Source organism: Aphanizomenon sp. CS-733/32 (assembly GCF_028330045.1).
GTDB lineage: Bacteria > Cyanobacteriota > Cyanobacteriia > Cyanobacteriales > Nostocaceae > Dolichospermum > Dolichospermum gracile.
Genome location: NZ_JAQMSE010000034.1, coordinates 1 through 56,431, shown reverse-complemented (window position 1 = coordinate 56,431; position 56,431 = coordinate 1). Strand labels below are relative to the sequence as shown.

The 56,431-nt window shown below is 39.5% G+C and carries 54 protein-coding genes, 1 tRNA gene and 1 rRNA gene; 37 read left to right on the top strand and 19 right to left on the bottom strand.

What is annotated here, in order from left to right; all coding sequences use genetic code 11:
* From rrf to PN471_RS03180, 4 genes are all read left to right on the top strand, one after another.
* Positions 1–107, top strand: a 5S ribosomal RNA gene (gene rrf / locus PN471_RS03200); the annotation flags it as partial.
* A 528-nt stretch (positions 108–635) separates the two neighbouring features.
* Positions 636–1,139: a hypothetical protein gene (locus PN471_RS03190; protein WP_271775635.1), complete on the top strand. Its 504-nt coding sequence runs from the start codon at positions 636–638 to the stop codon at positions 1,137–1,139.
* A gap of 91 nt (positions 1,140–1,230) precedes the next feature.
* Positions 1,231–1,623, top strand: a complete 393-nt coding sequence (locus PN471_RS03185) for a DUF2358 domain-containing protein (RefSeq protein WP_271775634.1) — start codon at positions 1,231–1,233, stop codon at positions 1,621–1,623.
* 42 nt (positions 1,624–1,665) lie between these two features.
* Positions 1,666–2,841, top strand: coding sequence for a TRC40/GET3/ArsA family transport-energizing ATPase (locus PN471_RS03180; protein WP_193899525.1), 1,176 nt, complete (start codon positions 1,666–1,668; stop codon positions 2,839–2,841).
* Between the two features lie 93 nt (positions 2,842–2,934).
* Here the strand turns inward: PN471_RS03180 and PN471_RS03175 are convergent, their stop codons facing one another.
* Positions 2,935–3,402, bottom strand: coding sequence for a hypothetical protein (locus tag PN471_RS03175; protein WP_271775633.1), 468 nt, complete (start codon positions 3,400–3,402; stop codon positions 2,935–2,937).
* Between the two features lie 163 nt (positions 3,403–3,565).
* On the opposite strand from PN471_RS03175, the gene PN471_RS03170 reads away from it, so the two are divergent.
* The 4 genes from PN471_RS03170 (at position 3,566) to PN471_RS03155 (ending at position 9,233) form a co-directional block, all read left to right on the top strand.
* Positions 3,566–5,476: a S8 family peptidase gene (locus PN471_RS03170; protein WP_271775632.1), complete on the top strand. Its 1,911-nt coding sequence runs from the start codon at positions 3,566–3,568 to the stop codon at positions 5,474–5,476.
* A gap of 224 nt (positions 5,477–5,700) precedes the next feature.
* Positions 5,701–5,928 (top strand): hypothetical protein, encoded by a 228-nt coding sequence (locus PN471_RS03165; protein WP_271775631.1) that lies wholly within the window; start codon positions 5,701–5,703, stop codon positions 5,926–5,928.
* A gap of 126 nt (positions 5,929–6,054) precedes the next feature.
* Positions 6,055–7,440, top strand: coding sequence for an aminopeptidase P family protein (locus PN471_RS03160; protein ID WP_271775630.1), 1,386 nt, complete (start codon positions 6,055–6,057; stop codon positions 7,438–7,440).
* A 626-nt stretch (positions 7,441–8,066) separates the two neighbouring features.
* The gene (locus PN471_RS03155) at positions 8,067–9,233 is read left to right on the top strand and encodes a pyridoxal phosphate-dependent aminotransferase (protein WP_271775629.1); all 1,167 of its coding nucleotides are present in this window, start codon (positions 8,067–8,069) and stop codon (positions 9,231–9,233) included.
* A 56-nt stretch (positions 9,234–9,289) separates the two neighbouring features.
* Here PN471_RS03155 and PN471_RS03150 read toward each other — a convergent pair whose 3' ends face one another.
* The 4 genes from PN471_RS03150 to PN471_RS03135 form a co-directional block, all read right to left on the bottom strand.
* Positions 9,290–10,573 (bottom strand): tetratricopeptide repeat protein, encoded by a 1,284-nt coding sequence (locus PN471_RS03150; RefSeq protein ID WP_271775628.1) that lies wholly within the window; start codon positions 10,571–10,573, stop codon positions 9,290–9,292.
* A 135-nt stretch (positions 10,574–10,708) separates the two neighbouring features.
* A complete protein-coding gene (gene uvrC, locus PN471_RS03145; RefSeq protein ID WP_271775627.1) occupies positions 10,709–12,586 on the bottom strand; it encodes an excinuclease ABC subunit UvrC in 1,878 nt (625 codons plus the stop codon).
* 359 nt (positions 12,587–12,945) lie between these two features.
* The gene (locus PN471_RS03140) at positions 12,946–13,779 is read right to left on the bottom strand and encodes a M56 family metallopeptidase (RefSeq protein WP_271775626.1); all 834 of its coding nucleotides are present in this window, start codon (positions 13,777–13,779) and stop codon (positions 12,946–12,948) included.
* A 4-nt stretch (positions 13,780–13,783) separates the two neighbouring features.
* A complete protein-coding gene (locus PN471_RS03135; protein WP_027404521.1) occupies positions 13,784–14,203 on the bottom strand; it encodes a BlaI/MecI/CopY family transcriptional regulator in 420 nt (139 codons plus the stop codon).
* Between the two features lie 95 nt (positions 14,204–14,298).
* Between PN471_RS03135 and PN471_RS03130 the strand changes: the two genes are divergently transcribed.
* From PN471_RS03130 to PN471_RS03090, 9 genes are all read left to right on the top strand, one after another.
* Positions 14,299–15,420 (top strand): sensor protein KdpD, encoded by a 1,122-nt coding sequence (locus PN471_RS03130; RefSeq protein WP_271775625.1) that lies wholly within the window; start codon positions 14,299–14,301, stop codon positions 15,418–15,420.
* Positions 15,421–15,701: 281 nt separating this feature from the next.
* A complete protein-coding gene (locus tag PN471_RS03125; RefSeq protein WP_271775624.1) occupies positions 15,702–16,232 on the top strand; it encodes a universal stress protein in 531 nt (176 codons plus the stop codon).
* A gap of 225 nt (positions 16,233–16,457) precedes the next feature.
* The gene (gene hoxE, locus PN471_RS03120; RefSeq protein WP_271775623.1) at positions 16,458–16,952 is read left to right on the top strand and encodes a bidirectional hydrogenase complex protein HoxE; all 495 of its coding nucleotides are present in this window, start codon (positions 16,458–16,460) and stop codon (positions 16,950–16,952) included.
* A 4-nt stretch (positions 16,953–16,956) separates the two neighbouring features.
* A complete protein-coding gene (locus PN471_RS03115) occupies positions 16,957–18,567 on the top strand; it encodes a NuoF family protein (protein WP_271775622.1) in 1,611 nt (536 codons plus the stop codon).
* A gap of 74 nt (positions 18,568–18,641) precedes the next feature.
* Positions 18,642–19,358, top strand: coding sequence for a bidirectional hydrogenase complex protein HoxU (hoxU, locus tag PN471_RS03110; RefSeq protein WP_271775621.1), 717 nt, complete (start codon positions 18,642–18,644; stop codon positions 19,356–19,358).
* Positions 19,359–19,393: 35 nt separating this feature from the next.
* Positions 19,394–19,915, top strand: a complete 522-nt coding sequence (locus PN471_RS03105; protein ID WP_271775620.1) for a DUF3122 domain-containing protein — start codon at positions 19,394–19,396, stop codon at positions 19,913–19,915.
* Between the two features lie 11 nt (positions 19,916–19,926).
* Complete coding sequence (locus tag PN471_RS03100) at positions 19,927–20,472, top strand: oxidoreductase (protein ID WP_193897872.1); 546 nt, start codon at positions 19,927–19,929, stop codon at positions 20,470–20,472.
* Between the two features lie 66 nt (positions 20,473–20,538).
* Positions 20,539–21,153 carry a CP12 domain-containing protein gene (locus PN471_RS03095; RefSeq protein ID WP_148765414.1) on the top strand — a complete coding sequence of 205 codons (615 nt, stop codon included), beginning with the start codon at positions 20,539–20,541 and terminating at the stop codon, positions 21,151–21,153.
* 152 nt (positions 21,154–21,305) lie between these two features.
* A complete protein-coding gene (locus tag PN471_RS03090) occupies positions 21,306–22,754 on the top strand; it encodes a Ni/Fe hydrogenase subunit alpha (RefSeq protein ID WP_271775619.1) in 1,449 nt (482 codons plus the stop codon).
* Between the two features lie 292 nt (positions 22,755–23,046).
* On the opposite strand, the gene PN471_RS03080 is transcribed toward PN471_RS03090, so the two are convergent.
* The gene (locus tag PN471_RS03080) at positions 23,047–23,436 is read right to left on the bottom strand and encodes a pentapeptide repeat-containing protein (RefSeq protein ID WP_271775618.1); all 390 of its coding nucleotides are present in this window, start codon (positions 23,434–23,436) and stop codon (positions 23,047–23,049) included.
* A 284-nt stretch (positions 23,437–23,720) separates the two neighbouring features.
* Between PN471_RS03080 and PN471_RS03075 the strand changes: the two genes are divergently transcribed.
* The 3 genes from PN471_RS03075 to PN471_RS03065 all read left to right on the top strand — a co-directional run bounded on the left by PN471_RS03075 (position 23,721) and on the right by PN471_RS03065 (position 28,664).
* Positions 23,721–24,164 (top strand): hydrogenase maturation protease, encoded by a 444-nt coding sequence (locus tag PN471_RS03075; protein WP_271775617.1) that lies wholly within the window; start codon positions 23,721–23,723, stop codon positions 24,162–24,164.
* A 106-nt stretch (positions 24,165–24,270) separates the two neighbouring features.
* Positions 24,271–27,009, top strand: coding sequence for a bifunctional acetate--CoA ligase family protein/GNAT family N-acetyltransferase (locus PN471_RS03070; protein ID WP_271775616.1), 2,739 nt, complete (start codon positions 24,271–24,273; stop codon positions 27,007–27,009).
* Between the two features lie 242 nt (positions 27,010–27,251).
* Positions 27,252–28,664, top strand: a complete 1,413-nt coding sequence (locus PN471_RS03065; RefSeq protein WP_271775615.1) for a glycosyltransferase — start codon at positions 27,252–27,254, stop codon at positions 28,662–28,664.
* A 379-nt stretch (positions 28,665–29,043) separates the two neighbouring features.
* Here PN471_RS03065 and tyrS read toward each other — a convergent pair whose 3' ends face one another.
* On the bottom strand, positions 29,044–30,240 hold the full coding sequence (gene tyrS / locus PN471_RS03060) for a tyrosine--tRNA ligase (protein ID WP_271775614.1): 1,197 nt from the start codon (positions 30,238–30,240) through the stop codon (positions 29,044–29,046).
* A gap of 218 nt (positions 30,241–30,458) precedes the next feature.
* Here tyrS and PN471_RS03055 point away from each other — a divergent pair, with 218 nt between their 5' ends.
* Positions 30,459–32,381: a transglycosylase domain-containing protein gene (locus PN471_RS03055; RefSeq protein WP_271775613.1), complete on the top strand. Its 1,923-nt coding sequence runs from the start codon at positions 30,459–30,461 to the stop codon at positions 32,379–32,381.
* A 103-nt stretch (positions 32,382–32,484) separates the two neighbouring features.
* Here PN471_RS03055 and PN471_RS03050 read toward each other — a convergent pair whose 3' ends face one another.
* Positions 32,485–32,808, bottom strand: a complete 324-nt coding sequence (locus PN471_RS03050; protein WP_271775612.1) for a DUF1825 family protein — start codon at positions 32,806–32,808, stop codon at positions 32,485–32,487.
* 371 nt (positions 32,809–33,179) lie between these two features.
* Here PN471_RS03050 and PN471_RS03045 point away from each other — a divergent pair, with 371 nt between their 5' ends.
* Together PN471_RS03045 and PN471_RS03040 are read left to right on the top strand one after the other, a co-directional pair.
* Positions 33,180–33,551: an NINE protein gene (locus PN471_RS03045; protein ID WP_271775636.1), complete on the top strand. Its 372-nt coding sequence runs from the start codon at positions 33,180–33,182 to the stop codon at positions 33,549–33,551.
* Positions 33,552–33,599: 48 nt separating this feature from the next.
* Positions 33,600–34,133: a ComEA family DNA-binding protein gene (locus tag PN471_RS03040; protein ID WP_271775611.1), complete on the top strand. Its 534-nt coding sequence runs from the start codon at positions 33,600–33,602 to the stop codon at positions 34,131–34,133.
* A gap of 45 nt (positions 34,134–34,178) precedes the next feature.
* Here the strand turns inward: PN471_RS03040 and lepB are convergent, their stop codons facing one another.
* From lepB to PN471_RS03015, 5 genes are all read right to left on the bottom strand, one after another.
* Positions 34,179–34,751, bottom strand: coding sequence for a signal peptidase I (gene lepB, locus PN471_RS03035; protein ID WP_271775610.1), 573 nt, complete (start codon positions 34,749–34,751; stop codon positions 34,179–34,181).
* A 120-nt stretch (positions 34,752–34,871) separates the two neighbouring features.
* Entirely contained in the window at positions 34,872–35,366 is a 495-nt protein-coding gene (locus tag PN471_RS03030) for a nucleotide exchange factor GrpE (RefSeq protein ID WP_271775609.1), read from the bottom strand.
* Positions 35,359–35,508, bottom strand: coding sequence for a hypothetical protein (locus tag PN471_RS03025; protein WP_271775608.1), 150 nt, complete (start codon positions 35,506–35,508; stop codon positions 35,359–35,361). Before PN471_RS03025 ends, PN471_RS03030 begins: the two co-directional genes overlap by 8 nt.
* Positions 35,509–35,736: 228 nt before the next feature.
* Positions 35,737–36,237 carry a LysM peptidoglycan-binding domain-containing protein gene (locus PN471_RS03020; protein WP_271775607.1) on the bottom strand — a complete coding sequence of 167 codons (501 nt, stop codon included), beginning with the start codon at positions 36,235–36,237 and terminating at the stop codon, positions 35,737–35,739.
* 63 nt (positions 36,238–36,300) lie between these two features.
* Positions 36,301–36,525: an Hsp70 family protein gene (locus PN471_RS03015; RefSeq protein ID WP_271775606.1), complete on the bottom strand. Its 225-nt coding sequence runs from the start codon at positions 36,523–36,525 to the stop codon at positions 36,301–36,303.
* A 461-nt stretch (positions 36,526–36,986) separates the two neighbouring features.
* Between PN471_RS03015 and psbB the strand changes: the two genes are divergently transcribed.
* The 11 genes from psbB (at position 36,987) to PN471_RS02960 (ending at position 47,860) form a co-directional block, all read left to right on the top strand.
* The gene (psbB, locus tag PN471_RS03010) at positions 36,987–38,513 is read left to right on the top strand and encodes a photosystem II chlorophyll-binding protein CP47 (protein ID WP_271775605.1); all 1,527 of its coding nucleotides are present in this window, start codon (positions 36,987–36,989) and stop codon (positions 38,511–38,513) included.
* A gap of 97 nt (positions 38,514–38,610) precedes the next feature.
* On the top strand, positions 38,611–38,715 hold the full coding sequence (locus PN471_RS03005) for a photosystem II reaction center protein T (RefSeq protein ID WP_039199353.1): 105 nt from the start codon (positions 38,611–38,613) through the stop codon (positions 38,713–38,715).
* Positions 38,716–39,059: 344 nt separating this feature from the next.
* Positions 39,060–40,100, top strand: a complete 1,041-nt coding sequence (locus tag PN471_RS03000; RefSeq protein ID WP_193898609.1) for a 30S ribosomal protein S1 — start codon at positions 39,060–39,062, stop codon at positions 40,098–40,100.
* A gap of 119 nt (positions 40,101–40,219) precedes the next feature.
* Positions 40,220–40,951 (top strand): HAD family hydrolase, encoded by a 732-nt coding sequence (locus PN471_RS02995; RefSeq protein ID WP_271775604.1) that lies wholly within the window; start codon positions 40,220–40,222, stop codon positions 40,949–40,951.
* Positions 40,952–41,022: 71 nt separating this feature from the next.
* A complete protein-coding gene (locus PN471_RS02990) occupies positions 41,023–41,688 on the top strand; it encodes a nitroreductase family protein (protein WP_193898613.1) in 666 nt (221 codons plus the stop codon).
* Between the two features lie 632 nt (positions 41,689–42,320).
* Entirely contained in the window at positions 42,321–42,821 is a 501-nt protein-coding gene (locus PN471_RS02985) for a DUF2231 domain-containing protein (protein WP_271775603.1), read from the top strand.
* A complete protein-coding gene (locus tag PN471_RS02980; RefSeq protein ID WP_271775602.1) occupies positions 42,818–43,429 on the top strand; it encodes a DUF2231 domain-containing protein in 612 nt (203 codons plus the stop codon). The genes PN471_RS02985 and PN471_RS02980 overlap by 4 nt, the downstream gene beginning before the upstream one ends.
* A gap of 91 nt (positions 43,430–43,520) precedes the next feature.
* Positions 43,521–44,441 (top strand): cytochrome c oxidase subunit II, encoded by a 921-nt coding sequence (locus tag PN471_RS02975; protein ID WP_193898652.1) that lies wholly within the window; start codon positions 43,521–43,523, stop codon positions 44,439–44,441.
* Positions 44,442–44,482: 41 nt separating this feature from the next.
* Positions 44,483–46,135: a cytochrome c oxidase subunit I gene (locus tag PN471_RS02970; protein ID WP_271775601.1), complete on the top strand. Its 1,653-nt coding sequence runs from the start codon at positions 44,483–44,485 to the stop codon at positions 46,133–46,135.
* A 159-nt stretch (positions 46,136–46,294) separates the two neighbouring features.
* On the top strand, positions 46,295–46,897 hold the full coding sequence (locus tag PN471_RS02965; RefSeq protein ID WP_271775600.1) for a cytochrome c oxidase subunit 3: 603 nt from the start codon (positions 46,295–46,297) through the stop codon (positions 46,895–46,897).
* Positions 46,898–47,050: 153 nt separating this feature from the next.
* Positions 47,051–47,860: a DNA cytosine methyltransferase gene (locus PN471_RS02960; protein ID WP_271775599.1), complete on the top strand. Its 810-nt coding sequence runs from the start codon at positions 47,051–47,053 to the stop codon at positions 47,858–47,860.
* Between the two features lie 3 nt (positions 47,861–47,863).
* Here the strand turns inward: PN471_RS02960 and PN471_RS02955 are convergent, their stop codons facing one another.
* The 4 genes from PN471_RS02955 to PN471_RS02940 form a co-directional block, all read right to left on the bottom strand.
* Entirely contained in the window at positions 47,864–48,370 is a 507-nt protein-coding gene (locus PN471_RS02955; RefSeq protein WP_271775598.1) for a hypothetical protein, read from the bottom strand.
* A complete protein-coding gene (locus PN471_RS02950; protein ID WP_271775597.1) occupies positions 48,367–48,786 on the bottom strand; it encodes a hypothetical protein in 420 nt (139 codons plus the stop codon). Before PN471_RS02950 ends, PN471_RS02955 begins: the two co-directional genes overlap by 4 nt.
* 324 nt (positions 48,787–49,110) lie before the next feature.
* Positions 49,111–50,388: a DHH family phosphoesterase gene (locus PN471_RS02945; protein WP_193898638.1), complete on the bottom strand. Its 1,278-nt coding sequence runs from the start codon at positions 50,386–50,388 to the stop codon at positions 49,111–49,113.
* A gap of 746 nt (positions 50,389–51,134) precedes the next feature.
* Entirely contained in the window at positions 51,135–51,632 is a 498-nt protein-coding gene (locus tag PN471_RS02940) for an HNH endonuclease (RefSeq protein WP_027401145.1), read from the bottom strand.
* A 381-nt stretch (positions 51,633–52,013) separates the two neighbouring features.
* Between PN471_RS02940 and alr the strand changes: the two genes are divergently transcribed.
* The gene (alr, locus tag PN471_RS02935; protein WP_271775596.1) at positions 52,014–53,201 is read left to right on the top strand and encodes an alanine racemase; all 1,188 of its coding nucleotides are present in this window, start codon (positions 52,014–52,016) and stop codon (positions 53,199–53,201) included.
* A 266-nt stretch (positions 53,202–53,467) separates the two neighbouring features.
* Positions 53,468–53,549 (top strand) — tRNA-Leu (locus PN471_RS02930).
* Positions 53,550–53,926: 377 nt separating this feature from the next.
* On the opposite strand, the gene PN471_RS02925 is transcribed toward PN471_RS02930, so the two are convergent.
* Both PN471_RS02925 and PN471_RS02920 read right to left on the bottom strand, forming a co-directional pair.
* Positions 53,927–54,733, bottom strand: coding sequence for an SDR family oxidoreductase (locus PN471_RS02925; RefSeq protein WP_271775595.1), 807 nt, complete (start codon positions 54,731–54,733; stop codon positions 53,927–53,929).
* Positions 54,734–54,848: 115 nt separating this feature from the next.
* Positions 54,849–55,007, bottom strand: coding sequence for a hypothetical protein (locus PN471_RS02920; RefSeq protein ID WP_271775594.1), 159 nt, complete (start codon positions 55,005–55,007; stop codon positions 54,849–54,851).
* A gap of 106 nt (positions 55,008–55,113) precedes the next feature.
* Here PN471_RS02920 and corA point away from each other — a divergent pair, with 106 nt between their 5' ends.
* On the top strand, positions 55,114–56,253 hold the full coding sequence (gene corA, locus PN471_RS02915; RefSeq protein ID WP_271775593.1) for a magnesium/cobalt transporter CorA: 1,140 nt from the start codon (positions 55,114–55,116) through the stop codon (positions 56,251–56,253).
* Positions 56,254–56,431 lie beyond the last annotated feature (178 nt).

Genomic DNA, 56,431 nt, shown 5'->3' with positions numbered 1-56,431 from the left:
CGGCGCGGTGGAACCACACTGATCCCTTCCCGAACTCAGAGGTGAAACGCTGCTGCGGCGACGATAGTTTGGGGGTAGCCCCACGTCAAAATAGCTCGATGCCAGGTTTATTTTTTACAACCACATCACCCCCTCTATTTACTTAGAGGCGGTTTTTGTTTTGGTTATTAAGTACCTGATCATTGGTCACAAGTTAAGATAGAAGCAATTATGTAAATAAGTATAAATACTGAAAAATATCAGAGTGAAAAATAAAAATGTGACTCGATATTTTCAAGGAGTTTGGAAGAAAAATTGTTCAGGGCTTCTTCTTAACTTGTGACAAATGCTCTACGGACAACTATGAATTTATGGCATGGAATTATGGGCTGATTTAGCTCTAAACTTAATCAAGCTCAAGCCTCATAAGCACCTCTTGTTTCAACGTGGCTTTCAGGCTCTATCCCTTATGAAACAAATATAGACATCCGGTTTGATGATTAAAAAGATCCGTAGGGTGTGTTAGCGACAGCGCAATATACCAAATTCCTGATGAGGGAAAGATGATCAAAAATCTCTAACCGGTGAATAAATAACAAACAGCAACAAGAGAAAAAATGCACGAAACATACTCGATTAATCTTTAAGGAATCCTGATGATGACACTTGCACAAATTCAAAATCAAATCAAAAACCAAACCGCTAAAATCGCCGAACAGCAACAAGAATTATTAGATGCTCAAAAAGAATTATCTTTACTTTTAGAGAAGAAAAAAATTATGGAAGAACTAGCAAATGAAAAGCTGAAAGAAGCAGCACAACTATTAAGAGCAGCCCAAACTGATTTAGAATGTACAACTGAAGAGATTTTAGAAATTACTAAATCAAAAATGATTAACCCTGAATTAGAAGATCAACTTGATTTAGAACAAAATGGCAAAAATAGTTTAATTTTAGGAACTTTAGGATCTTTAGAATCCATAGAAATTGATCTAGGCAAATCCGAACTTAGCCTACAAGAAGGTAAACAAGAATTGGTCAATGCCTTAACTGAAAAGATAGATGAGTTTGAATTTGCTTTATCCTGTTTACCTCTAGAAGAAAGAGATTGTGCCAGAGTCAAGCTACAAACTGTACTTGGTAATTTTGTAAATCAGTAATAAAGAAGAATTCATTCTGTTCTAACTCCTGACTCCTTCTTTCTCCTAACTCCTGACTCCTCCTTCTGTGACTCCTGACTGCTGTTAATTTATGAATATTATTGAAACCATCAAAGCCGATTATGCTAGATTTCCTGAAAATCAAACTTACAGCATTTATGCCGACGATGTTTATTTTCAAGATGCTGTTTTCAAGTTTCGGGGACTTGAACTTTATAAATGGATGATTAAATTCATTCAAACTTTTTTCTTCAATCTCAAACTAGATTTACATCACATCCAATCTCAGGAAGAAATTATTAAAACTGAATGGACAATGAGTTGGAACTCACCATTACCCTGGAAACCCTATATTTCGGTTTCTGGTTGGAGTGAATTACGTCTGAATGCCCAGGGTTTAATTGTTTCCCATATTGATTATTGGCACTGTTCTCGCTTGGATGTAATTAAGCAGCATTTCATTTCTGGGAAAAAACCATCATAATGTAAATAAATGTAAATAAAATCCAGGCATAAGGAATAATTGATGCGAGTAATTTTAATGACAGGGAAAGGTGGCGTGGGTAAAACCTCCGTTGCCGCAGCCACTGGACTCCGTTGTGCGGAACTCGGCTATAGGACATTAGTTTTAAGTACAGACCCTGCCCATTCCCTTGCAGACAGCTTTGACGTAGAATTAGGCCATGATGCCCGTCTCGTTCGTCCTAATTTGTGGGGGGCAGAATTAGATGCCCTGCAAGAATTAGAAGGTAATTGGGGGGCTGTGAAACGCTACATTACCCAAGTTTTACAAGCCAGGGGTTTGGACGGCATACAAGCGGAAGAATTAGCAATCTTACCGGGTATGGATGAAATTTTCGGACTGGTGAGAATGAAACGTCATTATGATGACGGAGAATATGATGTTTTAATTATTGACTCTGCCCCTACTGGTACTGCATTACGGCTGTTAAGTTTGCCTGAAGTTGGCGGTTGGTATATGCGTCGTTTCTACAAACCGTTTCAAAATATTTCCGTTGCCCTTAGACCACTGGTAGAACCTCTTTTTAAACCTATTGCTGGTTTTTCTTTACCGGATAAGGAAGTAATGGACGCACCCTATGAATTTTATGAGCAAATCGAAGCTTTGGAAAAGGTTTTAACTGACAATACTCAAACTTCTGTGCGTCTAGTAACCAATCCTGAAAAAATGGTAATTAAAGAATCTCTTCGCGCTCATGCCTATTTGAGTTTGTATAATGTAGCAACAGATTTAGTGATTGCTAACCGGATTATTCCTCAAGAGGTGACAGATCCATTTTTCCAAAGGTGGAAGGAAAATCAAGAACAATATCGTCAAGAAATTCATGATAATTTCTTACCTTTGCCAGTGAAAGAAGTACCTCTATACTCTGAAGAATTGTGTGGTTTGGCAGCTTTGGAAAGATTGAAAGAAACTCTTTACAAAGATGAAGATCCAACTCAGGTTTATTATAAAGAAACTACTCTCAGAGTTGTCCAAGAGAATAACCAATACAGTTTAGAACTCTATTTACCGAATATTCCCAAAAGCCAAGTGCAATTAAGTAAAACCGGAGATGAGTTAAATATTACTATTGGCAATCATCGCCGTAATTTAGTATTACCTCAAGCTTTAGCTGCGCTGCAACCAGCGGGAGCGAAAATGGAAGATGATTATCTGAAAATTCGTTTCGCTGAATAAATACAACTGAGGGCGGGGGAACCCCGCCCCTACAGGCGGTTGCGTGGTTAAGAGGTACAAAATCTCTGTTGAAACCTATACACAAAGACAGTTTTACTCCTGACTCCTGACTCCTGACTCCTGACTCCTGTTGTAAGCTGTTCCTATCTGTAAATTCTGCAATGTCCTTTGCAAAAATTTACCCCATTCTGCGGCTAGGGGAACTTCTGTAAACGGAACACGAATTGATTTAGGAGTAGTTAATAAAAAGTCTAATTCGATTTTGCGACCTTTTTGGGGAGGATTTTCTATATCTACTACATAATCATTGACTAAAAAGCGGATTTCTTGAACGTCCAATAAGGAAAAAGTTTCTAATTCAATGGGTCCTTTTGTGGTCGGTTTTCCCCAAGTGATATCATTGCCTTTTTGAGCTAATACTGCATAAATATCATATTTCGTCCGTTCAAATTGTTCTGCCCAAATTTGATAAGCTTGAAGTTTTTTAAATTCCTGTGAACCTTGCCAAGCTAACCAGAAAAATGCTACTAACAAAGGCAACCAGAAAAGACCACGTTCCATAATAATTCGTAATGCCTCTTTGAGAGGAGCGTCGTTAATTTCATGAAGGCGATCGCTATATTTTACAATAAAGCTGCATCATCTTGATACTTATTTTCTCTTCCCCATTCCCTGTTACCTACTATATGAGTTATGGTAGTGAGCAAACTGACAAGAAGCGGTGATGAAAAAACTTATATTATTGTGCTTGTTTGTGATTGGACTGACCACGGCTGTATTTGGGTTTCTGAATTTTCAGGGATTAGCAGCGAAAGGTGAGTTTGAGACGATTTTGCTCAATTTTCGGGAAGATATTGCAGAAAGTGTCATTCAAGAGAATTTACAAGCGATCGCTCTACAATATCATGTTACCCCCCAATTGGATAATAAATATTCAGAGGCGGATCATGTATATATTATCAAAGGCGGTGCCTCCGGCGTTCGCGGAGCGTCTCGAAGAGAGGGCAGCTATCGCCAACGACTCACAGATTTACGAAAATCTCCCTTTGCCAAAGTTACAGAATTTATTGAACCAAATTACATTTATAAAATCGTTCCCGAAGGAAAAGCCACTTGGTTAGGAGAACTGTTAGCACCTCAAAACGAAGAACCAAATTCTTCCCTAATTGGTCCTAATGATCAGTATTACAGCAAACAGTGGAACTTACGCAAAATTGGTATAGAAGCGGCTTGGACACGGAGTAAAGGTAGTGGTATCACCGTTGCCGTCATTGATACAGGCATTACCCAAGTCCGCGATTTATATGAAACTAAATTTGTCAAAGGCTACGATTTTGTTAACGATACAGAAGCAGCCAAAGACGATAACGGACACGGAACTCACGTCGCCGGCACAGTCGCCCAAGCCACCAATAACGCCTATGGTGTCGCTGGAGTGGCTTATGAAGCCAGTCTGATGCCCTTAAAAGTCTTAAATGCCGACGGTTCAGGAACAGTAGCCGACATTGCCGAAGCCATCAAATTTGCGGCTGATAACGGTGCAGACATCATTAACATGAGCTTAGGTGGTGGTGGTGCCAGCCAACTCATGGAAGATGCTATTAAATACGCCCACAACAAAGGTGTAACCATTATCGCCGCCGCCGGCAATGAAGACACCAACGGCGTGAGCTATCCCGCCCGTTATGATCATGTTATCGGTGTTTCCGCCTTTGGACCAGACGGTGAAAGGGCATCCTATTCTAACTATGGTGCAGGTGTAGATATTTCTGCCCCTGGAGGGAGTGAAACCGGGACAATTCTCCAAGAAACTATCAATGAACAAGGTGAAGGCGTATTTCTCGGACTCCAAGGCACAAGTATGGCTTCTCCCCACGTTGCGGGTGTAGCAGCATTAATCAAAGCCTTGGGAATCAAAGAACCCGACGAAATTTTGCAAGTTCTCCAACAGTCAGCTAGAGTCATTCAAGACGACGGTTTGAACTATTATGGGGCTGGACAACTCAACGCCGAAGCAGCAGTTAAACTAGCCAGCGACGGTATCATTAGTGTTCCCGACTTTTTCCGGTGGTTGCGAGAACAAGGCTATCTAAATCCTGGCTTTTGGATAGATGGCGGAGCGATCGCTTTAGTCCCTAAAATATTTATGGTAGTAGGTTCTTATCTCCTGGCTTGGTTTTTACGAACCTACTTCCCCTTCGCTTGGAGTTGGTCTCTATCTGGCGGTTTAATTTTCGGCAGTTCTGGTTTATTCTTCCTCAAAGGATTTTATATCTTTGATCTTCCCCAATGGCCTTTCCGAATTTTAGGTAGTTCCATTCCCGAATTAGGCAACACCTTACAGGGAACAGACGCACTAAATCCGCTTTTTGCCAGCGTCTTAATTCCCTTTGTGTTAATAGCCTTATTTTTAGGACATCCCACTGGGAAATGGTTTGCCATTGGTGTAACTTTAGGAATGACAGCTTTCCTCACAGTTAGCGCTGTTTATGATCCTGCCGTTTGGGGTTTAGGAAATAGCAACCTAGCCAGAATCTTCCTCCTCGTCAATGCTTTACTTTGCTACGGACTAACCCGGTTAGCATTAAAAAAAGACGGACAAATAGCTTACAGCAAATTGTCATCAAACCCGTAACAAAAACCCCACCCCCAACCCCTCCCCGCAAGCGATGAGGGGGCTAAGATGTACCTTATATGATTGGAAATCGCTGTAATTGGGTAATGGGTAATGGGTAATTGGTAATTGGTAATTGGGAAAAAAGTTTTATATATTCCCTCTTATCTCTTGCCTCTTACCTCTTACCTCTTGCCTCTTGCCTCTTGCCTCTTACCTCTTGCCTCTTACCTAACAACCGACAAATGACTATTACAACCACTGGTACTATCGAACGTCGAAATATTGGACTTGGTGCTTGGGCTTTCGTAACCGAAGATGGTGTTACCTACGAAATCCCTAAAAGTGCCGATAAAACCTTACTCAAAGCCGGACAAAAAGCCAAAATTACCGGAAAAATCCGAGAAGACTTAATGACAGCAGCAATGATTGGTTCTGTTTTAGAAATTCATTCCTTTGAAGTAATAACATAATTTAGTGTTGCTGATATCCTGCGTGGCGTAGCCATATTGAGGTATGAAATTCCCAAATTGAACCTTTAAAACTCAAACCTCAGTGCGCCTTTGCGCCTTTGCTCGAAACCCAAATCTAATTCTCCTATGCACACAAACCTCCCAGAAATTCTCCGTCACCGTCGCCAAAAACTCGCAGAAATCATAGACTTACCCGCCGTTCTCTGGTCAGGTAGTAGCAGTCCCCGCAACTTCCCCGCTAATACCTTCCCCCACCGCGCCAATAGCCATTTCCTTTACTTCGCCGGAATTTCTCTCGAAAACGCCGCCATTCGCCTAGAAAGTGGCAAGCTACAACTATTTATAGATGACCCCCACCCCAGTAGTGCCCTCTGGCATGGAGAAACCCCAAATCGTGAAGAAATCGCCGCCAAAATAGGCGCAGATGAAGCCAAAACAATGGCAGAATTAGCAAATTACTTAGAAAACGTGGCGACCTTGCCAGTACAAGATGCAACTACTTGGACACAGCAAACCCAACTTTTAGATAGATTCATTTTACCAAAAACTCAACTGGAAGGCATTGATTTAGAACTAGCGCAAGCCATTGTTTCTCTGCGGCTTACCCATGATGCGGCAGCATTGATAGAATTACGTAAAGCAGCGGTCGTGAGTGTCACAGCACACAAGGCAGGAATGGCAGCAACATCTTCAGCTAAACAAGAATCAGAAGTCCGTGCCGCAATGGAAGCAGTGATTATGGCTCAGAACATGACCACTGCTTACACCAGTATTGTTACAGTTCATGGTGAAGTTTTACACAATAATCATTATTACCACTCCTTGCAACCAGGAGATTTACTTTTAGCCGACGTGGGTGCGGAAACCCAGACAGGTTGGGCGGCTGATATTACCCGCACTTGGCCTGTTTCTGGTAAGTTTTCATCAACCCAAAAAGACATTTATGATATTGTTTTAGCTGCCCATGATGCTTGTATTCAAAACATCGCCCCTGGTGTAGAATATGCAGAAATTCATCTATTAGCAGCCACTATAATTGCTGAAGGTTTAGTAGATTTAGGAATTTTGCAAGGTAAACCAGAAGATTTAGTAAAAATGGATCTTCATGCTTTATTTTTTCCTCACGGAATTGGACATCTTTTAGGTTTAGATGTTCATGATATGGAAGATTTGGGAGACATCGCCGGTTATGATCAGGGCAGAAGCAGAAGTAGCCGTTTTGGTTTAAGTTATTTACGATTAAATCGTCCCTTACGTCCAGGGATGTTAGTCACAATTGAACCAGGATTTTATCAAGTTCCGGCAATTTTAAATGATCCAAAAACTCGGTCTCAATATCAATATTTAGTCAATTGGGAACGTTTAGAACAATTTGCAGATGTGCGAGGTATGCGCATAGAAGATGATGTCTTAGTTACAGAATCAGGGAGTGAAGTTTTAACCGCCGCATTACCAACTCAAGCCAGTGCGATCGAAGATTTATTAAATGCCAATTATTTGTACCTACATTGAGAGGATAATATAAGTTATTTGTATGGGATTTTGGCAAAAAAGATTTTTATCAATAAACAGGGGTCTATTCTCATGATTATTGGGAATATTGTCAATAATTCAACAATCCTTTAATCCGGGTGTTAAATGTCCACATATTGTCTGACTCAGGATATCCAGGATTGGGGCGAAGCGTGGCGTAGCCATATCAGGATAGTTTAGGTAATGATAATATCACAATCCTGTACATCCTAAAATCCTGTAAATCCTGATTCAGACAATCCAAAAGTTTACTATATATGCGCGAACAGATTCCTACTCGTAACATAAGCATAATCCAATTATCGCATCTTGTCAAGTCTTGACATGAAGAATCATGGAAAAAGTAAAAATCTCCACCGCAAACCAACATTCTGTAAATCCCAAAATCCTGTACATCCTGATTCTGACAATCCACAACCCTATATATATGCGCGAATAGATTTCTACTCTTAACATAAGTGTAAACCAAGATTTTCGCCTTGTCAAGTCTGGAAGAAAATTAAATTGTCCCCAGCTTGGTGAGAAAAGAATTTAGAAAGGGCAAATATCGGATATGATTCTGGGATATCCTTAGATAGAAAGGATATTGGCGAAATTAAAGTAGAATGAAGCTGGCAGCAAGAGTAAGTCAGGTAACACCCTCCATCACCTTAGCCATCGCAGCTAAAGCTAAGGCTATGAAAGCCGAGGGGATAGATGTTTGTAGTTTTAGCGCAGGTGAACCGGATTTTGACACCCCAGAGCATATCAAAGCCGCAGCCGCAAAGGCTTTAGATGAAGGTAAAACCAAGTATGGTCCGGCCGCTGGTGAACCAAAATTACGGGAAGCGATCGCACACAAGCTAAAACATGATAATGGTCTTAATTATAAGGCGGAGAACATCCTTGTCACCAATGGCGGTAAGCATTCTCTGTATAATTTGATTGTGGCATTAATTGACCCGGGTGATGAGGTGATTATTCCCTCACCCTACTGGTTAAGTTATCCCGAAATGGTGACATTAGTTGGTGGTAAGTCAGTGATTGTGGAAACAGATGCTTCCACTGGCTACAAAATCACCCCAGAACAGCTAAAAAAAGCTATTACCCCAAAAACAAAGTTATTTGTCCTTAACTCCCCTTCTAACCCCACAGGGATGGTATATACGCCAGAGGAAATCAAAGCTTTGGCTAAGGTAATAGTTGATGCGGATATTTATGTTGTCTCTGACGAGATTTATGAAAAGATTCTCTATGATGGTGCAGAACATATCAGCATAGGTTCTTTAGGTGAGGAAATCTTTTCTCGCACCTTAATCAGTAGCGGTTTCGCTAAGGGTTATTCTATGACTGGTTGGCGTTTGGGTTATTTAGCCGGACCTGTGGAAATTATCAAAGCCGCCAGCACCATCCAAGGACATAGTACATCAAATGTGTGTACTTTTGCTCAATATGGAGCGATCGCTGCTTTGGAAAGTTCCCAAGACTGTGTAGAGGAAATGCGTCAAGCTTTTGCTAAACGTCGTCAGGTGATGTTTGAAAGACTCAACGCCATTCCGGGTTTGAGTACAGCTAAACCAGACGGTGCTTTTTATCTCTTCCCAGATATCAGCAAAACCGGTTTGAAATCCCTGGAATTTTGCAACGCTATCCTAGAATCCCATCAAGTTGCACTGATTCCCGGTGTCGCTTTTGGTGCTGATAAAAATATTCGTCTTTCCTATGCTACGGATATGGAAACGATTGAAAAGGGAATGGATAGATTAGAGAAATTTGTCCGTTCTCAAATTTAATAGGTAATTGGTGATTGGTAATAGATAATTGGTAATTGGTAATATTATTTGCTTGTCTATTCCCTATTCAACAAACCCATCTCCTTTAAACCCTGATGAAGTCGTTGTGCTTCTTCAGGGTTATTTAGTTCATGCAGACAAATAGCATATTCAAAAGCCTCTAAACTATTTTCGACATCACCAATTTTCAACAGTACCACCCCTAAATTTTGATAAGCTTCTGCATAATCAGGATTCAAATTAATGGCATTATTATAGGCATCAATAGCTTCACTAAATAACCCCATAGCTTTACATACCATGCCTAAATTATAATAACCAATTACAAAATTAGGATCAATTTTTATGGCTGTTTCATAAGCAATTTTTGCCTCTGGTAAGTCGCCGATATTTTTCAATAAATTCCCTAAATTATTGTATCCTCCTAATTTCAAAAGGGGATAGATGGGCAATTTTACCGCAGCTTGATAATGAGAAATAGCTGAAGGTAAATCTTTTAAGTTTGTATAACCAATTCCTAAATGATAATGCAATTCATATAAAATATCATAATTTATATCTTCATCAAAATCAACTGTAACTTTCTGTGGTCGCAAAATTTTCAATTTATTTAATGGTTTTTCTTCTTGATTAACCTGATTACCAATTAATTGATTTAATCCTCGATTTAATAACTCCATACCCCCATTAATTTTCCCCATTTGCATATACAAAGCTCCCAATTTACTGCATACATAAGCATCATTGGGGTGACTGGAAAAAAACTCTTCCATTGAGGCTGCGGCTTTAGCATATTTATTCTGTTCATTAATTACAGCTTTTTGATAACCTGTATGGAGAATTGCTACTCCTGGTAAATAACCGATTTGCCAATGTGGTTCTTGAGTGAGAATTGCGGTGACACTATCATCAATTAAAGCATGATAAGGGCGATCAAAATATATATCTGGATGATTGCGAAATAGTCGAGAAACCAGAGAATAAGGTGATTGTGTTGAACCAACTTCTTGACGGACTAGATTAATTACTAGATATTCTTCTTTGCTAACAACTGATTTGAGTAAGGGGATAATTTCATATGTCAAAGTTTCATCAGCATCTAAAACTAAAATCCAATCACCCGTCACATATTTTAAAGCCTCATTTCGAGCCGAACTAAAGTTATTATTCCAGGGAAAATGATGTACTTTAGCTCCAAATTGTTGAGCGACTTGGGGTGTTTTGTCAGTTGAACCCGTATCGAGAACTACAATTTCATCAACAAAATTATTAACACTTCCCAAACATTTTGGCAAAGTAGTTTCCTCATTTTTTACAATCATGCAGAGACTGATTTTCATCTGGTAACACTATAGTATTTACAACTGTGGTCAATAATACAGCAGGAGTCAAGACTCAATACAATTCAGTTAAGAAACTTTTCTTCTCTCTGTGTCCTCTGTGCCTCTGTGGTTCGTATCTCTGAAAAAATATATTTAAACAGGATGGAAATAATCATAAATATCTTGCGCTAACCGTGAACCAATTCCGGGAACTTCAGCTAATTGTGTAGTTGTAGCTTCACGAATATAATCAAGAGAGCGAAAATGCGCTAATAGCAACTTTTGGCGATTTTGTCCTAAACCGGGAATTTCATCCAAATGAGATCGCTTTAGTTTATCACTTCTTTGTTGACGATGAAAACTGACAGCAAATCTATGAGCTTCATCTCGCAGTCTTCGTAATAACTGGACTCCTGGTTGTTCTGAGTCTGTTTCTAAAGGTTTTGATGAGTGGGGTAAAAAGATTTCTTCTCGTTTTTTGGCTAAACTGACAACCCGCAAATCTGCGAATAGATTCATTTCCGTTAAAATCCCCACAACGGCAGATAGTTGACCTTTACCACCATCAATCATAATTAAATCAGGCCAGTCAGTATTACCTAATCTTGCTAATTTCGGATCTTCAATATATTTACGAAATCTTCTCTTAATAACTTCTGCTAAACTGGCGAAATCATCGGAATGACCAATTGTGATATCAGGATTTTTAATTTTATAATGTCGGTAATATTGTTTGGCTGGTAAACCATCAATAAATACGACTTGAGAACCTACTGCATTAGTTCCTTGAATATGAGAGATATCATATCCTTCAATGCGTTTGGGTAAATCTGGTAAGTCGAGAATGGTGGCTATATCTTGGGTTGCTTGTAAATTACTATCACCCAATTTTTGCATTTTTTGTAATTCATATTGGGCATTTTTTTCGACCATTTCTATTAATTCTGCCTTACTTTGTCGCAAAGGATTGAAAATTGTCACTTTTCTGCCTTTGCGTTCTGTTAGAATAGCGGACAAAATTTCACTATCTGGTAAATCATGCTGTACTAAGACCTCGCTGGGAATTTCTACACTTTCTGCTGTTTGATAATGTTCCTCTAAAACTCGTCGTAAAATTGCTCCGGGTTCAGGGTGGGAGTCAGCAACAAAAGCCAAGCGTCCCACTAATTGACCGGCGCGAATTTGGAATAATTGAATGTAGGCGTGTTGATCATCGGCGGCTAAAGCGATCGCATCTCGTGATACTGTATCATCAGGTAAGGATACTTTTTGAGCCGCATGGAGGGATTTTAAAGCTGCAATTTGATCACGGATTTTTGCCGCAGTTTCAAAATTCAATTCTGCTGCTGCTGTTTCCATTTGTACTGTTAAAATATCAATTAGTTCCTGAGTTCTGCCTTGAAAAACCATCGCTACTTTTTGGACAATTTTTGCATATTCAACCGGGGAAACTAATTTTTGACAAACACCAGGACAACGACCAATATCATAATTTAAACAGGGACGATCTTTAAATAAAGGTTGTGGTCTTTGTCGTAAAGGAAAAATCTTTTTACACAAATGGACAATTTCTCGTAATAAACCGGAATCTGTATAAGGACCGTAATATTTATCTTTGGCTTTTCCTAATTGACGTTTGCGGGTAATGAAAATGCGCGGATATTCATCTGACCAAGTAATGCACAGATAAGGATATTTTTTATCATCTTTGAGTAAGACGTTAAAATATGGCTGATGCTGCTTAATTAAATTGGCTTCTAGGGCTAATGCTTCAGCTTCGGTATCAGTGACAATAAATTCAATTTCTGTCACCAACTTAACCATTGTGTTAATCCGTTCCGTCTTGTTGGTGGAGTCGCGGAAATAGGAACGGACACGAGAACGCAATTTACGAGATTTACCTATATATATTAGGCGATCGCTGCCATCCCGCAACAAATAAACCCCCGGTTCTGGGGGAATTTCTCCCAGCCGATTTTCTAACCGTTCTGGGTTCTTATACAGTGGTAAGATTTGCTCAGATGTAGTCACAAATGTATTTTATATAACTTCACTATTTACCTGTCTTGATTTTAAACCATAAATTAAAAATACTATAGCTGCTATATCATAACCTTAGATAAGTAAACACACTCCATAGGAAGATGCAGAGAAATAAAAGTAGATTTACATTAATCCTGGTGTGTCGAATAACTGCTTTTTATGAGGGTTTAGCATGAAGCTAAACCTTTTTTTATCAACCCACATTCCCCACTTCATTAGAAAAAATTAGGTATGGAGACTTATGCTAGACCTATTCAACAACATCAGGATAAGTACCCACGTCAGAGTAATTTTAGCTGACCCAAAGGCTACCTTGTTTACCTTTTGTCCGCCTTAGTTGCCTTCATTCAAGTGTGAAATACGACTGTCATGAGGGGGAGAAAGGCGAGGAGAAAAATCCGCCAGGATGGTAATTGTGCTGCTGATATTGGTTCAGGTGGTGTTAATAAGGCTTCAATTCTTTGTTCCAAGCGATCGCCTGTCCCCAACGCCGCACAACAAATATCTGAGATTGTGGAGTTTTTGCTAACGACCAATAGCAATGATTCTGCTAATATTAAAGGATCTACTTGGGATGCAGCATAACTATCGGCCCGTAATTCTCGCAAAACTAACAATTCTTGCCATAAAGGCTCGGTATTTGGCAACCAAGCGGTACAAGAACGCATCCAGCCCAGCCAAAAGAACCAAAACGTATCCCTATACTGATAATGCCCTTGTTCGTGGGCTAAAACACTTTCTAGATGGGCTGGAGAGAGAATTTGTAGTAGTCCGTGACTAACGACTAATTCAGGTTGCCAAAAACCCATTTGTCCCGCAAATAAAGCTTGAGTTTCTAGGAGTCGGGCAGATTTACCATCTAGGGTAATTTGGGGGCATTCACGGGCGGATTGAATGGATTTCCAGCCCCCAAATGCTAGTTTGATACCGAAGATATTAAAAAATCCCAGAAAAATTAAGGCCAGGAGATAGCTAAAAGAGTCGGTATACATTCCGCCCATTTTTCCCTGAGTCCCCATACAGACTACAGCGGTAACTGTCATGAAGATGAGTAAGGGGGGAAAAAGGAATAAAAATAGGGTTTTTTGCCAGCGTAAATACCAATTTCCCTGGGGAATTTTGCCAAAAAATCGCAACCACCAAGCAATGGTAACAGCGATGATCATCATCAGTAAGTGCATAATGTTACTTTTCTCCTCTAGCTTCCCGTGCAGCTTGGATGCGTTTAGCGATCGCTTCGATTTGGTCACTAGCAGCTTGATCTAAACTATCAGCAAATGCCGCAATCACATCAGGATTTCCCACCGCTAAAAATCGCTGTAATTGATCATGTGCCTTAATTACCTCTGCTTGTTGTTTAGTCAGTAAAGGCTGCCAATAAAAGGCCTTTCCTTGTTTATTGCAAGCTAACCAGCCTTTTTCCGTCAACCGACGGAGAACTGTAGTTACGGAGGTATAAGCCAATTCGCGGTTAGGATCAGCTAAAATGCGATCGTGTACATCTTTGACAGTAACAGAACTCAGTTCCCAGACGATATTGAGAATTTCTGCTTCCAATGGACCAAGGGACATTTGTTTGGGGCGGTAATCAGGTAAAGGAGCCATATTGATAATTGAAGATGTCATCTGGATTTTATCGCTTCCAGAATGGGTTAGACCCAATAATTTGCAAAAAACAAATTTTCTCTCATATTTCAATTATGTCTTATCCCCCTACGCTCTCCCCTGAGAGTTCTTATATTCGCCCTGCTCGACGCGGAAAGCATAAAATATTCATTGGTATGGCTCCGGGTGTGGGAAAAACTTACAGAATGCTAGAGGAAGCACATCAACTGCAACAAGAAGGTATTGATGTTGTTATTGGCATGATCGAAACTCATGGACGCAAAGATACTGCTGTCAAAGCTATAGGATTAGAAGTAGTTCCGAAAAAAGCCAATCTTCATAAAAATATCAACCTCCAAGAAATGGACACAGAGGCAATTTTAAAACGTTCTCCCCAATTGGTATTAGTTGATGAATTAGCACATACAAATATTCCTGGTTCACCTAGAGAAAAACGCTATCAAGATGTGGAATTGATTTTAGCAGCCGGCATAGATGTTTACTCTACTGTGAATATTCAACATTTAGAAAGTTTGAATGATTTAGTAGCCGGAATTACGGGTGTCGTCGTCCGAGAACGCATTCCAGATCGATTGCTGGATGAAGCTGATGCTGTGGTTGTCATTGATGTCACTCCAGAAACTTTAGAAGAACGGTTACGGGAGGGTAAAATTTATGCTGCTAATAAAATTGAGCAGTCTTTAGAAAACTTTTTTCAACGTCGTAACCTCATTGCTTTGCGAGAATTAGCATTAAGAGAAGTTGCAGATACAGTTGAGGAAGAGGCAAATACTTCCATCTCTCCTGGACAAATTCGCACTGTTCATGAACGAGTTTTGATATGTGTATCTACCTATCCAAATTCGATTCAATTATTACGGCGGGGGGCGCGAATTGCTAATTATATGAATGCCAAGTTATATACTGTATTCATTGCCGATCCTGAACGATTTTTGACTAAAGAAGAAAGTTTACATATTCATACTTGTGAGAAACTATGCCGAGAATTTGGTGGTGAATTTCTTCATGTTAAAAGTAACAATGTCGCTCAAGCGATCGCCAAAGTTGCCGCTACTAATCATATCACCCAAATAGTCATCGGCGAAAGTCAACAACCTCGATGGAAAAGATTTTTTAAACGCTCTTTCACACAACGTTTACTAGAGTTAATTAGAGATCAGCACATAGATTTACATATTATCGCCACAGAGAAATAAATTTTAATATTTCTTAATCTATCTTAGATAAGATGCAATTTTTTTCTTTTTTGGATAGTGTAAATGTTAAATCTTAATTGCCAAATTTTTGATCTATAAATCCAGGAATTGCAGTTAGACAAAGTGTAAAATTTAATTACGAAACTATGCCATAAAAGGCTTTTACTCCCGACTTCCGCTGTACAATTGTTGGTGGACATTAAAGATGATTTTACCCAACATTAACCTAAAAGCCGAATATACTCATTATCATTAGTTAGCAAGCTAACATCGAGGTGTATATGTTTAACAAAATTTTAGTCGCAGTGGATCGCTCAGAGATGAGTATAAAAGTTTTTGAGCAAGCCTTATCTTTAGCCAAGATCACATCTGCAAATTTAATGTTATTGCACGTTTTATCACAGGAAGAAGAAGGCAGTCCAGAGGCGCTGGTTTTCCCCAATATTGATTACTATCCTGGCTGGAACGAGCAAAGTTTTAAATTATACCAAGAGCATTGGGAAAAATTTAAAAACGAAGGCTTACAAATGTTACAGTCATGGAGTGCCCAAGCTAATACATCCGGTGTGAATACGGAATTCACACAAAATACTGGTAGTCCAGGACGAATGATTTGTGAATTAGCCACTGACTGGAATGCTGACTTAATTATTATGGGACGACGGGGACGTTCTGGACTAGCAGAATTTTTTCTCGGTAGTGTGAGTAATTATGTTTTACATCATGCACCTTGTTCTGTGCAGATTGTTCATGTTCCTATAAATTCCCCAGCGGTAAATGTTTCTTCAGCAGCTACTGCGGTTAGTAACTAAATAAAGCTGCATAGAATCCGATTTCCAGAATTATTAAACGCAGATGAACGCAGATAAAGAGGGATGAATTAATGGATTGGCGTTGGAGAATTGAGGTATGAAAGTCAAACATTCCATCTCTCAAACTCTTACTCTCTGCGCCTCTGCGCCTCTGCGTGAAAAAAATTATCATCGCCGATTTTATGATTCTGTGCAGCCTTAAATCAAGTTGGTCTGTGAAAAAATATGAAAAGATCAGTTCCACCTTCTTCAACTCATCCCAGTGGAGACAAGCGTTTAAAAATATTGGACGCAACTATTAAGCGTAATCAATATCAACAAGATGCACTTATTGAAATTCTACATCGGGCTTCTGAGCTATTTGGTTATTTAGAACTGGATTTATTGCTTTACATTTCCCATAGTCTGAAGTTACCACCTAGTCGGGTTTATGGGGTGGCTACTTTCTATCATTTGTTTTCCCTCGCACCGAAAGGGGTTCATAACTGTGTGGTTTGTACGGGTACAGCTTGTTATGTTAAAGGCTCAACGGCAATCTTAACAAATGTGGAACAGTTTACGCAAATTCACGCAGGAGAAACTACCGCCGATGGTCAAATTTCTTTGATGACAGCTAGATGTTTGGGGGCTTGTGGAATTGCCCCTGCGGTAGTGTTTGATGGCACTGTTTTAGGTAATCAAACCCCGGAATCGGTTTGCGAAAAAGTGGGAGAATGGTGACAAAATGGAACTAAATGAATTATTAGAAATTGCCCAAAAGGAACTTTCTCAACGGAAATCTCTGCAAATTCGCTGTTGTACTGCTGCGGGTTGTCTCTCTTCTGATTCTCAAGCTGTGAAGGACAATCTGGAAGCATCTGTGAAAGCTGCGGGGTTAGAAGATACTGTGCAAGTTGCTAGTGTGGGTTGTATGCGTCTATGTTGTCAGGGACCATTGGTACAGGTGGAAAACTGGGAAAATCCCCCCGCATCAAAATTGTATCAAAAAGTTACCCCAGAAAATGCAGCGGCAATTATGGCGGGGGTCAAGGGAGAAGTGACAAATTTACAGGAGGGTGATTTAAATCAGCCATTTTTTAGCCGTCAATTACCAATTGTCCTAGAAAACAGCGGTAAAATTGACCCCGAACGCATTCAAGCTTACATTGCGGCTGATGGTTATCAAGCCCTTTACCAAGTGCTGCGGGAAATGAAACCCAGTCAGGTAATAGAAACTATTACTAAAAGTGGTTTAAGGGGACGCGGTGGTGCTGGTTATCCCACTGGTTTAAAATGGGGAACGGTGGCAAAATCCATTGGTGAGAAGAAGTTTGTAATTTGTAATGCTGATGAGGGTGATCCTGGTGCATTCATGGATAGGAGTGTATTAGAAAGTGACCCCCATCGAGTTCTGGAAGGGATGGCGATCGCTGCCTACTCTATTGGTGCAAATCAAGGCTATATTTATGTTAGGGCAGAATATCCCATTGCTATTAAACGTCTAGAAAAGGCAATTCATCGAGCCCAACACTTAGGACTTTTAGGTTCACAAATCTTTGATTCTCCCTTTGATTTTAAAGTCGAAATCCGCATTGGTGCGGGTGCTTATGTATGCGGTGAAGAAACGGCGTTAATGGCTTCCATTGAGGGTAAACGTGGTGTCCCCCATCCCCGTCCCCCATACCCGGCGGAATCGGGTTTATGGGGCTATCCAACGTTAATTAACAACGTGGAAACCTTTGCCAATATTGCCCCGATTATTCGTAAAGGTGCAGATTGGTTTGCTAACATTGGCATTGGTAAAAGCAAAGGCACAAAGGTATTTGCGTTAGCGGGAAACATCCGCAACACGGGTTTAATTGAAGTCCCAATGGGAACGTCTTTACAGGAAATTGTCGAGGACATGGGCGGAGGTGTTCCCGACAATGGTATTGCTAAAGCAGTACAAACCGGCGGACCTTCAGGGGGATGTATTCCTGCGTCAGCTTTTGCTACACCTGTAGATTATGAATCTTTAACTGCTTTGGGTTCAATGATGGGTTCGGGCGGGATGATTGTCATGGATCAAACTACAAATATGGTAGATGTCGCCCGCTTTTTCATGGAATTTTGTATGGATGAATCTTGCGGTAAGTGCATTCCTTGTCGTGTGGGAACTGTGCAATTACACGGTTTATTAACAAAGATTAGTCAAGGAAAAGGTTCACTCGCAGATTTGGATTTGTTGGAGGAACTTTGCGACATGGTAAAACACACTAGCTTATGTGGTTTAGGACAGTCTGCACCAAATCCAGTTTTTAGCACTTTGCGATATTTTCGAGATGAATATTTGTCATTAGTCAGGGAAACTGTCTGAATCAGGATTTCCAGGATTAAAGGATTTTCAGGATTAAGAATTACCAATTACCAATTACCCATTACCAAATTACTATGACTGTAAAAACCTTAACAATAAATGGGGAATTGATTAGCGCTCGTGAGGATGAAACCTTACTAGAAGCAGCGCAGGAAGCTAGTATTCATATTCCTACATTATGCCATTTAGAAGGTGTGGGTGATATTGGTGCTTGTCGTTTATGTTTAGTGGAAATTGCGGGAAGTAATAAATTACAACCTGCTTGCGTGACGAAAGTTACAGAAGGAATGGAGGTGAATACAAATAGCGATCGCTTACAAAAATACCGGCGCACAATTATCGAAATGTTATTTGCCGAAGGTAATCACATTTGCTCAGTTTGTGTTGCTAATGGGAACTGTGAATTACAAGATTTAGCCATAGAAATGGGTATGGATCATCTCCGCTTAGAATATCAAAATCCTCAGCGAACAGTTGACACTTCCCATCATCTTTTTGGCATAGATCATAATCGTTGTGTGCTTTGCACTCGCTGTATTCGTGTCTGCGATGAAATTGAAGGCGCACATACTTGGGATATGGCAGGAAGAGGCTCAAAATCTCATGTAATTACTGATTTAAATCAACCTTGGGGAACTTCTCAAACCTGTACTTCCTGCGGTAAATGCGTGAATGCCTGTCCCACAGGAGCATTATTTGATAAAGGTGCAAGTGTCGGTGAAATGAAACATGATCGGGGCAAAATTGAATTTTTAGTAACTGCACGACAGAAAAAACAATGGAATTTTTAGTCATTAGTCATTAGCATAATTTAAAATGAAATCTCATGTTACTGCATATTCAACAAATGTTTAAGCGAATTCTCTTAGTGGGAATATTGACAACCTTGATATTCCTTGGTTTAGCAAATCTATCATCTGCAAAAGTAATTGCTGCTGTAACTCAAATAGGAAAACCACCCGAAGAAACTATTTACCGATCACAAGTGAAATTAGATGATCAATCAGGAAAAGTCTGGCAAGTTGTATTATTTAAACAAGTGTATTTAGATCAACCATCTAATATCAATCTTCGCCTAGTTGGTTTTCCTGGTTCTGCGGAATTAATTCATCCTCAACCATTAAGAATTACTACCAATACAGGTAAACTTTGGAATGCTAATGATATATTTTTAGATACAGCCCCAGCACCAACTGTTGGTCAATATGATTTGACAGAGATATTACCTCAATTACCTCCCGAATCTCTAACTTTATCTATCCCCATTTCTGGTAAAAAATTCATTAATATCGCAGTTCCGATTCATGTTGTCAAAGAATGGCAATCATTAATTTCAACTGAAAACTAAAGAGGTAAAAAATGACTAAAATCAAATTAGCAACAGTCTGGTTAGGTGGGTGTTCTGGTTGTCATATGTCCTTCCTTGATTTGGACGAATGGTTAATAGATTTAGCCGCACAAGTAGATATAGTTTATAGTCCCTTAGCTGATATTAAGGAATATCCCGAAGGTGTAGATATCGTATTAGTTGAAGGAGCTATAGCTAATGAAGAACATTTAGAATTAATTTACAAAATCAGAAACCGAACTAAAACAATAATTTCCTTTGGAGATTGTGCTGTTACTGGTAATGTTACCGCTTTACGTAATCTTGCAGGTGGTGCTGAACCAGCCCTACAATTAGCTTATATTCAAGAAGCCGATATTAATCAACAGATTCCCAATTCACCAGGAATTGTTCCCCCTTTACTAGATACAGTTGTCCCTGTGCATAAGGTCGTACCAGTTGATATTTATTTACCTGGTTGTCCCCCTTCAGCACCTCGGATTCGTGCCGCACTTGAACCACTATTAAAAGGAGAAACCCCGCAAATTGTCGGCAGGGAAATGATTAAATTTGGTTAATTAGTAATTATAACCAAATAAATATCTTCTTCCTTCCTCCTGACTCCTATTTTTTCGAGGTAAATTATGTTAACAGCAGCAGATGTAATGACCAAAGATGTGGCAATGATTCGCAGTTCAGCCACAGTCAAAGAAGCAGTTGATTTAATGAAAGCAAGAGATTGGAGAGCATTAATTGTAGATCGTCGTCATGAACAAGATGCTTATGGAATAATCACAGAAAGCGACATTGTTTATAAAGTCATTTCCTATAGCAAAGATCCAAATAAAATCCGTGTTTATGAAATTATGACTAAACCTTGTATTGTCGTTAATCCAGAATTAGGTTTAGAATATGTAGCCAGATTATTTGCTAATCATCATCTCCGCCGTGCGCCTGTAATTAGTGGTAAATTATTAGGAATAATCTCACTTACTGACATCTTAGCCAGAAGTAGTTGTTTAGAACAACCGCGTTCATTCTTATTAGAACAAGAATTACAAGATGAAATTAAAAAAGCTCGGATTGTTTGTGCCGAAAAAGGCATCAATTCCACAGAATGTGCAGCCGCTTGGGATGTGGTAGAAGAAATTCAAGCGGAAATTGCCCACCAACTCGCTGAAAAACCTCTGAAAACTGCCTTTGAAGATTACTGTGATGAATATCCCGAATTAGCAGAATCGAGAATTTATGATTTGTAATTAATATCCGTAGGTTGGGTAGAACAAAGTGTATCCCTTACGGGAGCTGTAGGCATAACCCAACAAAATCTTTGATAATGTTGCGGAAATGTTGGGTTTCCTTGCGTCAACCCAACCTACAATTTTATATGATTACCAATCACCAATTAATTATGAAAACAATCATTATTGACCCAGTTACTCGCATTGAAGGACACGCGAAAATTAGTATTTATTTAGATGATGAAGGTCAAGTAAATGATGCTAGATTTCATGTTACAGAATTTCGTGGGTTTGAGAAATTTTGTGTCGGTCGTCCGTTTCCAGAAATGCCAGGAATTACGGCGAGAATTTGTGGTATTTGTCCAGTCAGTCACTTATTAGCATCAGCCAAAACAGGGGATAAAATATTAGCCGTTACAATCCCCAAAACAGCCTCTCAATTACGCCGTTTGATGAATTTAGGGCAAATTATCCAATCTCATGCCCTCAGCTTCTTTCACCTCAGCGCACCAGACCTATTATTAGGCATGGATAGCGAACCCGAAAACCGCAATATTTTTGGTTTAATTGCTGCCGAACCGGAATTAGCCAGAGGTGGAATCCGTTTACGGCAATTTGGACAAGAAATCATTGAATTATTAGGAGGGAGAAAAATTCATCCTTCCTGGGCTATTCCTGGTGGAGTTCGTGACCCTTTAACCGTAGAAAATCGCACCCACATTCAGCAAAAAATTCCTGAAGCCAAAGCCACTGTCATTAATGCCATAGCTTTATTTAAAAGCTTATTAAAAACTTACGAAAAAGAAGCAAAAACCTTTGGTAATTTTCCGAGTTTATTCATGGGTTTAGTCAGTGCTGAAGGTTTATGGGAAACCTATGATGGACATATCCGGTTTGTTGATAGTGGCGGAAATATTGTTGCTGATAAACTTGACGCTGCGAACTATCATGAATTTATTGGTGAAGCAGTCCAAGCAGATTCTTATTTAAAATCACCTTATTATCTGCCTTTAGGATATCCTGATACCACAGATCATTGTCGTTTAGATAGTGGAATGTATCGCGTCGGACCATTAGCTAGATTAAATATTTGTAATCAGATTGGCACACCTTTAGCAGATACAGAATTAAAAGAATTTCGTAGTTATGGAACCGGAACTGTTAAATCATCATTTTTCTATCATTATGCGCGGTTAATTGAAATTTTAGCATCAATTGAACATATAGAAATCATCCTTGATGATCCTAATATCCTATCAACTCGTCTCCGTGCGGAAGCTGGTATTAATTGCCTGGAAGCAGTTGGAGTTAGTGAAGCCCCAAGAGGAACATTATTCCATCATTATCAAGTTGATGAAAATGGTTTAATGTTAAAAGTAAATTTGATTATTGCTACTGGTCAAAATAACTTAGCCATGAATCGCACAGTTGCCCAAATTGCCCGTCATTTTATCCAAGGAGATCATATAAAAGAAGGAATGTTAAACCGAGTTGAAGCCGGAATTAGGGCTTTTGATCCTTGTTTGAGTTGTTCTACTCATGCAATGGGACAAATGCCTTTATTAATAGAAGTAGTAAATAATAATGGTGCTGTAATTAATCAAATTTATCGTCATTAAGTATTTAGATCCCCGACTTCTTTAAGAAGTCGGGGATCTGGGGATAGGTAAATTTGGCTATCGTCACAAATCAATTATTCTCCCTAATGAGTCTGTAAAATTGCCATCTTTCCCGGAATTAATCTTAGAATTAACTAAAGTATTTCCCGGAAAAAATTAAGTTATAAAATTAGAATTTGCAAAAATTGAGAAAATGTGCTATTTTAATTGTCAAGTGATAAGATAGGCAATTTGTAACAATTTACAAAAATACTAGTATAAAAATTAGCGGCTGATATAGCCGCACTAGTATCTATAGTTCACTCATATTTACACCTGCTGCAATAGGGTCAAAATCTGCGGGAAAATGGGTGCTACGATCATAATCTGCTTTTTCTAAATGCGTGCCTTCTAAATTAGCTTGACGCAAATTCGCGGAAAATAACATTGCTCCGCGTAAATCGGCATTTTGTAAATTAGCCTCACTTAAATCAGCAAAACTCAAATCACATCCTCGTAAATTTGTACCGCTAAGGTTGGCTTGACTCAAATCAGCATAGCTGAAATTAGAGCCTTTTAAATCCAAACTTTGTAAATTGGCATCACCCAATTCTGCTTTTTCAAAGTTTCTCTTTCCCATTGTATATTCTTCTACAATCCTAGCAGCACTATTAATTGGCTTTTGAAAATTAACTTCAGGCATAGAACAGCCTCACAATTTATCTGACAAGTTTAATGGTTTGATTAAAACCATCCAAATTTATAATATAACGAATAAGCAAGAAAATAAATGTCCTGTTCATATAAATTTGTTTTGGGAATTTTTGTGTTTTTTCATAAGTTACTCAGATTTTGCTCTTAGTTTCACATTTAAAATTAAGCTGAAACTAACTGTATGGAACAAAATTTATAGAATACTTGACCGCAGATAAACGCAGATAAGCGCAGATAAAGATGGATGAATTAAAAGGAGGAATAAAAATAAAAATGATGAAAACTACAATAGTGATTGGTTATGGAAATGAATTGTGTAGCGATGATGGTATTGGTTGTAGGGTAGCAAATATAGTTAATCTTTGGCATCTATCTCATGTCCAATCTTTAGCAGTTCACCAACTTACTCCAGAATTAGCAGCAAATTTGGCAAATGTCAATTTAGCAATTTTTGTAGATGCTAGTCTAAATGCAGAATTGCAAAATGTGCAAGTAGAATCTATACTGCCTAATGAATCTAGGATGACCATAGGACATAGCATTAAGCCTACATATCTTTTAGCTTTAACCAAATCTCTCTATGGTTATAGTCCAACAGCTTGGTTAATAACAGTACCAGGGGTTAACTTTGAATTAGGAGACAGTCTTTCACCAATAGCAGAACAGGGAATTAGTATAGCTTTAACAGAAATCATCAGCATTATTAATAAAGGATAAAAAATCCCATTTCTCTTCCTCTCTGCGACTCTGTGACTCTGCGTGAAACAAATTCATACCTTCATGCAGCAAAATCCAAAATAATTACAAATTTATAGGAGTATGTATGCCAACATCTACCCAAAGTGATAATATCGTCAATCCCCTAGATGGAATATTTATTCCCAAAACTGTAGCCGTAATTGGTGCTACTGAAAAACCCGGAAGTGTAGGACGAACTTTACTTTGGAACTTAATCACTAATCCCTTTGGAGGGACAGTTTTTCCGATTAATCCTCACCGTCATAGCGTATTAGGAATTAAAGCTTATCCGACTATTTTCGATGTTCCCGAAAAAATAGATTTAGCCATTATCGTTACACCGGCACAAACCGTCCCTCAAATTATATCTGATTGCGTTGATGCTGGAATCAAAGGAGCAATAATTATTTCCGCTGGTTTTAAAGAAGCTGGAGAAAAAGGTATTGCTTTAGAACAGGAAATTATCCAACAAGCACAAAGAGGAAAAATTAGAATTATCGGTCCTAATTGTTTAGGAGTCATGAATCCAATTTCTGGTTTAAATGCTACCTTTGCTAGTAAAATTGCGCGTCCGGGAAATGTTGGGTTTATTAGCCAAAGTGGGGCCTTATGTACAGCAATTCTGGACTGGAGTTTTCAAGAAAATGTAGGTTTTAGTGCCTTTATTTCTATTGGGTCAATGTTAGATATAAGTTGGGGTGATTTAATTTATTATCTTGGTGATGACCCCCAGACTAAAAGTATTGTAATTTATATGGAATCCATTGGGAATGCGCGTTCCTTCCTATCAGCAGCGCGAGAAGTGGCTTTAACAAAACCGATAATTGTGATTAAAGCTGGTCGGACACCAGCCGCAGCTAAAGCAGCCGCTTCTCACACAGGATCATTAGCAGGAAGTGATGCTGTTTTAGATGCAGCTTTTCGCCGTTGTGGGGTGTTACGAGTTAATAGTATTTCTGATTTATTTGATATGTCAGAAGTATTAGCAAAACAACCCCGTCCCCAAGGTCCCCGGTTAACAATTTTAACTAATGCTGGCGGTCCGGGAGTTTTAGCAACGGATACATTAATTGAAAGTGGGGGAGAGTTAGCAACAATTTCTCCAGAAATAATGACTTCTTTGAATGAAATTTTACCACCGCAATGGAGTCATAATAATCCGATTGATATTTTAGGGGATGCTGACCCCCAACGTTATACAAAAGCTTTAAAAATTGCAGCACAAGATCCCAATAGTGATGGTTTATTAGTAATTTTAACACCCCAATCAATGACAGATCCTAGCAAAATTGCTGAAGAATTAAAACCTTACTCACAAATGTCAAATAAACCGATTTTAGCTAGTTGGATGGGTGGTGCTGATATAGCTGAGGGAGGACAAATTCTTAACAATCAAGGTATTCCCACCTATGCTTATCCTGATACAGCCGCGCGAGTATTTAGTTATATGTGGAAGTCGAGTTATAACCTGCGCGGTATTTATGAAACTCCGGTTTTACCAACATTAATGTGTGATGTAAATACTCGCAACTGCGCTAAGGTGGAAAATATTATTCAAGCTGCAAAAACAGCAGGAAGAACAATTCTCACGGAATTTGAATCTAAGGAAATTTTAGCCGCTTACGGTATCCCTGTGGTAACTGGTTGCATTGCAGAAACTGTGGATAAAGCGGTTGAATGTGCAGAAAATCTAGGTTATCCGGTGGTTTTGAAACTTTATTCTCAGACAATTACCCATAAAACTGATGTGGGTGGTGTGCAATTAAATTTGCAAACTGCGGCATCGGTAAGACTCGCTTTTCAAAATATTGAAACATCGGTGAAAGAGAAGGCCAAAGCTGAAGACTTTCTTGGTGTTATGGTACAGAAAATGATTAAAACTGATGGCTATGAATTGATTATTGGTAGTAGTTTAGATCCCCAATTCGGACCAGTATTATTATTTGGTGCGGGAGGACAATTGGTAGAAGTTTTTCAAGATAGTTCTATTGCTCTTCCGCCTCTCAATACTACCCTAGCCCGACGGATGATGGAACAAACTAAAATTTACAAAGCTTTGCAAGGAGTCAGAGGCCGGAAAAGTATTGATGTTGCTGCTCTTGAACAATTAATGGTAGAATTTAGTCAATTAGTTGTGGAACAACCTGAGATTAAAGAAATTGATATAAATCCGTTGTTAGCTATTCCTCCTACTCCTATACATCCTGGAGGATTAATTGCTTTAGATGCCAGAATAGTTTTGCATTCTGCTGATATTCAAGAAAGTCAATTACCAAAATTGGCAATTCGTCCCTATCCTAGTCAATATGTTAGTAGTTGGAAATTGGCAAATGGTACACCAGTGACAATTCGTCCTATTCGTCCCGAAGATGAACCGTTAATGGTAGAATTTCACAAAACTCTATCAGAAGAAAGTGTTTATTTCCGTTATTTTCACCTAATTAAATTAAGTCAACGCATTACCCATGAACGACTAACGCGAATATGCTTTATTGATTATGATCGAGAAATGGCTTTAGTGGCAGAATACCAAAATCCTGAAACAGAAAATCGGGAAATATTGGCGGTGGGAAGATTAAGTAAATTACATGAAAATAATGCAGCGGAATTTGCGATGCTAGTAAGTGATAAATTCCAATATCAAGGTTTAGGTACAGAACTACTGAGGAGATTATTAGAGGTGGGAAAAAATGAAAAAATCGGTTGTATCTATGCTGATATTTTAGCTGACAATTCAGGGATGCAGCGAGTATGTGAAAACCTCGGGTTCCAAATTGGCGCTACAAGTGATCCAACTGTATTGAGGGCAGAAATTAGACTTTAAATGGGGTTTTGAGGCTGTATAGAATAAGATATTCAGAATATTTGACCGCAGATAAACGCAGATAAACGCGGATGAATTGATAGATTGGATGATTTTGTGCAGTCTCATATAAAATTGGCATGATTCCTATTCCTGAGCAAAAAACTTTTCCGCAAGTTTTCATGAGGTAGTCGGTAATCTGTTACAGTATTAGTCTGTAAATAAAAGCTACATAGCATAGATGTTTTTGAATTATGTAACCTATGCCGGCGAATTCCTGTCCTGAAAATGATGCTGATAACGGAAACTCTGATCCCCTTGACTCTATCTTTACTGACCTATCAGTAGATGAGGAATCAGAAGTAAGGACAGATTCCGGGTCTCTACCACCAAGCCGATTTAAAGGCCGTAGAGGCAAAGCTGCTCTAGTTTTAACTATAGTCTGGAGTGGCACTATTACCCTGCATTTAGTTTCCTGGGGTTCGATATTTGTCCTGGGACTAACAACAATGCTAGGGATTCATGCTTTGGGGATTATTTTTGCCAAATCCCGCCACCATTCTCAGGCAATAGAGGGAGATTTGCCTTTTGTTTCTGTGTTGGTGGCTGCTAAAAATGAGGAAGCGGTAATTGCCAGATTAGTCAAAAATTTGTGTAATTTGGAATACGGTAATGGTCAATATGAAGTCTGGATTATTGATGATAATAGTACGGACAGTACGCCTCAATTATTAGCCCAACTCAAGCAGGAATATCAACAACTTAATGTATTTAGGCGTGATCCTGACGCTAGTGGAGGCAAATCAGGGGCATTAAATCAAGTATTACCACTGACAAAGGGAGAGATTATTGCTGTATTTGATGCGGATGCTCAAGTGACACCGGATTTGCTATTACAAATAGTTCCGTTGTTTCAAAAAGAACGGGTAGGGGCGGTACAAATGCGAAAAGCGATCGCCAATGCTAAGGAAAATTTTTGGACTAAGGGACAAATGGCGGAAATGTTGTTGGATATTTGGTTTCAACAACAGCGCACTGCTATTGGTGGTATCGGTGAACTCCGAGGTAATGGTCAATTTGTCCGTCGTCAAGCCTTGGCTAGTTGCGGTGGTTGGAATGAGGAAACTATCACTGATGATCTGGATTTAACTATCCGGTTACATCTGGATAAATGGGATATTGAATGTGTTTTTTATCCGCCAGTGGAAGAAGAAGGTGTCACCAATGCTACAGCCCTTTGGCATCAACGTAACCGATGGGCAGAAGGTGGTTATCAACGTTATTTAGACTACTGGGATCTGATCCTCAAAAACCGCATGGGGACAAGGAAAACCTGGGATTTGTTGATCTTTATGGTAACAATGTATATTTTACCGACAGCAGCAATACCAGATATATTAATGGCGATCGCTCGTCATCGTCCCCCCATATTAGGTCCTGTAACTGGCTTATCTTTGGGAATGTCAGTAATAGGAATGTTTGCCGGTTTAAAGCATGTCCGTTCCGATCAACAATTTAAACCATCTACCTATTTAATGGTACTTTTACAAACCCTCCGCGGCAGTTTATATATGTTGCATTGGTTACTAGTTATGAGTAGCACAACGGCGCGAATGTCCTTCCGACCAAAACGCCTGAAATGGGTGAAAACTGTTCATACAGGTGTTGAGAAATAAGGAAATAAAAACCATAAATTTTGCAGGGTGAAGGATGAATTTTTTATCCTTCATTTTTTTGTGAATAATCTTAATATTTATCTTCTTCATCCCCACATCTTGTATACTACCTGCGGTTAAATTAGTAGTGGATTAGTATGTACCAACTGATCAAATATTCTTTACTCAAGATATTAATGGTTCCTCTGTACCTAATATGCTAATTTATGAGAATAAAAATTCTAAATAAGATCAAATTCATTGATCAAGCAGTTGACTTACGAGACTAATTTGTTGTTGACTGTAAGTGCTGGAAATTTGGGTACATTTACTGACTATCTTATTTTAGACAGGGAATTGATTCCCTGACTCTGGAATGCGGATAACTGATAGCTGACAGCTACTTTACCAACCGCACAAAATTCTTCTTACCCACCTGTAACACCTTATCATATAAATCATCAGGTGTAGAATAAATTAAATCCGCATCAGCAATCTTATCACCATTTATCCTCACTCCACCCTCTTGAATTTTGCGTTTACCTTCGGCTGTACTTTTACATAAACCAGTAGCACCGAGAATATAGGCTAATTTCACGGGAAATTGAGGAACAGCAGCCAGAGAAAACTCTGGTAATGCTCCCTCCTTACCACCACTTTTCGCCGCCTCCTTCGCCTCATTAGCCGCTTGTTCGCCGTGATACTGACAGACAATTTCCCAGGCTAAAAATTCTTGGGCGTGGCGCGGGTTTTCTGGCAGACTGTCCAAAGGCAAATCCGTCAGCAATTCAAAATACTGTGACAATAAATTATCCGGCACACCTTGAAATTTTTGATACTTTTGGGAAGGATGTTCCCCCAACCCCACATAATTACCTAAAGACTTAGACATTTTTTGGACACCATCAATACCAATGAGAATCGGCAATAACAATCCGAACTGAGGCTTCAGACCGAAATGACGCTGTAGATCTCGCCCCACAGCAATGTTAAATTTTTGATCAGTCCCTCCCAACTCCACATCAGCCTCCACAGCCACAGAATCATAACCTTGCATCAGTGGATACAGGAACTCATGGAGAAAAATGGGACTCTCTTGTTTATAACGTTCCGCAAAACCTTCCTTGGCTAACATTTGTCCCACAGTCATCGTCGAAAGTATCTCCAAAGTTTTTTCCAAATCTAGACGAGAAAGCCATTCTGAGTTATGACGTACTTCTAACCGACCGGGGGTATCAAAATCTAAAATAGGGCGTACTTGGTCAAGATAAGTTTGGGCATTTTGTGCTACATTAGCTTCCGTAAGCTGAGGACGCACCTCAGATTTACCAGTAGGATCACCAATCCGTGCCGTAAAGTCACCAATAATCAGAACTGCTGTGTGACCAGCATCTTGAAACGCCCGCAACTTTCTTACAGGTATGCTGTGACCAAAATGAATATCTGCTCCCGTAGGGTCAATACCCAGTTTAATTCTTAAAGGACGGTCAGAATTGAGTAATCGCTTTTCCAAACTTTCCGTATCATTATCACCAACATGGGGTTGCGGAAAAATTTCTGCCACACCACGATGTAACCAAGAGAAATTTTGCGTCATACTAAGAAATTCGCTATTAACTATACTTATTTATCCCACGCTGCCATTCGGTCTAGGCGTGGGGCTTCTGTCGGTTAAGCTAAAAGTTAAGTTTGTTATGTTCACAAACCAATTATCTGTCCTTTCTCCTGCCAGATTACTATAATTACAAAAAATTAACTGCCTTTTTCCATTTAATGAATTACATTTGAATTTACAAGTGAGGAAGTGAGATCGCTGTGTCGTCTAGGACTTTTGCAAACAAACAACCACAAGAGCAGGCCTCATCTGGATTTGAGTTCTTTAAGGGAGTAGGTCAGATAACTGGGGGTACTTTGCTATCCATAACACTCCTAACAAGCTCTATTGTTGCGGGAACACTAGTAGGTTTAGCTATTAGTTTCCGTAATTTACCAGATGTTAGACAAATAAGAAACTTTTTCCCCTCGGAAACAACTTACATATACGATATAAAAGGCAAACTTTTAACCAGTATTCACGGAGAAGCTAACCGAGAAGTAGTACCCCTCAATAAAGTTTCCCCTAATCTCAAACGCGCCGTCTTAGCCAGTGAAGATGGTCACTTCTACGATCATCATGGGATTAACCCCACTGGTGTTGGTCGTGCCATCGTAGTTAATATGGTCGCAGGAGGCGTGAAAGAAGGTGGTTCTACCATCACCATGCAATTAGTTAAAAACCTATTTTTATCTCAAAAACGGGCTTTTACGCGGAAATTGGCAGAGGCTGTCCTAGCAATTCGTTTAGAGCAAATCCTCAGTAAAGACGAAATTCTAGAAATGTACCTCAATCAAGTTTATTGGGGTCATAACAATTATGGTGTGCAAACAGCAGCCCGCAGTTATTTTAACAAATCAGCAGAATATTTAACGTTGGGGGAATCAGCCATGATGGCGGGTTTAATCCAAGCTCCAGAAGAGTTTAGCCCTTTTGCGAGTATGAAACTTGCCAAACAGAAACAAAAAGAAGTTTTGGGGAGGATGGTAGAGTTAAATTGGATTACCAAAAAAGAATATGATGATGCCCTAAAACAACCAATTAAACTGGGTAAAATCAGGTCTTTTCAGGGTAGTGCCTCACCCTACATCACCAATACTGTAGCTCAAGAGTTGGCGAAAAAATTTGGTCGTGATTCTTTGCTTAAAGGCGGAATGCGCGTCCAAACCACTGTTGATGCTAAATTCCAAGCGATGGCTGAGGAAACCGTCAAAGAATGGCACGAAAGGCTTCTGTCCCAAGGGTTATCTAAGAATCAAATGGCGCTAGTGTCAATTGACCCTCGCACTCACTTTGTGAAAGCCCTTGTCGGTGGTGTAGATTATAAACTCAGTGAATTTAACCGAGCTACCCAAGCCCAACGCCAACCAGGTTCTTCATTCAAGCCTTTTGTTTATTATACCGCCTTTGCTGCTGGTAAATATACACCTGATACCACAGTCATAGATGCTCCAGTTAGTTATCAAGATGGTAATGGTTGGTACTACCCGAAAAACTACGATGGTAGTTTCGCCGGAGCGATGTCAATTCGTACAGCCCTTGCCCAGTCTCGCAACATTCCGGTCATTAAACTTGGTAAAGCGGTGGGGATGAATAAAGTCATTGAAACCTGCCGGACTTTGGGCATTATGAGTCCAATGGAACCAGTGACCTCTCTACCTTTGGGTGCTATTGGTGTTACTCCCTTAGAAATGACTAGCGCTTATGCTACATTGGCTAATTATGGTTGGCAGTCACCACCCACAGTAATTGTTCGCATTACTGATAGTGCTGGTAATGTAATTCTTGATAATACACCCAAACCAAAACAAGTTTTAGATCCTTGGGCTTCAGCAGCTACTATTGATATTATGACTTCAGTAATGACTGAAGGTACAGGTAAAAATGCGGCGATAGGTCGCCCTGCTGCTGGTAAGACAGGAACTACATCCTCAGAAAAGGATATTTGGTTTATCGGTACTGTACCGCAGTTAACTACTGCTGTGTGGGTAGGGAGAGACGATAGCAAACAACTGGCACGTGGAGCAACTGGTGGGGTCATGGTAGCCCCTATATGGCGGGACTTTATGACAAAAGCGCTCAAGGGTGTACCTGTAGAAAAGTTTAAGTCTACTTCTCAGTTCCCACGTCCTAAATCAAATTAATTGGTCAGTTGTTCGTTGTCAGTTGTCAGTTGTCAGTTGTCAGTGGGAGAAAGGATTTTCCCACTGTCCTCTCTGTTCCCTGTTCCCTGTTCCCTGTTCCCTGTCATTTTGTTTTTTCCAATTCCGCTTTCATCCTTTCTAAGGTCACGTTCATTTGCTCAAACATTTGTTGTGGAGTTACGCCAAACTGACCTAGTTGAGTTTTTAGTTGCTGTATGGTCATTTGCGCCATGAAATCCTCTGATAGCTCGAAACGCTTCATGAAGACGCGATATCTATCCATCATGGATTCCATTTGCTCAATAAACAGTTTCTTGCCCTCGCGGTCGAATTTGCCGTAGTTGTTGCCAAGTTGAATCAGTGCTTGATAGTCTTCAAACAATTCCTTGGCTTCCTGCTGCACTATTTCAGAGTCGAAGAATCCCATTTTGCTTTATCTTTAACTGAATGCTATTAGTTGAGTAGCTCCGAATTTTGCCTCTATGTCCTATTTTATTGTAGAAGATTCATCTGGGGAAACTACTTCGGTTAAAGTAGGGGTTTTTACCGGAATTTCACTACTTGACTCCAAGGATAGAGTTCGGTGGAATTTTAATAAAGTTTCTATGATGAAAACTTACTTAATACAATACCTTGTCCATTTTTTGTAGGTTGGATTAAGCGACGGTGCAACCCGAGGTATTTGTTGGGTTATGGCTAAAGCCTCCCGTTAGGGATACGTAACTCAACTGAATCTATTAATCTACGTAAATTGATCCATTAGTTGACGAATTGAGTAGAATGGCTATAGATAAAATGATATTTACTAAACGAAAAAACCGTACTATTGCTGCTATTCTAGCATTTTCCGGCACATTAACGATTTCGGGTTTACATAAATTTTACTTGGGACAGCCACTTTGGGGAATTCTATATGTTTTGTTGTCTTGGACACCTATTCCCAAGGTAGCTTGTGCCATTGAGGGGGTTTGGTATTTAACTCAAGAGGAAGAAACTTTTGATCGATATTTTAATTTGGGTGAGTCGGTAACGAGGGTATCATCACGGGTTGGTAATCAAGTGGAATCGGTTGCTAATGCTTTGCGTGAGTTAGAAGCACTCCGTCAAGATGGGTTAATTTCTGAGTATGAGTTTGAGCAAAAACGTCGTCAGATGTTGGATCAGATTTAGGTAATTGGTAATGGGTAATTGGTAATTGGTTAAAGGATTGGGTTGAGAATGAATAAGTGGCTACCTTTAAATCTGAAGTTGCAAGGGCTTCGCGCTAAGTTGGTGAATGATCCCTATTATCGTTTGCAGTCTTGGGAAGAGGTGCAAATGGCGGCTGAGTTGGGTTTGGGTATTGATGCTAATCAGGCGACTGTGGATGATTGGCTGCGGTTACCTGGGTTGTCAATTCACCAAGGGCGATCGCTTGTGGAACTTTCTCGTGCTGGTGTGGTATTCTACTGTATTGAAGATGTGGCTGCGGCTTTGGGTTTGCCAGTACAACGATTAGAACCCCTCAAGCCTGTACTAAATTTTCATTATTATGATCAGAATTCCCTGGATAAACCTCAGCCAATTAATCCTAATACGGCTTCGGTGGAAAGTCTTGCCAAAATACCGTTTATAGACTTATCCTTAGCACAGACAGTTGTGGAAAACCGTCTGGCGGCTGGTTCTTACCGAAGTTTAGCAGATTTTCAACAACGTTTGGAATTATCTGGGGATGCGATCGCTCAGTTGATGTATTATTTACGCTTTTCCTAGGGGCGCAGGGTTTGCGCCCTTTGTCAGTGGTCAGTTGTCAGTGAACTAGATTGAGCCGATGCGGTCAAGAGGCCAGAAGCGGAATGTGGCGCGACCAATGACATTTTGACTGGGGACAAAACCCCAATAGCGGGAATCATTGCTATCATTGCGATTGTCTCCCATCACGAAAAATGCTCCTTCTGGGACTTTAATTTCAGGAAATGGGCTATTTGGTGGTTCGGCAATGTAGTCTTCTGTTAAGGCTGTACCGTTGAGGTAAACTTTGCCTTGATTGATACTAATTACTGCACCTGGTTCACCAATTACCCGTTTGATAAAGGCTTGGTTTTGAGGATATCCGCGTCTTTGTAGTTCTGGTGGGGAGTTAAAAACGACGATATCGCCGGTTTTGGGAGGATGAAGACGGTATGATACTTTTTCTATAACTAAGCGATCGCCTGTGTGCAAGGTAGGGTACATTGATGCTGAGGGAATCAGGCGTGGTTCAGCAATAAATGTCCGAATTAGAAGTGCTAAACTCAGGGCAATAGTTATTAAAACTAAATTTTCCTGCCAACTACTCCAGATTTTTGTTGGTGAAGAAGTATCTTTAATATCACTTTTGTGAGGAGTCATAGTTAACAGTGTAAGTAGGAGTTAAAAGAGGCAGGGGAAGTTGGGGAAGTGGGGGAAGTAGGGGAAGTAGGGGAGGTGGGGGAGAAAGAATTTTCCCAATTACCAATTACCAATTACCAATTACCCATTACCATTATCTGATTTAGCCGTAATGACTTCTGTGGGACGGAGAACTTTTTCACCTAAATGAAATCCGCGACGGACAATTTTAGTAATTGTTTGGTCTGGGATATCTGTTCTTTCTTCCCGGTCAATGACGCGACATAAGTTAAAATCTGGTTCTGTTCCTTCTTGTAATTCTATCGCTAAAAGTTGGCGCTTTCCTAAAACACCGAGAAACTTGCGATTAACTGCACCTATGGATCTGGGTAGACGTTCTATAAATTCTGGACTAGGACTAGGATTGTTTTCTAGATAGTCTAATAAAGCTTCTAAAGCATCAGCAACTTCTAAAAGTTCTAAGAATAAATCTTCTGTTTGGGCTGTAGTTTTAATTTGCTGTTCTCTCAAAGACTGCTGTAATAACACATTGTCTTTTTGCAGAATGCCGAGTTTTTGTACGAGTAATTCTCGTAATTCTAAGCTAATCAGATAGTTGGGGGATAAATCAGGCACGGGAAATCTCTTTAGATAGCACAGCTAGAATTTTGTTAGCCCAAGTGTTAATTTGGGAATGAGGATGATTACGCAAAATTTGACTCAGAGCGATCGCTCTTTGTAATTTTCCACCCATTTGATAAGCTTTAATTAACCACATTTGGGCTTGAATATAATTTTGGCTATTGCGCTCTTGACAACCCTGACAGTAATCTTCTAAATATTTTATAGCTTTAGGGTAGCGCCCCTCTTTACATTCTGATCATAAAGCCAAAGTAGGTGCAGGTTTTGCCAAAGCTGATAAATCACTGTACTTGAATCGCTTGATAGTTGGCAATAGCGGACGCAAATAATCAGCAATAATCCTTTTTAAAGCCGTCAACTATCTTCATGGGTTTTTCCTTTCACAGCTACTAGGAATTTTCAACACCTGATCTATATCTAATTGATTTTCCCGTTTTTGTAATTCAGGATTAACGGCAACGATTAGTTGCCAATCGGTAGATTTACTACAAAATTTTCCCGCAATACTGCTAAGAGTATCTCCTGATTTTACGGTATAAGTGGCTAGTGGTGGCGCTGGTTTAGGAATGACAGGAGTAATTACAGGGGGAGTGAGATTAGTATTAGTAACGTTAGGAACTGTAGGTTTAGGAACTGTTGCGGTATATATAGCCGTTTGTAGGGCAAAAAAACTACCTGCTGCACCGATGGTAATGCCTATTACCAGCATGAAAATAGCAATAGTTTTTGTCCAAGATTTCGGACGCTGGGGTAATTCTGCCAAGCAACGGATGAGAGAAACGTCAGTGTCACAATTGGGACAACTGTTGCCCTCAATTTCTTTATATCCACAAACCGGACAGTCAATTTTAGTTTTGGTGTTCATCGTGTAAGTCCCGTGATAATGCATTAAGCTATCAATATCACTAATTCTTTCTTGTTGGCCAAATTATTCCTTCATAAACTTGATTAAGCGAGAATAAATATCATCACCACCTAACCACACAGCAATGCTATTATCTGTTCTTTGACTGGGTGGGGAAATTTTATAATCCAGTTTAAACTGTTGTTTTTGCACTGCTACGTCCCCAAAACCCCTACCCATTAACCGTTTAATGGAAATAATCACACTTTCTGGATCATGGCGAATTTGAAACGACGAATTTTCGTTCATGCACATCATCGTGAATTTGTACAGTGCGTAAGTCCTATTCTTGTGAAATCATAATTTATTGATTTACTTCAAACACATACTATTGTACTATATAAGTAGTCAGGCAAAATTATTTTCACATCTGATTTCCCAATAGATCAAGTTATAACCAGCATTTTGGGGGACTAATAGCGATATTTAAGCCACAAGCTACGTAACTCCAGCAATGGAAACCCTTGCAAAGCGTTCCATCAATGGTTACACTTTTTAAAATATTCTCATTTTTGTTTAGCAATCACCCAAACACTCAAACAGCCAGTTCTTGACAAAAGAACTCAAACTGTGGTAGTGCGTCAATATTGCCAAACTCAAAATCAGCAATAAAAAAACTCAGAGATTCCTCTGATTGGCGGTTTCCGTTCCTCAGAACCTCCGTAAGAAAATTGCTTTGTAAACATAACTATCCAGGAGGCTTGTAGTCAATGGGACTACCTTGGTACCGAGTACATACAGTCGTACTGAATGATCCAGGTCGGCTAATTTCTGTACACTTAATGCACACAGCTTTAGTAGCTGGTTGGGCAGGTTCAATGGCACTGTACGAACTAGCCGTTTATAACCCCAGTGATCCAGTTCTCAACCCCATGTGGCGACAAGGGATGTTCGTACTTCCCTTCATGGCACGTTTAGGCGTAACCGAATCTTGGGGCGGTTGGAGTGTAACTGGTGGCACAGCGGTAGACCCCGGTTTCTGGTCATTTGAAGGCGTTGCTGCCGCTCACATCGTTCTCTCTGGTTTATTATTCTTGGCTGCCGTTTGGCACTGGGTTTTCTGGGATTTGGAACTCTTTAGAGATCCTCGCACCGGTGAACCTGCACTAGACTTGCCAAAAATGTTTGGTATTCACCTGTTCTTATCCGGTTTACTTTGTTTTGGTTTTGGTGCGTTCCACCAAACTGGACTATTTGGTCCAGGAATGTGGGTATCTGATGCCTATGGACTGACGGGCAGTATTCAGCCAGTAGCCCCAGAATGGGGTCCGGCTGGATTTAACCCCTATAATCCAGGTGGCATAGTCGCTCACCACATTGCGGCTGGTATCGTCGGTATTATTGCAGGTTTATTCCACCTCACCGTTAGACCTCCCGAAAGGCTCTACAAAGCCCTACGGATGGGTAATATTGAAACCGTACTTTCCAGCAGTATCGCGGCTGTATTCTTCGCCGCTTTCGTAGTAGCTGGAACTATGTGGTACGGTAACGCTGCTACCCCCATCGAACTATTTGGACCTACTCGCTATCAGTGGGATCAAGACTACTTCCGCCAAGAAATTCAACGTCGTGTACAAACCAGCGTTGCCGAAGGTGCTTCCTTAAGCGAAGCTTGGTCGCAAATTCCTGAAAAACTAGCTTTCTACGATTATGTTGGTAATAGCCCCGCCAAAGGTGGTCTATTCCGTACAGGAGCAATGGTTAAAGGTGACGGTATTGCTGAATCTTGGCAAGGTCACGCTGTGTTCACAGATGCCGAAGGACGGGAATTAACAGTTCGTCGTCTACCTAACTTCTTTGAAACCTTCCCAGTCATTTTGACTGATAAAGATGGCGTTATCCGGGCTGACATCCCCTTCCGTCGCGCAGAATCTAGATACAGCTTTGAACAAACTGGCGTAAAAGTCAGCTTCTACGGTGGGAACCTGAATGGTCAAACCTTTACAGATCCTGCTGATGTTAAGAAGTTTGCCCGGAAAGCTCAAGGTGGAGAAATCTTTGAATTTGACAAAGAAACCTTGAATTCTGACGGTGTATTCCGCACATCTCCCAGAGGTTGGTTTACCTTTGGTCATGCTGTATTTGCTCTATTATTCTTCTTTGGTCACCTGTGGCACGGTTCACGGACAATCTACCGTGATGTATTTGCTGGTGTGGAAATTGAAGAAGAACAAGTTGAATGGGGTCTTTTCCAGAAGCTGGGTGACAAGACAACTCGCCGGAGAAAGGAAGCTTAAAACTTGGATGAGGTGTGAAGTAGATTTTTCTACTTCATGCTTTTTCTGTGGTTTGTTAAACTAAAATTACTGGCTCAACAGGCAGGATCTGAAAAATATGGAAAGTGTTGCTTACATCTTGATTTTAGCCCTAGCAATAGGTGTACTCTTTTTTTCAATCGCCTTCCGCGAACCCCCCCGGTTTGAGAAAAAAGAGAAATAGGTTATATATTCCCAATTCACTAGGGAATATATACTAAAAATATCCGTTGTTACTAATGATAGTAACAACGGATATTTTAGTTTCGGTATTAAAAATCAGATATCCCCTATTCCCTATTCCCTATTCCCTGTCACCTGTCCCCGTGGCGTAGCACCTGTAACCTATTCCCTATTCATCGCCATATATGATATAATTTTATGTCTGGAAGTTGATATGTGTTAAGACTAGCTATTCTAAGCTAGGATAAGACAGCAATGTAAGTGGGAACAGTCATCCCACTACTTACATATAAACTGAATTTATGACAAAACCTTTACGGAGACTAGACCCAGGAACACATTAGCATGGTCAATCAGAACTTAACCGCTACAGAAATTGGATTTACCCACGAAGATTTCGCTGCTCTACTTGATAAATACGACTATCACTTCAGCCCTGGTGATGTCGTACCGGGTACAGTTTTCAGTATAGAGCCGCGCGGCGCTCTGATTGACATAGGTGCGAAAACCGCAGCATATATACCCATACAAGAAATGTCTATTAACCGGGTTGATGCCCCGGAAGAAGTCTTACAATCAAACGAAACACGGGAATTTTTCATCCTTACCGATGAAAATGAAGATGGTCAGCTCACCCTTTCAATTCGTCGGATTGAGTATATGCGGGCTTGGGAGCGAGTAAGACAGCTACAAGCAGAAGATGCTACTGTCCGTTCTGGCGTTTTCGCAACCAACCGTGGTGGTGCATTAGTGCGAATTGAAGGACTGCGCGGCTTTATCCCCGGTTCTCATATTAGCACTCGCAAACCCAAGGAAGATTTGGTAGGCGAAGAACTGCCTCTGAAATTCCTAGAAGTAGATGAAGAGCGTAACCGCTTAGTTCTCTCCCATCGTCGAGCGCTGGTTGAGCGGAAGATGAACCGTTTAGAAGTGGGCGAAGTAGTTATTGGTACTGTTCGCGGTATCAAACCTTACGGTGCTTTCATTGACATTGGTGGCGTGAGCGGACTACTACATATTTCTGAGATTTCCCACGAGCATATTGATACTCCTCATAGTGTATTCAATGTTAATGATGAAGTGAAAGTAATGATCATTGACTTGGATGCAGAAAGGGGACGGATTTCACTGTCTACTAAACAGTTAGAACCCGAACCTGGTGACATGATCAAGAACCGTGATTTGGTTTACGATAAGGCCGAAGAAATGGCAGCTAAGTATCGGGAACAATTGCTTGCCAAACAGCAAGGCATTACTACACCTGTAGAAGTTACAGATGTGGCAGCCGTAGCTGAAGGAGTTGCACCTATGGAAGCTGTGATTGAGGAAGAAATTCCCCCAGCCACAGATATTGAAGAAGAGATCCCCGCAGCTATTGAATCATAGATTGATAATTGTCAGTGATTACAACTCAGATTGTTAAAGTATATTATGAAGAGGGAAATCCCTCTTTTTTTTTACTTACAATCTAAAATCCGCAATTAATATCAATGGGGTGAAATATTTTGGCAACTATTAAATGTAAAAACATTGCATTTTCTAATATTGAAGCAATTTTATTTGATAAAAACGGTACTTTAGAAGATTCTGAGTCATATTTAAGAACATTAGGACAAAAAGCAGCACGAATGATAGACGCGCAAATTCCCGGGATTGGTGAACCTTTATTAATGGCCTTTGGTATTAATGGCAATTTCTTAGATCCAACAGGTTTAATATCAGTAGCGAGTCGTAGAGAAACAGAAGTTGCAGCAGCAGCTTACATTGCCGAAACTGGCAGGGGGTGGTTTGAATCCTTAAAAATCGCCCGTCAAGCTTTAGAAGAAGCTGAACAATATGTTGGTAAAACTCCTTCACCTTTATTTGTGGGTAGTTTGGAGATATTAAAGTCTTTGTCAGCAGCGGGTTTAAAATTAGGAATCCTGTCAGCAGCAACGACTCAAGAGGTCAAAAAATTTGTCAATATTCACCAATTAAGCGATTATTTGCAACTGGAAAAGGGAGTTGATGATGGTCTGAGTAAACCAGATCCAACGCTGTTTTTAGAAGCTTGTCAAGCCTTGGGAGTATTACCAGAGGCAACTTTAATGGTAGGTGATTCTATAGGTGATATGCAAATGGCGCGTCATGCTAAGGCTGGCGGCTGTATTGGGATTACTTGGATTGGTAAGGCGGATAATGTTCAAGGTGCAGATGTAGTGATTAATCAAATTGATGAAATTCAGGTGATTGCTTGACAGTCCATCAATTGAACTGCGTACAAAAAAGCGTTACCCTAAGCGCATAGGATAAAACAGAGGAAAATACCGTGACTTCAAATACCCAAATCAAAGCATTAGACGTACCTACTGCCATAGTACAACGTCGTTCCATCAAAACCTTTAAACAAGATCCCATCTCCCCAGAACTACTTAAGCAACTGGTAGAATTAACCGTAGCTGCACCCAGTAGTTTTAACGTCCAATCGTGGAGAATAGTTTTAGTGCAAGACAAGGCCCAAAAAGAAGCATTATGTGCGGCTTCTTGGAAGCAACAGCAAATTATTCAAGCGCCTGTTACCTTTGTTTTTGCAGCTGACGCTGCTGCGGGAGGAAAAGATTTAACACCTATTTTAGAGCAAGGTGCAGCCTCTGGGGCTTGGAATGAGGGAACAGTTAATTATTTTAGAGGTGCGATTCCGCAATTTCAAGCTAGTTTAGGAGACAAGCGCCGGGAATACGCCATTAAAGATGCCATGATAGCTGCGACAAATTTAGTGTTAGCAGCGGAAAGTTTGGGTTTATCCACCTGCTTTATGAATGGTTGGATTGAGGAACAGGTCAAAGCTATAATTGGTGCAGAAAATGACCCAGATATAGGTATTGCTGTTTTAGTACCTGTAGGTTATGCGGCTGAACCTCGTTTAAATCCAGGTCGTCTACCATTATCTGTTAATGTTTCTGTAGATAGACTTGATAATCCCTATCAAGGCTAATTAGGGATTTGGGGATTTAGGTTAGTATAAATTACAAATATCAGTTGACAGCGATTTTTGGATCAGTGAATTGCATTTTGTCTCACGCAGAGGCGCAGAGGCGCAGAGAGAGAATATTGCACAGAATCATCTTTGTTTGTCTGCGTACCCTTCGGTAAGCAAGCTACATCTGCGTTCATCTGCGGTTAATTATTCTTGAAATCTTATTCAACCCAGATCATACTTACTGTAAAAACTATATATTTCGGTCTTTTAAATTACAAAGTGATAATTTGTAATTGTACATCAATAAACATAAAAATATTTGGTTTTGATTTAAAAATATTGTAATAGAGCCAAGATCAAAATCTGTTGTTGGCTCTCTCATTAATTCTAGAAGTTCTGCTTTTAGTTTTTTGGACAATTCATAAAAATTTACGTCTAGTAAATTCAACCTCTAACAGTGATTTAGTTTAGCTACATCCATAATTACTGTTGTCACCATGAGGAAATAACTTGACCAAAAGTAATTTGCTATTTGGTTATACATTGCAGCGAACTCACAGCAAATTTATCAAATAATTTATTGATGTTAGTGAGTATCTAGCAATTATTCAAGTTTGGCTAATGAGTAGTAAGTCTAGGAGAATTGAATGCTGGATTTTTTCACTTCATTGAATGAGCATAATTTACCATATCCAGATCCCTTACATCCTATAGTGGTTCACTTCGTGATTGCGATGGTTTTATTTTCTGTTTTCTGTGATATTGCCGGCTATTTTACTGGTAAAACTACCTTATTTGAGGTGAGTTGGTGGAATATGTGTATTGCTACATTAGCTATTTTTGTGGCCATTATTTTTGGTCAATTTGAAGCTGGTTTAGCGAAACCCTATGAACTGGCTAAATCAGTATTAAATGTACATACTCTCATCGGTTGGTCATTGTCAGGAATTATCGCTGCAATTAATGCTTGGCGTTATGTGTTGCGGAGTAGTAACCCCAAAAAACTCCCATTTCATTACATAGCTGTCGCAGTTTTATTAACAGTCCTGGTTGGGTTTCAAGTATATCTTGGTGATGAACTTGTATGGGTGTATGGCTTACACACTGTACCTGTTGTGGAAGCGGTAAAGGATGGAATCTTGCCATGAATTCAGAATTATTAGACCAAATTAGTCACCAAATGGGTGCAAATGGTTTACCTTATGCCATTCCAATTCATCCTAATTTAGTACACCTAACATTAGGTTTATTCATCATTGCCATTATCTTTGATATTTTGGGTGTCTTCTTCCCTCTGGAAAAATGGGTGTTCAAATTTTTGGGAATTAAAGTTGAACGTTCTCAATTATTTGATGTGGGTTGGTACAATATTTTCGCTGCGGCTGTGATTACATTTTTCACTGTTGGTGCAGGTTTTTATGAAATGTTGTTAGCAGCCCCACCAGCAGATATTAAAAGTCCTTGGGGAATGTTAGCAATGCCCACGATGATGTGGCATGGTGTGGGCGGTGTATTGCTATTAGCGATGATGGTTGGTATGACCTTCTGGCGAGGTTGGCAACGTTACGTGATCGGCAAATACGAAGAGAGAGAAGTACAAATCTCTTATCTAGTTGTGGGTGTAATTATTATGTCGTTGATGTATTTTCATGGCACATTAGGAGCGCACCTAGCAGCAGATTTTGGTGTTCACAATACAGCGGATAAATTACTGCGAGCAGGACAAGACATTAATCAGATATTTGGTAATAAGTAATGGGTGATTGGTAATTGGTGATTGGTGTAAAGATTCTTGTCTAACAATTCACAAATGACCACTGACAACTGACCACTGACAACTGACAATTATGAAAATTCGGCAATTTCTCAACTTTTTGACCATAGTTACTGGGGCAGTTGCGGTAACTCTGACTAGTCTATGGATTGGTAAACAGGCTTATTCTTGGTTTCCTCCCCAAGGGGCTGCTGAATCTCATCTGATTGATGATTTATTTAGCTTTTTGGTAACATTAGGATCTTTAATTTTCCTGGGAGTAACTGCTACTCTTTTCTATTCTATTTGTTTCCATCGAGCGCAAGCCAATGATTTAGGTGATGGTCCTCACATTGAAGGTAACGTTACTTTAGAAGTGGTTTGGACGGCAATTCCAATTATGTTGGTGTTATGGATTGCTGGTTATAGTTACCAAGTTTACGAAGAAATGGGTATCCAAGGACCTGCTCACCAGCTACACCTACATAATCCGATGAAGATGGAAACCGCCTATGCGGTAGCAGATGAAGCTTCAGCAGTAGGTGAGGGTGTAGAACATATTGATGTTTTCGCTAAACAGTGGGCGTGGGTGTTTCATTACCCAGAAAGCAACGTTACCAGTACAGAATTGCATTTACCGGAGGGTAGCCGGATTCGTCTAAATCTGCATTCAGAAGACGTACTTCACGGCTTTTATGTCCCCGCTTTCCGCCTCAAACAAGACATTATTCCTGGTGAAGACCTCGATTTTGAATTTACCCCCATTCGCCCTGGTGCCTATGACCTCACCGACTCCCAGTATAGCGGTACATATTTTGCCACTATGCGAGCTAAAGTCATCGTTGAATCACCTAGCGAATATCAGCAATGGTTAAGCAAGGCTGCGAGTCAAACACCCAGCCCAGCCCCTAACCAAGCGGCTTCCGAATATGCCCTAAAAATCGAAAACGGCATTGATAGCGGTTGGAAAACCGTTGAACCCGCCGCACCACCTTTAGTTAATTTCCCCGGTTAACTCCCTAATTTTCATTACCACTGACTACTGACAACTAACAAATGACTAACATCCCCCTTCCCATCTCTGGTGAATCACATCACCAACATCCCCCCCAAACCTGGAAAACATACTTCAGTTTTAGTACCGACCATAAAGTTATCGGTATCCAATACCTCGTTACCTCGTTTGTTTTCTTTCTGGTTGGTGGCATTTTCGCTATGATTTTGCGGGGAGAACTCATCACCCCCGAAGCTGACTTAATAGACCGGACCGTATATAACGGAATGTTCACCATGCACGGAACAGTGATGCTGTTTCTGTGGACATTTCCCTCCCTTGTGGGATTAGCCAATTACATCGTTCCCATCATGATAGGGGCGCGAGATATGGCTTTCCCCCGCCTCAATGCCGCCGCCTTTTGGATGGTTCCAGTGGTCGGTATTTTGATGATAGCCAGCTTTTTTGTCCCTGGTGGTCCCGCCCAGTCTGGTTGGTGGGCATACCCCCCCGTCAGCACCCAGAACCCCACAGGTAACTTAATTACAGGTCAGGTTCTCTGGTTATTAGCAGTGGCTATTTCCGGGGTATCTTCCATTATGGGGGCAGTAAACTTTGTCACCACTATTGTGAAGATGCGATCGCCTGGTATGGGTTTCTTCAGAATGCCCTTAATGGTTTGGGCAGTATTTAGCGCCCAAATTATCCAATTATTTGGACTCCCAGCTTTAACAGCAGGTGCGGTGATGTTACTGCTTGACATTACAGTGGGAACTGCCTTTTTTGACCCCAGCAAAGGTGGAAATCCGGTGATGTTCCAGCATTATTTCTGGTTCTATTCTCACCCAGCAGTTTATGTAATTATTCTGCCTATCTTCGGGGTTTTCTCAGAAATATTCCCAGTTTATTCTCGCAAACCTTTATTTGGTTACAAAGTCGTTGCCGTTTCTTCCATGTTAATTGCCGTAGTTAGTGGTATTGTTTGGGTTCACCACTTATATGTTAGTGGTACACCTGCTTGGATGCGGTTATTCTTCATGGTGACAACCATGTTTGTCTCTATCCCCACAGGGATTAAGGTATTTGCCTGGGTGGCAACTATTTGGGGTGGCAAAATTCGCTTAAATACACCCATGTTATTTGCCTTGGGTGGTTTGGTAATGTTTGTGTTTGCTGGAATTACAGGAATAATGCTTTCTTCTGTTCCAGTAGATGTTCACGTTAATAATACTTATTTTGTCGTCGGTCATTTCCATTATGTTCTCTATGGAACTGTGACTATGGGAATGTATGCAGCTATCTATCATTGGTTTCCCAAAATGACTGGGAGAATGTTCCATGAAGGTTGGGGGAAAATCCATTTTTGGTTAGCATTTATCGGCACAAATCTGAATTTCTTACCCATGCACCCATTAGGTTTGCAAGGGATGTTACGCCGTGCTGCTTCCTACGCACCTGAATTAATTGGTTGGAATATTGTCGCTAGTTTGGGTTCTTTTCTATTAGGAATGTCTACTCTTCCTTTCATTTTCAATATGTTAATTTCTTGGATGGACGGAGAAAAAGCTCCTGCTAATCCTTGGCGAGCAATTGGTTTAGAATGGACTATTTCTTCTCCCCCACCTGTTGAGAATTTTGAAGAAATTCCTGTGATTACTTGTGAACCTTATGGTTATGGTAAATCTGAATTAATGGCATCTTCTGAACATGATTAATGGTTAATATAGCGATTCTATTTGATGTGTGTTCAGTAGTTTTTTTAAAACGAACCACAGAGGCACAGAGGAAGAGAAGGAAGAGAGTTTTTTAGGTCTTATTTAGAATCGCTATAGTTTTCCTCATTACTTTTTTCCTGTTTTTGGAGTTTTTTAACAATGGATGGTTCTGTTTCTCCTGATGATTTAGATCATGTTAGTCATGGTCATGAGCATGATGAAGAAGGCAATAAAATGTTTGGTTTTATTGTTTTTCTGTTATCTGAAAGTGTCATTTTCTTGAGTTTCTTTGCTGGCTATATTATCTATAAAACTACTGCGGTTAATTGGTTGCCGGCTGGTGTTTCTGGTTTGGAAATAAAAGATCCTAGCATTAATACTGTTGTTTTAGTTGCTAGTAGTTTTGTAATTTATTTTGCCGAAAAAGCCCTAGAAAGACATGATTTCAAAACCTATCGTTTGTTGTTGTTTTTAACAATGGCTATGGGTAGTTATTTCTTGTATGGTCAAGCGGTGGAATGGAGTAGTTTGGAGTTTGGTTTTACTTCTGGTACTTTTGGAGGAATGTTTTATCTATTAACTGGTTTTCACGGGTTGCACGTTTTTACGGGTATTCTGTTACAGTTAATTGTTTTGTTGCGTTCTTTTATTCCTGGTAATTTTGATAATGGTCATTATGGCATAAATGCCACTTCTTTGTTTTGGCACTTTGTTGATGTTATCTGGATTGTTTTGTTTCTGCTTATCTACGTTTGGCAGTAGGGAAGGAATAGTTATTGGGGTGGGTAATGCCCACCCAAGTATTATTTTTATTAAAATTTGTAATAGTAAATTTTATTGTTAATTTTACAACCGTATCCTGTATACTGTATATTAATACAATAATCATTAATTTTAGAAATTACTTAAAAAATAATGATCAATAATAAACCTATTTGCATTTCACTATTTACAGGTGCTTATGGCTTAGATTTAGGTCTAGAACAAGCAGGATTTCATACTGTTAGTGTAGTTGAAAAAGATCGTGATGATGAAATCAATGGTGCAGCGTTGAAAGTCGTTTTAGCAGAAATGAAGGAATTAGGCTATAATGTGGTTTACAACCTTTTAGAAGCCGCAGATTATGGTGTTCCCCAAAATAGATCCCGTGTAGTTTTTATTGGTTCTAGAGATGGTGAAAATGCTACATTTCCTCTAGCTAAATATAGTAAAGATGGGAAAATTTTACCAAAGTGGAGAACTTTAAAAGATGCGTTAACAGATTTTGTGGATGTTCAACCAGAATTTATTAGTTATTCAGAAAATAGGCTCAAGTTTTTAAGATTATTAGCAGCAGGACAAAATTGGCGAAATTTACCCGAAGAATTACAGAAGGAAGCAATGGGAGGTGCTTATAATTCTGGTGGAGGAAAAGTTGGTTTTTACAGAAGATTATCTTGGGATAAACCTTCACCAACTATCACAACCAGTCCGCAACAAAAAGCTACAGATATGTGTCACCCTATGGAACTTCGTCCTTTAACTGTGCGCGAATCTGCGAAAATTCAAACTTTTCCTGATGATTGGATTTTTCATGGTTCGATAAGTTCTAAGTATAAGCAAATTGGTAATGCAGTACCAGTATTACTTGCTAAAGAACTTGGCGAATATCTGATTAATTTAATGCGGGGAAATCAACCAAAAGGGAAAGAAGTTACTGAACAACTCTCTCTATTTTCTTTATAGAATTTACTTTGCAGCTAATTCAGCAAATTCATTATCAATTCTCTGTAACATATTTCTGATATGGTTCTCAATTAGATCATATTCAAGATGAATCATATCCCAAAATTCTTTACCAGCTATGCGAGGGATTTTGGAGTCGTTAAACGTCCATGACCCTAAATCAAAAGCAGATATAAATAAGGGATTATCGTGAATCCCTAATTCTTTTTTTGCTCTATTTGTTTGTGAACCAGTTAAAGTACCCTTTAAAGTTTTTAACTGTGCAAACTTAATTTTTGAGTCTGTTAGTAGAACAATATCTATTCCCTTAATTTTGATTCCAAATTCAAATTCAGGTACAATTACATAAGGGCTAATGTCAGCTATTTCTTCCCAAAGCTGCCCCATTTTTGTACTAAGGCTTCTTGTGACTGAGTTACTAGTAACTAATAACTTTGCTCCACATAAGTAGGTGAACACAATAAAACCAAACTGTGTAAAGAAACGTAAAATCGCCCAAACCCTCTTCACTCTTGCCTCTTGCCTCTTGCCTTTTGCCTTGCCATAACGACAATTTTCAACGCCAACCTACTTAGTTCAAAAAGATTACGTGGATTAGGATGATGCTCAAGTATTGAACTTTTATTTTTAAAATCTGTTCTTAACCAGTCAATAAACTCATCTGCAAACTGCTCAGTTTTACTGCTAATTAAATTAGATTGAGTTTCTAACTCTAGAACAGAGTAATTTTGATTATCTTTTTGAATTTGATATTCAAAATATGTTGATCCTATTGAAGAAATAATTTTTCCATATTGATATGCTATATGTAAATCTTCATCTATTATATTAGTAGAATCTATCAATGAAGCATGATACAAAATTAATTCTTTTCGTTCTTTTATAGAAAGTGATATGAGAGTTTCAGCAGCTAACTTGATAGACATAAAATATTTGCATTAACCTATTTAAACAAAATTTACCAGGTAGATATATTTGTATAATTGATATTTTTTATCCATGTTCGTATACCTAATTGAAAACCTAAATATATTTTAGTAACCATATCATAGAAGAGGATCATCAAGATTAAATTAATATGAAATCTGGTATTAATCCTGAACAACTAGAACCATTCCCACCTGGAATTATCACTTCCTGATTTATAGGTAATTCAGCAACTAATTGAGGTTCATTCCCATAATTATTTTATGTAGGGGTTTAGCATTGCTAAACCCTAAATTAAACAAGTCTTTGAATTTGTTGTAAGACTAAATTGGATTATCTCGAGGATTTACCAATTTCAATAATTTCTGTTTAATTTGTGCGTCGAAAACTTCCCATTTGATTTTGGCATAAGCCGAATTTTCATTACCACCAGATAAGAAACCCATCGGAATTTCAAAGCCTCCAGCACCGGTCCTCCCGCCACCAAAAAATCGCCCAGCACTATCTTGTCCAAAGGCTTCTTTAATAAATTCATCAGGATCTAACGTCAGTTTTGTGGTTCTCAGAGATCCTATCACTACTTCTAATTCGTCATCCTCATCATGAACAATTCCATAAACTACTGCTGTATGCACATTTTCCTCAGTCACGAGAAAATCAGCCGCTTGGGGAATTGCATCCCGGTCATCATAGCGCAAATAACCAACACCAGCTATAGAAAAGTTATTTTGAACGATGCGGTTTTTAAGCGATCGCTCGATTACATCCATTACCCGCTTAGAACGATTTGCTTGCAAAATAGCATTTAGTAACTGAGCATCATAAAACCTGCTCAAATACCCAGCAGCCATAAAATCTTCTTCCTGTGCCTGCATCAACCGATTTGTATCTGAGCGTAACCCGTGCATTAAAGCTGTAGCACATTTAACGTGCTGGCTAATGCTATTATCTAAAGTTAATAATCCTGCTTGTAAGTATTGAGTAAAAATTGTCGCTGTAGCTCGCACATAAGGACGAACATCAACAAATTCTGACTTGAGTTCCCCTTGTAAACTATGATGATCCACCAGCACTATCAGGGGAATTCCCGCTTGTTGGATTGCTGGTAATAATTGAGATGTAGTTCCCTGGTTGTCAATTAACACAAACCCTTGATAAGATGACAAGTCTTTATTTTTTAAAGTTTGTACTGTCCAACGTTGAGCAGGTAAATTAGTTAGCTTAACTAAAGCAATATTTTCCTGATGACTTAAAGTTCCTGCATAAACAATATCACACTTGATATCATACTGTTGGGCAATTAATTGGTAAGACCAAGCACAAGAAAGAGCATCAGGATCAGGAAAATCTTGTAAAATCACCAACTGGCGTTCATGACGATGTGCACGCAGCGTCTTCTGTAACTCCTCTGATTTTTGAGATGCTAGAGAATTGCCACGCTGCACTAAATAGCTGCCTCCATCACCATTAGAGGATGGCAAGGGAGTCCGGGTTAACGGTGGAAGTTCAATTACCTCTTTCTCTACTTCTAATTCCTCTGGATGCGGATCTGTGGTCAATGATAAACTCTCAAATTTAGAAGGTGGATAATTCACGTACATAAGTAACTAACTGTATTTCTAAGCGGGGAAAATAGGGCTATCCATTCAGATACAATCTAAGCAACGGTGCGCTGATAACGCTCCATGAAAATTGGCAAAATCTAAAATTAATTCTTTTGGCAATCTGTAAAGTGGTTGATTTTTCGTCAATAACATAAGCTAAGGATCTATTGCATCCAACTAAGGTGCTACAAAAATGCTGAAAGTCAAATGTACTGTACCTCTTGAGTTATATACAACCTCATAATTTGTGATTTTGTCTAAACAAATATGCAGATTTTTATGAAAAAATCTGATAATTATCTTGAATATTCATTTGAATTGTGCTATTGTTGACGCTCTGTGTCCAAGTTGAGATCTCAATTTCTTGGTGGCAAATCATCTACTCGTAATTGTAACAAATTATCAGTTAAGAACAAAATCTATCTATATATCGTTCTTTTACCAGACAAAGCACCACCCCTGGAAATTAAGATAATCGGATGCTGCGGTCATGAAAATATCAGCTTAGTGGAAACTTCCCACAAGCTGTAGTAAGCTCTGGACAAAAACAAGTGAAACACCCACTTGTAGTCACTGTCATTGACCTAATTTGGTCAAGCAGATATATCTACAGGTGAAATTTGCCCTGAGTTCTTGTCGTTAATTACAGCAAATTGCAGATCAATGAGGTGCAGGATATAACTGCAAAGCCGATACCAAGCCAGTTTTACCCCTGACTCCTGACTCCTGCTGTATATATAATGTCAAAGACCTATGACATACTTTTGCCACTCCTGATGCATTCCACTTTTAAGATGCTTTGTTACCTCAAAGTAGAGACTACTGTAAGGTTGGCGAGGCAAATGACGCAAAGGCATTCGCGCCTCTTGCGGTGTACGACAACCTTTTTTGATATTGCAGCGGACACAAGCCGTGACGATATTTTCCCAGGTATCTTCACCTCCCCGTGATCTTGGCATGACATGATCCAGAGTTAACCCGTCTCCTGTGTTACCACAGTATTGACAAGTATGGCTATCACGATGCAAGATATTCCTTCGAGTCAGCGGAATTTCCATATAGGGAACGCGGACATAATGACGCAACCGAATTACAGTTGGCATCGGAAAATCTGAGTAAAGAAATTTACCGTTATATTCTAAGCGTTCAGCCTTGCCTTTAATCAACAACACGGTGGCACGTCGCCAACTGGTGATGTTGAGCGGTTCGTAAGAGGCGTTCAGGACTAAAACCTTCCTCATGAATCTGCGCTCAAGGTATTAGTTTTACATATATTAACACAAATACACTCCGCCGGGGATATGAGAATAATTTATACTTTTGTCCTGAACTAAGAAAGATCCCCGACTTCTTCAAGAAGTCGGGGATATAAATTTGCCAACAAAATCGCCATAAAGGAGTATGTAAGGGTTGACATTCGATTTTATATCTGTTATGATGAAGCTGATAAGGAAGAACTATCTTCTAGTAATCAAATATTTTGGAGTGTGCGGATACACTAATATTGCTCATCCTACTATCTTGTATAAATCGCCGGATCAAAGTTAAACTTCCTGATTAAAGTGATAGAGCTTCTAGGGGATGTGAGAAGCTTTTCGGTGGTGTGATAGGAGTGAAGTGTAATGTTAAGTCGCAAGCAAACCCCGATTTTTGCTGACAATCAGGAATGTGATGCTTATGCTTGGTTTTCTCAGCGGGCTTGGGTAGAAATTGATTTAGGAGCTTTGTCTCATAACGTCAAGCAGTTAGTCAAGTTTTTATCACCACCTACCCAATTAATGGCGGTTGTTAAAGCTGATGCCTATGGACATGGGGCAGTAACAGTTGCGAGGACTGCTTTGGAAGCAGGTGCTAGTTGGTTAGGTGTGGCAACAGTTCCCGAAGGTATTCAATTACGAGAAGATGGTATTAAAGCCCCAATTCTGATTTTAGGGGCAACCAACACACCAGAACAAATTCAGGCGATCGCCCATTGGCAACTTCAGCCCACACTATGTAGCCCTAAACAAGCTTTAGAATTTTCTAACACCTTAGAAACAATTAACCATAATTCCTCTTTATCCGTACATATTAAGTTGGATACAGGAATGTCTAGATTAGGCACTAATTGGCAACAAGCCGCAGAGTTTGTCCAGTTGGTACAAGGATTACCCCATTTAAATATTGCCAGTATCTATTCTCATCTAGCAACTGCTGATAGTCTAGATACCACAGTGATGACAGAACAGCAGAGAAGATTTGCAGAAGCAACTGCACACATCAAAGCTAAAGGGATCAAAATTCCCAGTTTGCATTTAGCAAATTCCGCCGCTACCTTGACAAATCCAGAACTGCACTATGACATGGTGCGGGTGGGTTTGGCTATTTATGGTCTTTATCCTGCCACTCATTTACAAAATCAAATCAAACTGCAACCGGTTTTACAACTCAAAGCCAGAGTTACCCAAGTTAAAACCATAGCCGCAGGGACTGGAGTTAGCTATGGACATCATTTTATTGCTTCCGAGGAAATACGTCTGGCGGTAGTTGGTATTGGTTATGCCGACGGAGTTCCCCGGAGTCTTTCCAATCAAATGCAGGTGTTAATTCGTGGCCAGCGCGTACCGCAAATTGGCGCAATTACAATGGATCAAATCATGTTAGATGTGAGTTCCATTCCCGATTTGCAGGAAGGGGAAATAGTTACTTTGCTAGGAGAACAGGGCAAAGAACAAATATCCGCTGATGATTGGGCAAACTGCCTCAATACCATTTCTTGGGAAATTCTCTGTGGTTTCAAGCACCGTCTACCTCGTGTAGCTGTGATGTAGAAGGGGGGATATGGGAAGATATCACCAATACCCCATACCCTAATTTGAAATTGGGACTTAAATTTACGTGAGTTCGGAGTTAGGAGTTTCTCCTTCGGAGACGCTACGCGAACGGAGTTATGATTTTTTCAACGAGAGAATAAGGGCTTAAGACTCCTACGTGGGGTGAGTTTTCCACAAATTATCGTTATGTCGAACTCACGTTAAATTTTGACTCTTTTGCCTATTGCCATAAATAATTTGTTGTGCTAACATAAGAAACGAATGCGGATATGGCGAAATTGGCAGACGCGCTAGATTTAGGTTCTAGTTCCGAAAGGAGTGAAGGTTCAAGTCCTTTTATCCGCACTTTTAAACGGTTTAAAGCATTACTGAAAGAAGATGTGATCATGATCATAATTCTTTTTACTTGGCTTTATTGCTAATAGGACTTACCCATTGACAAAAACATTATTTAGGGTTTGCTGAATAAGTTGTCTGTGAGGGCAGGGAACTCTTAACTGGGAACAGTTTCAACTATCTGGATATCCTCAATTTTCCAAATCCGACAAGGAAAAATGCACCTATTTTGAGACACCATCAGCCAAAACCTGGCACTTTTTTTGAGATAAAAATCTGTAAAACCTTTATTAATAAACGCTTTTAGCTTTATTCAGCAACCCCTATGTATTCTAGATCATGCGATAGCGAAGTGCTGCTGCTATTCATGTTTTTTGCTCTCTTTTTTATAATTGTGAAAAAAGATTTTGCCAATCAATTATAGTCGGTCTATTTCCTTGATTGACTATTTCAAAAACTTTATTAACAGAACTTTGATAAAATAAACTTTCTACACAAGTTGCAGCTACATCAATGCGGCTGGTATCACCGGAAATTGTGTCTCCTTTTCCAAAAATGATGTTTAATTTACCTTTACTTGTGGCTGTGAATAGAGTGTTGAGATCATAGGATGTATATGGTCCATCAGTTAAACGTCCGGGACGAATAATAGTATAAGGGATTCCCGAATTAATAATGGCTTGTTCTCCTTTTTCTTTAGCGTCAAGTACACCAAAAAGATTAAGAATATTAAACGGAAATTGATATTTACGCAGAATTCCACAGGAAGAAACAAATACGAAGCGGTTTAGGTTGTTTGGTGCTGCTGATATAAGATTAATTACACCCTGTGTATCAACTTTAGTCGGGGTACTTTTCGCCTTATCTTCTAGAAAATGAGGATTAAATATAGCAAGTCCTAATTCAAAAATGTTGGGAGTTTGATTAAATTCCCATCTTACAGAAGGGAAGGCGGTAGTTCCTGTACAACAAATAATAGAGGTAATATTTACCATTGCTGCTGTGAGACTACTGGGTTCACAGATATCACCAGCAGCAATTTCTACGTTGTCGTTAAACATTTTTGCAGCTTTTTCGGCATTTCTGGTGAGAATACGCACAGGTAAGCCTTTTTCTAAAAGTTTACTAACTACAAGTTGTCCGACTCCACCGGTAGAACCGACAACTAAGATGAGATTTTCACTAGTATTCATAAATGGAATATCTCTGGAATAGGGGATATTTAATCTACAATAATTTTGATTTTACCTTGATGTCCATAAATCCTTACTAATTTGTTCCCATCCTTGAGTATACCAGGCTGTGGATTTAGTTCCTTTCAACCATTGCATAACTGGAATGTGGTAAAATTCGAGCGATCGCTACCTGTCCATCTGGTAAAATCAAAGGACAACCTATAATCTGCTGCAATGGTTTTGTTTCAGTTTCAATTAACCGAAATGGTTGATGATTTGGTTGCATAAGCATATTTTTATTTTATTTGTATATAGAAATTACCTCCGTAATGTAAAATCAGAAAATTATATCATATGAGTTAAAATTTTAAACAGTAATATCTACAGAGTAAAAATTTATGGTTAAAAAAATTCGCCGCGCTATCAAAGCGATGAGGAAATCACACGGTAAGGATTTCTATCCTGAACCAGGAACAATCATTGTTGATGAAAATGCTGAACAACCAATTATTTTTCTCATTGACTATAATCAAACTGATCTCATTCAAAAACAAATAAGTTACCCTGAAGAATGTCTTAACTATTTGGATACAGAATCCGTTTCTTGGGTAGATGTTCAAGGTCTAGGTAGTAAAGATATTTTACATCGTTTAGGTCAAACTTTTGATTTACATCCTCTGATTTTGGAAGATATCGTCAATATGGTAGAACGACCAAAAATTGAAGATTATGAAGAACAATTAGTGATTATTGCCTACATGGTTGTACCTAATCATAATCATGGTAGTTTTTATAGTGAACAAGTAAGTTTAGTCTTAGGCAAATATTACGTTTTGACAGTCCAGGAAGAACCTGAACATGATTGTTTTGATGGTGTGAGAATGAGAATTAATAAAAGTAAAGGTATTATCCGCAGACAAGGTAGTGATTATTTGGCTTACTCTTTATTAGATGCAATTATTGATGGATCTTTCCCGGTTTTAGAACTTTATGGCGAACGAATTGATGATTTAGAGGAAGAAGTAATCGTTAATCCTAGTCAGCAAACATTACAAAAAATATATCAAATTCGGCGGGAATTATTACAACTACGCCGTGCAATTTGGCCACAAAGAGATGCGATTAATTCTTTAATTAGAGATGGTAGTGAATTAATTAGTGATGACGTGAGAATATATCTTCGAGACTGTTATGATCATGCTGTCCAAGTGATGGATATAGTGGAAACTTATCGAGAATTAGTGGCTGGTTTAATGGATGTGTATTTGTCGGCAATTAGTAATAAAATGAATGAAATTATGAAGTTGCTAACGGTGGTTTCTTCTATTTTTATTCCCTTAACTTTTATTGCTGGGGTATATGGGATGAATTTCAACACCGAAAAATCGCCCCACAATATGCCGGAATTAAATTGGTATTGGGGCTACCCGCTATGTTTGGGAATAATGGCGTTAATTGCCACCAGTCTAATATACCTTTTTTGGCGACGGGGTTGGCTAACTAATTCTGTTAATTTTCAAAAAGATATTCATCGCTAAAGTCCATAAAATAGAGACGTTTTCTTGAACATCTCTAAGAGGTTGTTTGAAAAGTCTAATTTATTACTTGCAAGGGCGACTAGAAGTCGCAGCTACACAGACGAAACCCACCTTCGTGGGTTCAAAAGCCTTGATTTTTCGTTAGTCCACGCAGGTGGACTTTGTTTGTGTAGTAGCG

What these genes read in the sequence shown, in the direction of transcription:
- PN471_RS03025 (WP_271775608.1), bottom strand. Translation starts at nt 35,508, where the DNA reads ATGTGGTTAATTAAAGCTTATCAAATGGGTGGAAAATTACAAAGAGCG.
- PN471_RS03015 (WP_271775606.1), bottom strand. Translation starts at nt 36,525, where the DNA reads ATGAACGAAAATTCGTCGTTTCAAATTCGCCATGATCCAGAAAGTGTG.
- PN471_RS02985 (WP_271775603.1), top strand. Translation starts at nt 42,321, where the DNA reads ATGCTGGATTTTTTCACTTCATTGAATGAGCATAATTTACCATATCCA.
- PN471_RS03105 (WP_271775620.1), top strand. Translation starts at nt 19,394, where the DNA reads ATGTTACTGCATATTCAACAAATGTTTAAGCGAATTCTCTTAGTGGGA.
- PN471_RS03135 (WP_027404521.1), bottom strand. Translation starts at nt 14,203, where the DNA reads ATGGCTCCTTTACCTGATTACCGCCCCAAACAAATGTCCCTTGGTCCA.
- hoxE (WP_271775623.1), top strand. Translation starts at nt 16,458, where the DNA reads ATGAAAAGATCAGTTCCACCTTCTTCAACTCATCCCAGTGGAGACAAG.
- PN471_RS03190 (WP_271775635.1), top strand. Translation starts at nt 636, where the DNA reads ATGATGACACTTGCACAAATTCAAAATCAAATCAAAAACCAAACCGCT.
- PN471_RS02920 (WP_271775594.1), bottom strand. Translation starts at nt 55,007, where the DNA reads ATGCTTATGCAACCAAATCATCAACCATTTCGGTTAATTGAAACTGAA.
- PN471_RS02980 (WP_271775602.1), top strand. Translation starts at nt 42,818, where the DNA reads ATGAATTCAGAATTATTAGACCAAATTAGTCACCAAATGGGTGCAAAT.
- PN471_RS03050 (WP_271775612.1), bottom strand. Translation starts at nt 32,808, where the DNA reads ATGGGATTCTTCGACTCTGAAATAGTGCAGCAGGAAGCCAAGGAATTG.
- PN471_RS03080 (WP_271775618.1), bottom strand. Translation starts at nt 23,436, where the DNA reads ATGCCTGAAGTTAATTTTCAAAAGCCAATTAATAGTGCTGCTAGGATT.
- PN471_RS03090 (WP_271775619.1), top strand. Translation starts at nt 21,306, where the DNA reads ATGAAAACAATCATTATTGACCCAGTTACTCGCATTGAAGGACACGCG.
- PN471_RS03115 (WP_271775622.1), top strand. Translation starts at nt 16,957, where the DNA reads ATGGAACTAAATGAATTATTAGAAATTGCCCAAAAGGAACTTTCTCAA.
- corA (WP_271775593.1), top strand. Translation starts at nt 55,114, where the DNA reads ATGGTTAAAAAAATTCGCCGCGCTATCAAAGCGATGAGGAAATCACAC.
- PN471_RS03185 (WP_271775634.1), top strand. Translation starts at nt 1,231, where the DNA reads ATGAATATTATTGAAACCATCAAAGCCGATTATGCTAGATTTCCTGAA.
- PN471_RS03130 (WP_271775625.1), top strand. Translation starts at nt 14,299, where the DNA reads ATGTCTTATCCCCCTACGCTCTCCCCTGAGAGTTCTTATATTCGCCCT.
- PN471_RS03065 (WP_271775615.1), top strand. Translation starts at nt 27,252, where the DNA reads ATGCCGGCGAATTCCTGTCCTGAAAATGATGCTGATAACGGAAACTCT.
- PN471_RS03155 (WP_271775629.1), top strand. Translation starts at nt 8,067, where the DNA reads ATGAAGCTGGCAGCAAGAGTAAGTCAGGTAACACCCTCCATCACCTTA.
- PN471_RS03175 (WP_271775633.1), bottom strand. Translation starts at nt 3,402, where the DNA reads ATGGAACGTGGTCTTTTCTGGTTGCCTTTGTTAGTAGCATTTTTCTGG.
- PN471_RS02960 (WP_271775599.1), top strand. Translation starts at nt 47,051, where the DNA reads ATGATCAATAATAAACCTATTTGCATTTCACTATTTACAGGTGCTTAT.
- PN471_RS02940 (WP_027401145.1), bottom strand. Translation starts at nt 51,632, where the DNA reads ATGAGGAAGGTTTTAGTCCTGAACGCCTCTTACGAACCGCTCAACATC.
- PN471_RS03070 (WP_271775616.1), top strand. Translation starts at nt 24,271, where the DNA reads ATGCCAACATCTACCCAAAGTGATAATATCGTCAATCCCCTAGATGGA.
- PN471_RS03005 (WP_039199353.1), top strand. Translation starts at nt 38,611, where the DNA reads ATGGAAAGTGTTGCTTACATCTTGATTTTAGCCCTAGCAATAGGTGTA.
- PN471_RS03075 (WP_271775617.1), top strand. Translation starts at nt 23,721, where the DNA reads ATGATGAAAACTACAATAGTGATTGGTTATGGAAATGAATTGTGTAGC.
- lepB (WP_271775610.1), bottom strand. Translation starts at nt 34,751, where the DNA reads ATGACTCCTCACAAAAGTGATATTAAAGATACTTCTTCACCAACAAAA.
- PN471_RS03095 (WP_148765414.1), top strand. Translation starts at nt 20,539, where the DNA reads ATGTTAACAGCAGCAGATGTAATGACCAAAGATGTGGCAATGATTCGC.
- PN471_RS03125 (WP_271775624.1), top strand. Translation starts at nt 15,702, where the DNA reads ATGTTTAACAAAATTTTAGTCGCAGTGGATCGCTCAGAGATGAGTATA.
- PN471_RS03170 (WP_271775632.1), top strand. Translation starts at nt 3,566, where the DNA reads ATGAAAAAACTTATATTATTGTGCTTGTTTGTGATTGGACTGACCACG.
- PN471_RS03160 (WP_271775630.1), top strand. Translation starts at nt 6,055, where the DNA reads ATGCACACAAACCTCCCAGAAATTCTCCGTCACCGTCGCCAAAAACTC.
- PN471_RS03165 (WP_271775631.1), top strand. Translation starts at nt 5,701, where the DNA reads ATGACTATTACAACCACTGGTACTATCGAACGTCGAAATATTGGACTT.
- PN471_RS02975 (WP_193898652.1), top strand. Translation starts at nt 43,521, where the DNA reads ATGAAAATTCGGCAATTTCTCAACTTTTTGACCATAGTTACTGGGGCA.
- PN471_RS03020 (WP_271775607.1), bottom strand. Translation starts at nt 36,237, where the DNA reads ATGAACACCAAAACTAAAATTGACTGTCCGGTTTGTGGATATAAAGAA.
- PN471_RS03000 (WP_193898609.1), top strand. Translation starts at nt 39,060, where the DNA reads ATGGTCAATCAGAACTTAACCGCTACAGAAATTGGATTTACCCACGAA.
- PN471_RS03140 (WP_271775626.1), bottom strand. Translation starts at nt 13,779, where the DNA reads ATGCACTTACTGATGATGATCATCGCTGTTACCATTGCTTGGTGGTTG.
- PN471_RS03100 (WP_193897872.1), top strand. Translation starts at nt 19,927, where the DNA reads ATGACTAAAATCAAATTAGCAACAGTCTGGTTAGGTGGGTGTTCTGGT.
- hoxU (WP_271775621.1), top strand. Translation starts at nt 18,642, where the DNA reads ATGACTGTAAAAACCTTAACAATAAATGGGGAATTGATTAGCGCTCGT.
- PN471_RS02965 (WP_271775600.1), top strand. Translation starts at nt 46,295, where the DNA reads ATGGATGGTTCTGTTTCTCCTGATGATTTAGATCATGTTAGTCATGGT.
- PN471_RS02925 (WP_271775595.1), bottom strand. Translation starts at nt 54,733, where the DNA reads ATGAATACTAGTGAAAATCTCATCTTAGTTGTCGGTTCTACCGGTGGA.
- PN471_RS02950 (WP_271775597.1), bottom strand. Translation starts at nt 48,786, where the DNA reads ATGTCTATCAAGTTAGCTGCTGAAACTCTCATATCACTTTCTATAAAA.
- PN471_RS02970 (WP_271775601.1), top strand. Translation starts at nt 44,483, where the DNA reads ATGACTAACATCCCCCTTCCCATCTCTGGTGAATCACATCACCAACAT.
- psbB (WP_271775605.1), top strand. Translation starts at nt 36,987, where the DNA reads ATGGGACTACCTTGGTACCGAGTACATACAGTCGTACTGAATGATCCA.
- PN471_RS03040 (WP_271775611.1), top strand. Translation starts at nt 33,600, where the DNA reads ATGAATAAGTGGCTACCTTTAAATCTGAAGTTGCAAGGGCTTCGCGCT.
- PN471_RS03180 (WP_193899525.1), top strand. Translation starts at nt 1,666, where the DNA reads ATGCGAGTAATTTTAATGACAGGGAAAGGTGGCGTGGGTAAAACCTCC.
- alr (WP_271775596.1), top strand. Translation starts at nt 52,014, where the DNA reads ATGTTAAGTCGCAAGCAAACCCCGATTTTTGCTGACAATCAGGAATGT.
- tyrS (WP_271775614.1), bottom strand. Translation starts at nt 30,240, where the DNA reads ATGACGCAAAATTTCTCTTGGTTACATCGTGGTGTGGCAGAAATTTTT.
- PN471_RS02945 (WP_193898638.1), bottom strand. Translation starts at nt 50,388, where the DNA reads ATGTACGTGAATTATCCACCTTCTAAATTTGAGAGTTTATCATTGACC.
- PN471_RS03150 (WP_271775628.1), bottom strand. Translation starts at nt 10,573, where the DNA reads ATGAAAATCAGTCTCTGCATGATTGTAAAAAATGAGGAAACTACTTTG.